Here is a 57,671-nt window from a genome sequence, read left to right as displayed (position 1 = left end):
CCCGGCTCAACCCCGAGTGGCGGTTCGCCCTGCGCGGCGCGGGCGCGGGCAGCTCGCTCCCGGACCCCGGGGACCGGGAGGGTGTGCGCGCCCTGTGGGACGAGGGCCTGTTCGCCGAGCGGGTCGCCCTGCTCGGCGCCGTACGGACGGAGGACCCGGCGGCCGGTCTCGCCCTCCTCGCGTCCACCTGGTCCGCCGAACGGGCGGAGGACCGGCTGATGTTCCTCGACTCGCTGCGGACCGGACTGTCCGGTGCGGACGAGGAGTTCCTGGAGGAGGCCCTCGGCGACCGCAGCCGCAATGTCCGCGCGACCGCCGCCGAACTGCTCTCCGCCCTGCCGGCCTCGGCGCTCGCGGGCCGGATGGCGGGCCGCGCGGTCACCTGCGTCGGTCTCGACCGGACGGCGGAGTCGCCCACGATCACCGTGGAGGCCCCGCACGAGTGCGACTCGGCCATGCAGCGCGACGGCCTCGCGGCGACACCGCCCGCCGGTCGGGGCGAGCGGTCCTGGTGGCTGGGCCAGCTCATCGAGGCCGCGCCGCTGTCCTGCTGGCCGCCGAGGTTCGGGGGGCGCGGCCCGGAGGAGATCGTGGCGCTGCCGGTCGCCGACGACTGGCAGGCCGAGCTGCACGCGGCCTGGTGCCGGGCGGCCGTGCGGCAGCGGGACGCGGCCTGGTCGCGGGCGCTGCTCGGCTCCCCTGCGACCCCGCCGGCGACGGGCCCCGGCACGTCGTCGCTGGCCGAGCGGGCCCAGCTCCTGTCGACGCTGCCGCCGGAGGAACGGGCGCGCTGGGTCGGGTCGTTCATCGCGGCCCACGGTCTGTCGGAGGCGTTCCAGCTGCTCGGTGTCTGCGAGGTGCCGTGGGCGGAGCCGCTCGGCGGGGCGGTGATCGACGCCCTCGACATCGCGCGGGAGGCGGGCAGTTACCCGTGGAGCTTCAGCGGGGTGATGGGGCTCGCGGAGCGCTGCCTCGCCCCGGAGGCCTCCCGGCAGCTGGAGTCCCTGACGGCCCGGCCCGAGGAGGTGGAGGACATCTCCCCCGGCGCGGGAGGCTATTGGTCCGAGGCGTTCCAGCGCCTGGTCTCCACGCTGCGGCTGCGCGAGGCGATGAGGGCCGAACTCACGGAACCGGCTCGGTAGAACTCAAGAACCCGGCAGGCCCGAGGACCGAGCACGCCGAAGGGCCCTCCCGTGCGGAAGGGCCCTTCGAAGCCCGGGGCACCTATCACCGAAACGGGTGACACGGGCTCCGCGGATGACACCGGTCATGCGGGTTACACGGATCAGGCGGCCACGCGCACGTTCGCGTTCACCCAGTCGACGATGGACGTGGTCGTCGCGCCCGGCGTGAAGATCTCCGCCACGCCCTTCTCCTTCAGCGGCGCGATGTCCCCGTCGGGGATGATGCCGCCGCCGAAGACCTTGATGTCCTCGGCGTCACGGTCCTTGAGGAGCTCCAGGACCTTCACGAACAGCGTGTTGTGCGCGCCCGAGAGGATCGAGAGGCCGATCGCGTCGGCGTCCTCCTGGATCGCGGTGTCGACGATCTGCTCGGGCGTCTGGTGGAGGCCGGTGTAGATGACCTCCATGCCGGCGTCGCGGAGTGCCCGCGCGATCACCTTGGCCCCGCGATCGTGGCCGTCGAGACCCGGCTTGGCAACCACCACGCGGATCGGACCGGTCACACCCATCACTGCCTCCACATGCGACCCCCGCGCGTCTTTGCCGGGGAGGTGAACGAACGTTATCCCCAGCATCCCGCACCCGGCTGTTTCGCGGCGGCGAGCGAGGGGGAAATCACACGTGGGACATGTTCGCTCTGCGTCGTACCCCGCTTTCGGGCCCTCCTCCTGGGCCCACCAGCCGCAAGCGGGGCACGGTCGCGAAGGGAGCCGCGACGAGGTCCGCCGCGCCTCCGTGCCGCCGTCCGTGCGGCACGGAGGCGCGGCGCACCGGCGTACCGTCCGGCCCCGCGTGCCGTTCGGGAGGCCGTCCATGGAGCTCACCAAGGTCACCGCCCTGATGAAGGCCACCGCCCTCGAGCTCGCGATCCTCACCGGCCATCTCGTCCTCTACCCCTCCGGGATCGTGGCCGAGCGCCTCGCGCCCGCCCCTCCCCCGTCGGTGACCCCGGGCCGGCGCCCGGTCGTCCTGCTGCACGGTTTCGTCGACAACCGCTCGGTCTTCGTCGTCCTGCGCCGCTCCCTCACCCGGAACGGCCGTGACTGCGTCGAGTCGCTCAATTACTCACCGCTCACCTGCGACCTGCGGGCCGCCGCCGAGCTGCTCGGCCGCCGGGTGGACGAGATCCGCGCCCGTACGGGACACGCCGAGGTCGACATCGTCGGGCACAGTCTGGGCGGGCTCATCGCCCGCTATTACGTACAGCGGCTGGGTGGTGACAGCCGGGTGCGCACCCTGGTCATGCTAGGCACCCCGCACTCCGGCACGAGCGTGGCCCCGCTCGCCGACGCGCATCCGCTGGTGCGGCAGATGCGGCCCGGTTCGGAGGTGCTGCGGGAGCTCGCCGGGCCTTCGCCCGGCTGCCGGACCCGGTTCGTGAGCTTCTGGAGCGATCTGGACCAGATCATGGTGCCGGTGGAGACGGCGCGGCTCGACCACCCGGACCTGCTCGTGCACAACGTGCGGGTCAGCGGGGTCGGTCATCTCGCGCTGCCGGTGCATCCCACGGTGGCCGCCGGGGTCCGGGATGCCCTCGACGCGGGCGGTCCGGAGGCCCCGGGAGCACGCGAGGAGGAGCCGGGCGCCACGTCCGTGGCGTGACACTCCGACACCGTTCTTCGAACGTTCCTCGAACACAAGGCCAAAGCTCTCTCCGTGACCTGGCGAAACACGGCCGATTGCCCGTTTCCTGCGGCCTCGAACACCGCCGAAGATTGTCGGCTGCGCATACCGCCGGGTACAGTCGCGCCACTGCTTACCCCCGGGACACCCCTCGTCGGGCCCGCCCCGGACTGGTCCTGCTGCCGAGGCGAGAGAGACGTTGGTGAACGACCAGCACCCCCACGCCGGGTACGTCGGAGACGGCGCCCACTCCACCGGCAGTTTCGCCACCGACCCTCTCTTCGGCGCCTACGGCGACGGCGGGGCGGACCAGAGCGGACAGTGGAACCTCGGCGGATACGACGTCACCGGCACGTACGGGACGGCGGAGCAGTACGGAACCACGGAGCAGTACGGAACGACGGCGGCGGAGCAGTACGGAACGGCGACCGGGCAGTACGACGCCACGCAGTACGCCGCGACCGGCCAGTACGACATGACGGGGCAGTACGCCACCACCACCGGCCAGTACGACACGACCGGTCAGTGGGACACCACCGGGCAGTGGAACACCACCGGCGCCTACGACACCACCGGCACGCACGGGACCTCGACCGGTCCGTACGAGACGACGACCGGGCAGTACGACACGACGGCCGCACAGCACGGCACCACCCCCGCGTACGACGCCACCGGCCAGTGGGACGCCTCCGCCTGGACCGAGGCCCAGCACACCGGCCAGTACGAGACCCTCCACGCCGGCGCCTACGCCGCTCAGGGGGCGTACGGATACGAGTCCTACGACGCGACCGGCCAGTGGGCCGCCCCCGCCTTCGCGACCGACACCGGCGCGTACGACGCGACCGCGTGGAACCAGGCGGCCCAGGAGGCCGAGCCGGTCGTCCCCCAGCAGTACACGCCGGGTCCCGAGCACACCGCGGAGTTCGCGTTCGAGTACCTCCCCGAGACCGAGGCCGGCACCGCAGAGGCCCACGCGGACCTCGACGACTTCGAGCCCGCCCACGACCGGGCCGGCCACGACGGCCACGAGGACGAGGACCGTCACGTGGCCCGCGAGGCCCACGACGAGCACGACGCCGACCCCTCCGACGTCGACGACCAGACCGCCGTCGAGGTCCGCACGGACTCCCCCCTCGCCGGCCGCCCCGTGCGCCGCTCCTCCAACGGCAGCCGCGGCCGCCGCCGTACCCCCGCCAAGCGCTCGGCTCTGCTGACCGTCGCCGTTCCCTCCGCCTGCGTCATGGGAGTCGCCGGCATCGCCGCCGCCTCCGTCGGCGGGCTCACCGGAGCCGCCGACGGTGCGAAGAAGGAGGACACGACCGCGCTCGCCGCCGCCGACCCGGCGTCCGTGAAGCAGGTCGCCGCCAACAACGCCCTCGACACGCAGCTCGCCGCGCTCAGCGCCGACGCCCGCGACTTCGGCGACCGCGCGAGCCGCACCCAGGAGCGCATCGACCTCAAGGCACGCCAGGCGGCCGACAAGAAGAAGCGCGAGGAGGAGGCGGCCCGCAAGGAGGCGCTGCGTCCCAAGTACATGCTGCCGGTGGAACTCCACCGGCTCAGCGCGCGCTTCGGCCAGTCCGGCGTCAACTGGATGTCCGTGCACACCGGCATCGACTTCCCCGTGCAGACCGGCACGCCCGTGATGGCCGCGACGGACGGCACCGTCCGCACCCAGATCAACAGCGCCTACGGCAACATGGTGATCGTGACCGCGCCCGACGGCACCGAGACCTGGTACTGCCACCTCAGCAGCGCCAAGATCCGCTACGGCCAGGTGAAGGCCGGCGACGTCATCGCGTACTCCGGCGACACCGGCAACTCCACCGGCCCGCACCTGCACTTCGAGGTCCGGCCGGGCGGCGGCTACGCGATCGACCCGCTGGCCTGGCTGCGCAGCCACGGTCTCGACCCGACCAGTTGACCTCCACACCTCGCGTACGCGAGCGGGCCCCGGCTTCTTCGGCCGGGGCCCGCTCGCGTATGCCGTCTCCGCCGCTACAGCTTCTCGACCGGCGCGTACCGCAGCAGCAGCCGCTTCGGCTTCTCGTCGCCGAAGTCGATCGTCGCCTGGGCGTCCCCGCCCGCGCCGGTCACCGTCATGACCGTGCCGAGGCCGAACTGGTCGTGCGTGACCCGGTCGCCGACCTGGAGGGAGATGACCGGCTTCTCCCCCGCACGCCGGGTCGCGAAGCCCGAGGGGCCGGAGCGCGAGCGGGAGGAGGAGAGCGAGGAGGTGATCCCCGAGGTCGGCCCGGCGGGCTTCACCATCGGACCGGTCCGCTTCCACTCCAGGTACGCGGGCGGGATCTCCTCCAGGAAGCGTGAGGCCGGGTTGTACGAGGGCTGTCCCCAGGCGCTGCGCATCGACGAGCGCGTCAGGTAGAGCCGCTCCCGCGCGCGGGTGATGCCCACGTACGCGAGGCGCCGCTCCTCCTCCAGTTCCTTCGCCTGGCCGAGGGCGCGCATGTGCGGGAAGACGCCGTCCTCCATGCCCGTCAGGAACACCACGGGGAATTCGAGGCCCTTGGCGGTGTGCAGCGTCATCAGGGTGATGACGCCCCGGCCCTCCTCGTCATCGTCCGGGATCTGGTCGGAGTCGGCGACGAGCGCGACCTTCTCCAGGAACTCGGCGAGGGTCGCGGGCTCCTCGCCGCGCTCCTGCTCGAACTCCAGGGCCACCGCGGCGAGTTCCTGGAGGTTCTCGATCCGGGTCTCGTCCTGCGGGTCGGTCGAGGCCTGGAGCTCGGCGAGGTAGCCCGTACGCTCGAAGACGGCCTCCAGGACGACGGCGGGGCCGGCGCCGGACTCGACGACGGTGCGCAGCTCGTCCATCAGGGCGTTGAACCGCTTGACGGCGTTCGCCGAGCGGGCCGCCATGCCGTACGCCTCGTCGACCCGCTTGAGGGCCTGCGGGAAGGTGATCTTCTCGCGCAGCGACAGGGCGTCGATCATCGCCTCGGCGCGCTCGCCGATGCCCCGCTTGGGGACGTTGAGGATGCGGCGCAGCGGGACGTTGTCCTCGGGGTTGGCGAGGACGCGCAGGTAGGCGAGGACGTCCCGGACCTCCTTGCGCTCGTAGAAGCGCACGCCGCCGACGACCTTGTAGGGCAGTCCGACGCGGATGAAGATCTCTTCGAAGACTCGCGACTGGGCGTTGGTCCGGTAGAAGACGGCGACGTCTCCGGCCTTGGCCTCGCCCGCGTCCGTGAGCCGGTCGATCTCGTCGGCGACGAACTGGGCCTCGTCGTGCTCGGTGTCGGCGACGTAGCCCGTGATCTGCGAGCCCGCGCCGGCGTTCGTCCAGAGGTTCTTGGGGCGGCGGGACTCGTTGCGCTCGATGACGGCGTTCGCGGCGGAGAGGATCGTCTGCGTGGAGCGGTAGTTCTGCTCCAGGAGGATCGTCGTCGCGTCCGGGTAGTCCTCCTCGAACTGGAGGATGTTGCGGATGGTGGCGCCGCGGAAGGCGTAGATCGACTGGTCGGCGTCACCCACGACGCACAGCTCGGCGGGGCCGAGGTCCTCGTAGCCGGTGCCGACGAGCTCCCGCACGAGGGTGTACTGGGCGTGGTTGGTGTCCTGGTACTCGTCGACGAGGACGTGCCGGAAGCGGCGGCGGTAGTGCTCGGCGACGTCCGGGAACGCCTGGAGCAGATGGACCGTCGTCATGATGATGTCGTCGAAGTCCAGGGCGTTGGCCTCGCGCAGCCGCGCCTGGTACATCCGGTAGGCCTCGGCGAGCGTCTTCTCGAAGCCGTCGACGGCCTGGTCGGCGAAGGTCTCCTCGTCGATCAGCTCGTTCTTGAGGTTCGAGATCTTGGCGCTGAAGGACTTCGGCGGGAACTTCTTCGGGTCGAGGTCCAGGTCGCGGCAGACCAGGGACATCAGGCGCTTGGAGTCGGCGGCGTCGTAGATCGAGAAGGAGGACGTGAAGCCGAGCTTCTTCGACTCGCGGCGCAGGATGCGGACGCAGGCGCTGTGGAAGGTCATCACCCACATGGCGTTGGCGCGGGGTCCGACGAGCTGCTCGACGCGCTCCTTCATCTCGCCGGCGGCCTTGTTCGTGAAGGTGATCGCCAGTATCTGGCCGGGGTGCACGTGCCGCGTGCCCAGCAGGTGGGCGATGCGGTGGGTGAGCACCCGGGTCTTGCCGGAGCCGGCTCCGGCGACGATGAGCAGCGGGGTGTCGGTGTGCACGACGGCGGCGCGCTGCTGCTCGTTCAGCCCGTCCAGGAGCGCGGCGGTGTCCACGACGGGGCGGGGGGCGCCGTCGCGGTAGTGGGTGTCCCGGGCGGGCGGGGGCACGTCGAAGTGCTCCCCGAAGAGGTCGTGCGGGACGTCCTCCCCGGCCGGGGAGCCGTGCTCGTGGTCCTCGGGGTGGGGCGGGGGCTCCTCCGAGGAGTGGTTCTGGAGGCCGGCCAGGAAGCTGTCGTCAAAGAGGCTGCTCATCGCCTCACGAGTCTAGGACGCCCCACCGACATCCGGGCCCGCCTTCGGGACCCGCCTTCCTCGTCGGCCTGCGGTACCGGTCACACCCGCGCGGCCGGCCGCTCCCCGGAGGGGTCCCGGGTCATGTCCCGAGGGTCACGTCCAGAGGGTCGCGATGAAGATGTTCGCCATGGTCAGACCGCCGACGGCGGCGAAGAGACCCTTCTCGACCCGCTCCTCGTCGCGCTTGACGTAGACGAGGGCGAGGATCACGACGAGGATCCCGAGCTTGATGCCGATCTTGAGGTTGTCGACGCTCTGGTCGTCCGCCTGGTTCAGGCCGACCAGCGCGACGCCCGTGACGAGCATGGTCAGCGCGCCGTGCAGCATCACGGGGCCGAAGCGGGCCGTACCGGCCCCCATCGCCTTCATCTGGGTGAGGAATCCGCCCAGCAGGGCGGCGATACCGATGATGTGCAGTGCGACGAAGACATTGATGAGTACGTCCATGGGCCGGAGCCTAACCGGGGTCTTAGCACCGCCTTCCGGCCGGGTCCACCCGCTCCGTCGCTTCGGTCGGACGGCCGCCGGAATGCCCCTCGGCCCGGCCCCCCGGGCGAAAGACATCGGTCGCCGACCGCCAAGTGTCGCCAATAGCGGTCATCCCGCCGCCCGGGCGTGACCCCAGGTTTAGCGTCCTTCACCAGGTGGCCGGCTCCCCACCACCGCCGGCGATCCGGCGGTTGTCGGTCACCCCCGCCGAGAAAACCCGGCGGCGGTCCGTCTCCCCTGTGCGGCCCGCCGTCGGCCCGGCGGGCCCGTCTCCCCCAGGCAGAGGATGTGACCCGCCCTCGTGGCAGCACACCGAAAACCCAAGCAGTCCCCCCTCGGTGGTCAGGCGGGCCGCACCGCCGCCACGCTCGCCCTCGCCTCCGCCGCGACCGCGACGCTCTTCGAGGGGTCCGGGCACGCCGAACCCCGTCCCACCACCGCCCAGGTCAAGGAGAAGGTCGACCGGCTGTACGAGGAGGCGGAGGTCGCGACCGAGCGGTACAACGGGGCGAAGGAGAAGGCCGACGAGGCCCGCGCCGCGTTCGAGCGGCTGCGCGACGAGGCCGCCCGCAGGACCCAGCGGCTCAACACCGCGCGGGACGGGCTCGGGGCCATGGCCGCCGCCCAGTACCGGTCCGGGGGCCTCGACCCGGCCGTCCAGCTCGCCCTCACCTCGAACCCCGACCAGTACCTGGAGCGGGCCGCGCTCGCCGAGCGGGCCGGGGACCGGCAGGCGGCCGCCGTCAGCGCCGTACGCCGCGAGCTCGCCGCCGTCCGGCAGCTGCGCGCCGAGTCGACGGGACACCTGGACGCGCTGCGCGAGCACGAGACGGAGCTGCGGCGGCAGAAGGCGGCCGTCCTCGGCAAGCTCCAGGCGGCACGGACCCTGCTCGCCCGGCTGACCGCGGAGGAACGCGCCCGGTACCAGGCCGCCGAGGCGGGCCGCGACGGCTCCGGCACCTCCGCCGGGAACGGCGGCACCGGGGGTACGGACACGGCGACCGCCACCGTGCGCGCCGACCGCTCGTCGGGCGGTGACCGCGGGCCGGTGACCGCGCCGAACGGCCGGGCCGCCGAGGCCGTCTCCTTCGCCCGCGCCCAGCTCGGCAAGCCGTACGTGTGGGGGGCGACGGGCCCCTCGGCGTACGACTGCTCGGGCCTCACCCAGGCGGCCTGGCGCGCGGCCGGCGTCTCGCTGCCGCGCACCACGTACACCCAGATCAACGCGGGCCGGCGCGTCTCCCGGTCCCAGCTCGCCCCCGGTGACCTGATCTTCTTCTACTCCGGGATCAGCCACGTCGGGCTCTACATCGGCGGCGGCCAGATGATTCACGCCCCCCGCCCCGGCGCACCCGTCAGGGTCGCCCCCATCGACGAGATGCCCTTCGCGGGAGCGACCCGGGTGGGCTGACGCAGCCTGCTCCGCACCGGGCCCGGACCGGCGGATCGGACCGGTGCCGGGCTCAGACCAGGCGGCGGGCGGTGGCCCAGCGGGTCAGCTCGTGGCGGTTGGAGAGCTGGAGCTTGCGCAGCACCGCCGAGACGTGCGACTCGACCGTCTTCACGGAGATGTAGAGCTGCTTGGCGATCTCCTTGTACGCGTATCCGCGGGCGATCAGCCGCAGCACCTCCCGCTCCCGCTGGGTCAGCCGGTCCATGTCCTCGTCCACCGGCGGCGCGTCCGTCGACGCGAAGGCGTCCAGGACGAATCCGGCGAGCCGGGGCGAGAAGACGGCGTCGCCCTCCTGGACCCGGAAGATCGAGTCGACCAGGTCGGTACCGGTGATCGTCTTGGTGACATAGCCCCGGGCGCCGCCCCGGATCACCCCGATGACGTCCTCGGCCGCGTCCGAGACGGACAGGGCGAGGAAGCGCACCGGGTTCTCCGTCGCGCTCATCAGGCTCGCGCAGCGCCGCAGCACCTCGACCCCGCCGCCGCCCGGAAGGTGCACGTCGAGGAGGACGACCTCGGGGCGGGTCGCCGTGATGACGGTGACCGCCTGGTCGACGTCGGCGGCCTCGCCGACCACCTCGACGCCGGTGACGTCGGTGCGGCCGATCTCGGCCTGCACTCCCGTACGGAACATCCGGTGGTCGTCGACGAGCACCACCCGCACCCGGCGCTCCGTGCCCGCCCCCGCCTCGGTTCCGGTCGCTTGCCCGGTCTCGTCGCTCATCCGTCCGCCCTCTCCATCTCAAGCTCCACTTCGGTGCCCCCGCCCGGCACGGACCGCAGCCGGGCCGTGCCGCCGTTGCGCTGCATCCGGCCGATGATCGATTCTCGTACGCCCATCCTGTCCTCGGGGACCGCGTCGAGGTCGAATCCCGGCCCCCGGTCCCGGACCGAGACGAACACCGTGCGGCCCTCGACCTCCGCATAGACCTGCACGGCCCCGCCCTCGCCACCGTACTTCGCGGCGTTGACCATCGCCTCGCGCGCGGCCTGCATCTGCGCGACAAGGCCTTCGTCGAGCGGGCAGTCGCCGACGACGACCACCTCGATCGGGACCCCGTGCTTGTCCTCCACCTCGGCCGCCGCCTTCTTCACCGCCTCGGCGAGGGTCTCGGGCTCCTCGTCCCTGCCGGTGCCCTCGGGCTTGTAGAGCCAGTTCCGCAGCTCGCGCTCCTGGGCGCGGGCGAGCCGGCGGACCTCGCCCGCGTCCTCGGCGTTGCGCTGGATCAGGGTGAGGGTGTGCAGCACGGAGTCGTGGACGTGGGCCGCGACCTCGGCGCGCTCCTGGGCGCGGATGCGCATGGTCCGCTCCTCCGTGAGGTCCTGCGACATCCGGACCAGCCACGGGCCGGAGAGCAGGGCTATCCCGGTGAGGACGGCGACGGCGGCGGTGAGGGCCGTGCCGAGCTGGGCGACGGAGCCGCGGACCACCACGAAGACGGCGAGGCCGGTGCCGACCAGGGCGACGCCCACGAGGCCGCGGGCGAGCTGGAGGGCGCGCGTGCGGCGGCCGGGTTCGGTCCAGCTGGCCCGGCGGGCGTTGTCCGCCTGGCGCCAGACCAGGGCGACGCCGCCGCCGACGAGGAGCAGGGGCCAGACGTATCGGCCGGACTCGCCGTCGACGCTGATGTTCCCGATGAGCAGCGCGGCGCCGATCGCGAGCACGATGAGGGCGAAGACCTGCCCCCGGTCGGGCTTGCGCAGTCTGCGGCGCCCGTCGGGCGTGGTCTCGAAGACGGGGCGCGGGGCGGTCCGGCCGCCGACGCCGAGCGGGACGACGATCCAGAAGGCCGCGTAGATCAGGAGCCCGAGGCCGTCCAGGAAGCACATGACCACGAAGGCCATGCGGACCCAGACGACCGGCAGCCCGAGGTGGCCGGCGAGGCCGCGCGCGACACCGCCGAGCCATCGCCCGTCGGCGCTCCGGTAGAGCCTGCGCACGGGCGGTTCGTCGGTCTCGGTGACACGAGCGGCTGCGGACATGCACCGATCGTCACACGTTCGGCCCGCCCTGGACATCAGGGTCGGCCCTGAGATCGTCCCTGGTACCGCCCCGGGGGCGGCGGGGGCGCCGAATATCAGGGTCGGGCCAGGGTCGGCCCCGGTGCCGCTCGGCGTCACGGGCCGTCACCATGGACGCATGACGAGTTCGATGCCTTCGCAGCACGAGGCCACGCCGCCGGCGGAGGCCGTCTCCGCCCCTCCCCTGCGGCGCTCGCGCGGCAGCAAGGTCGTGGGCGGTGTCTGCGGTGGCCTCGGCCGGTACTTCGACCTGGACCCGGTGATCTTCCGGGTGGTGGTCGGCGTGCTCGCGGTGCCGGGCGGTCTCGGGCTGATCTTCTACGGCTTCGCGTGGCTGCTGATCCCGCTCGACGGCGAGGAGGAGAACGACGGGCGCAGACTGCTGACCGGCCGCGTCTCCGGGGGCACGCTGGCCGCCATATTGATGGCGCTGGTGGGCTGCGGGGTCTTCCTGTCGATGCTGCACAGCGGGTCGATGCTGGGCTCGGCCCTCCTGGTGGCGTTCGCGCTGTCGTCGGCGGCGATCTGGTCGCGGCACCGGCAGGCCGGCGCGGTGGAGGCGGAGGGACGGGCGGACGCGGCGACGGCCACCCGGCCGGTCGCCGAGGCCCCGCCCGAGACCAAGGCCCCGCCGCTCGTCGAGTTCCCCTCGTGGTGGCGGGACCCGATCGTCAAGGACGGTTCGACGGGCAAGGTGGCCATCGGCTACCTGTGGGGGCCGCAGGGCATCCTGGACCAGGACGGTCGGGTGGACGGCGAGGTGCCGAAGCCGGGGGGCCGGTGGAACGCCGAAGCCGCCGCCCCCGGGCGCCCGAAGCCCTCGATCCGGCGGAGCCCGTTCTCCATCGGTGGTCTCGTCTATCTGCTCGCCATGGTCGCGGCGGTGATCGGCACTTCTCTGACCTGGGAGAGCGAGCCGCTGGGCACGAGCCTGCAGACCGGTCTGGTCGCCGCCCTCGCGGTGTTCGGCCTCGGTCTGGTCGTCAGCAGCTTCCTGGGCAGGACCGGGTTCGGCACGATCTTCCTCACCGTGGTCACGGCGGGCCTGCTCGCCCTGACCACGGCGGTGCCCGGCCAGATCACCACGGAGTGGATCCGCGAGACGTGGAAACCGGCGTCGGTCGCCGCCGTGCAGCCGCGCTACGAGCTGGGGACCGGGGTCGGCACGCTCGATCTGTCGACGCTGGCGGTCCCGGTGGGCACGACCGTGTCGTCGTCGATCGAGGTGGGCGCCGGCCGGCTCGAGGTGATCATCCCGAAGAACGCGGTCGTGAAGCTCCACGCACAGGTGGGACTGGGCGATCTGCGGCTGCCGGGCGAGCCGGCGAACGACATCGACATCTCGCCGGACCGCGACGAGACCCGGACCCTGAACCCGCCGGCCGGGACCACCCCGGCGGGCACCCTCGTCCTCTCTCTCAAGGTCAGCATCGGACAGGTGGAGGTCACCCGTGCTGCTTCATGAGTTCCGCCCCGGCAGGATGATCGCCGGCCTCACCGCCCTCGCCCTGGCCGGGCTCTACGCGGGCGACGCCACCGGGGCCTGGACGACCCCGTGGTACGTCGTGTTCCCGGTCCTCTTCGGCGGCCTGGGCACGGCCGGCCTCGTGACCTGGATCGTCTACCGCGTCCGGCGCCGCTCGGCGAGGAGCCGGTCGAGCGACAGCACCGCCGCCCCGGCCAGCACCAGCGGCAGCCAGGCCATCAGATAGGCGAGGTCGTTGCCGAGGTAGTACGGGTTCACCTGCCAGCTCACGGTCAGCCAGAGGCTCAGGGAGATCAGGGCGCCGCCGAGCGCCGCCACGCGGGCGAAGAGACCCACCAGGGTCCCGATCCCGACGGCGAGTTCCCCGAAGGCGATGGCGTAGCCGAAGCCGGCGGGGTTCTTGAGGGCGAGGTCGACCAGGGCGGGGATGGCCGAGCTGTCGCGGACGCCGGTCATCATCTCGCCGATGGAGCCCGTGCCCGAGTCGGCGAAGAAGGCGGAGTCGGTGAGCTTGTCGAACGCGGCGTAGATGAAGGTGACGCCGAGGAAGATCCGGAGCGGGAGGAGTGCGTAGCGGGAGCCGAGCGCCTTCCACCGGTCGAGCGCGCCGACGGCACCGGCCCGGCCCGCGCCGCCCGTCCCGCCCGCGCCTCGGGTGCCGTCCGGGCCGCTCGTACCGCCCGCGCCACCGGTCCCGCCGGCCGCGCCGTCCGCCCGGTCCGCGTGTCCCGTCATCGTCGGTCACCTCTCCTCGCCCCGTACGACTGTTCGCGGAACGATTCTCCTCGCCCGGCCCGTGAAGGGATACGGGAAGGAGGGCCGGAGGGATCAATCCACGACGTCGATCGTGACCCGGTTGGTCTCGACGCCCGCCGCCGTCACGACCGAGACCTCCACCCGGCCCGGTTCCACGTCCGCCGGGAGGGGGACGGTCAGGGCGGCGTCGGTGGGGTTGGCGAAGCCGCCCGGGACCGGGACCAGCGGCACATGGGCGTGGACCGGGCCGATACGGACGACCAGACGGGTCAGCGGGTCGGGAGCACCGGCCCCGGGCGGGACGAAACCGCAGCCGCGGATCTCGATGTCGTCGCCCGTGCGGATCGGGGCGTCGAGGTCACCGGCCTCCCGGGACCTGACCACGGAGTGGATCGTGGGGCGGACGCCCTCGGTGTACTTCGCGGCGAGGTGCCAGACGGCCGAGACGCCGACGAGGAGTACGAGGGACCAGGGCACCCCGGGGAGCCCGGCCGGGTCGTGGGCGAGGGCGACGGCCGTCAGGACCAGGACGGAACCGGAGACGAGGACGTACTGGACGTCGGCGAGCGCGGCCCGGCCGCTGTCGTCGCAGAGCAGATCGGCGGCGCGCGGCCGGTCGGCGCGCACCTTCTGGAGACGGCGCGACGCGATCCCCGCCGCGACGACGAGCCGGGCGGTCACGGTGACGGCCGACACCAGGGCGAGGACGGTCAGCAGACCGGCGCCCCGGGCAAGGCCGAAGGCACCCGCGCCCGGTGACAGGAAGGCCAGGAAGACCAGGGCGTAGCCGAGAAGAAGAAGCCAGGACGCGGCCACGGCGCGGGAGGTGGAGAGCCGGTTGTCCTCGCCGATCAGCGGGGCGAGCAGTCCGCCGCGGGAGCGGTGGGCGTGGGCGGCGGCGCTGAGCAGGGCGGCGAGGACCAGGGCGGTGCAGAGGCCGGCCGTCCGGGCCCCTGTCCAGCCGCCGCCGACGGCGGTGAGGGCCTGGCCGAGGAGCAGGACGACGACGGCGCCCCAGACCGCGGCGAGCCCCCCGCGCCGGACCCGGTCGAACCAGGCCACACCGGCCTCCCGGCCGTGCACGGCCACCGCGCGGGCGGACTGGGCGAGCTCGTCGGAGACCCACTGGCGGGCGGCGACCGGGGAGTGGGCGACGGCCGCGGGGACGCCGTGCCCGGCGGCGAGTTCGTCGCGCCGTGCGAGGAAGGCGGCGACGGCACGCCGGTGGCCGGTCTGTCCGCAGTGGGCGCAGCCCGCGCAGGCCGTCGCGTGCTCGCCGTACTGTCTCGCCTCTTGAACCGCCACGGTGCTCACTTCCCGAGCTCACTTCACGACACGTACCGGTGCGTCCCGAGGGGTCAACCAGCCGTTGGTTCCACGGAATTGTGTCGTACCGGCGGCTCCCGCACCTGCCGCGTGCGCCCCGCCGGAGGGTGATTGCCGCGCCATCGCATTGACGTACAGAAAGGTGAAGCGATGGTGTTACGACAGGAGTTCGGGCTCCGTGCGGCTGATCCTGCGCCACAGGGGCTGGTAGTTGATCCAGGCGACGAGGTCGCTGCCGAGCTGTTCGCGGGTCGCGACGGCCTCGCGGTGGTCGATCAGGACCGGTTTCCCGGCCGCCCGCGCGGCCAGCTGCACCTGGGCGCAGCGCTCCAGGGCGATGAACCACCAGGCGGCCGCATCGACGGAGGCGCCGACGGTGAGCAGCCCGTGGTTGCGGAGCACGATCGCCTTGAACGTACCGAGCGCGAGGGCGATCCGGCGTCCTTCCTCGGGGTCCACGGTGACGCCGGTGTAGGCGTCGTAGAGGGCGTGGTCCTGGTAGAAGGCGCAGGCCTCCTGGGTGATCGGGTCGAGGAGTTCGCCGAGCGAGGCGAGGGCCCGGCCGTGGAGGGAGTGGGTGTGGGCGACGGCCACGGCGTCGGGCCGGGCCCGGTGGACCTGGGCGTGGACGGTGAACGCGGCCTGGTTGACGTGCTGCCCACCCCGTACGACCTGCCCGTCGCCGTTGACCAGGATGAGGTCGCTCGCGGCGATCTCCTCGAACGGCGCCCCGAAGGGGTTCACCCAGTAGCAGTCGGGGAGTTCGGGGTCACGGGCGCTGATGTGGCCCGAGACGCCCTCCTCGTAACCGAACCGCCCGAAGACCCGGAGCGCGCCGGCGAGCCGCTGTTTGCGGTGGGTGCGTTCCTCCTCGGCCGTCGCGTGGACGGGCGGCATGGCGAAGTGGAGCCGGTCGACGGGAACGGGGTCGGGTATCACGCTCATGCGCCGGAAGGTAATGCCCGGCCGGTCAAGTCACCAGAGTCCGGACACCACGGAAAGGCGCCTTCGCGAGGGGCCGGACACGACGAAGCCGCCGCCCCGCGCGACGGACGCGGGGGCGGCGGCTTCGGCAGGCTCAGGGAGCGGGTGCGACTACTCCCACTCGATGGTGCCCGGCGGCTTGCTGGTGACGTCGAGGACGACCCGGTTGACGTCCTCGACCTCGTTGGTGATGCGGGTCGAGATCTTGGCGAGCACGTCATACGGCAGGCGCGACCAGTCGGCCGTCATGGCGTCCTCGGAGGAGACGGGACGCAGGACGATCGGGTGACCGTAGGTGCGGCCGTCGCCCTGGACGCCCACGGAGCGGACGTCGGCGAGCAGGACGACCGGGCACTGCCAGATCTCGCGGTCGAGACCGGCGGCGGTGAGCTCCTCGCGGGCGATGGCGTCGGCCTCGCGCAGCAGGTCCAGGCGCTCCTTGGTGACCTCGCCGACGATGCGGATGCCGAGGCCGGGGCCGGGGAACGGCTGGCGCTGGACGATCTCCTCGGGCAGGCCGAGCTCCTGGCCGACCATGCGGACCTCGTCCTTGAAGAGCTGCCGCAGCGGCTCGACGAGCTCGAACTCGATGTCGTCGGGGAGGCCGCCCACGTTGTGGTGGGACTTGATGTTGGCCGTGCCGGTGCCGCCGCCGGACTCGACGATGTCCGGGTAGAGGGTGCCCTGCACGAGGAACGCGACCTCGGGGCCGTCCTCCTGGAGGATCTCCAGCTGCGCCTGCTCGAAGACGCGGATGAACTCACGGCCGATGATCTTGCGCTTGGTCTCCGGGTCGGAGACGCCGGCGAGGGCGGTGAGGAAGCGCTCCTGCGCGTCGACGACCTTGAGGTTGACGCCGGTGGAGGCGACGAAGTCCTTCTCGACCTGCTCGGTCTCGCCCTTGCGCATGAGGCCGTGGTCGACGTACACGCAGGTGAGCTGCGAGCCGATGGCCTTCTGCACGAGGGCGGCGGCCACGGCGGAGTCGACGCCGCCGGAGAGGCCGCAGACGGCGCGCTTGTCGCCGACCTGGGCGCGGATGGCCGCGACCTGCTCCTCGATCACGTTGCCCGTGGTCCAGCTGGGCTCGATGCCGGCGCCGCGGTAGAGGAAGTGCTCCAGGATCTGCTGGCCGTGCGTGGAGTGCAGCACCTCGGGGTGGTACTGGACGCCGTAGAGCTTCTTCTCGTCGTTCTCGAAGGCGGCGACCGGCACGACGTCCGTGGAGGCGGTGACGGCGAAGCCCTCGGGGGCGGCGGAGCAGGCGTCGCCGTGCGACATCCACACGGACTGCTCGACCGGGGTGCCCTCGAAGAGGGTGGAGCCGGCCTTGGAGACGTGCAGCCCGGTCCGGCCGTACTCGCGGGCGCCGGTGTTGTCGACGGTGCCACCGAGGGTCGTCGCCATCAGCTGGAAGCCGTAGCACATGCCGAAGACGGGGACGCCCGCCTCGAAGATCTCGCGGTCGAGGCGGGGGGCGTTCTCGGCGTACACCGAGGACGGGCCGCCGGAGAGGATGATCGCCTTCGGGTTCTTGGCCAGCATCTCGGCCACCGGCATGGTGGACGGGACGATCTCGCTGTAGACCCGGGCCTCGCGGACGCGGCGGGCGATGAGCTGGGCGTACTGGGCGCCGAAGTCGACAACGAGGACTACGTCCGGGTTGGTGACGTCGGGCGCGGCAGCGGGGGTCGCTGATGACACTACGGCGGCCTTCCGGCGGTAGGAGGAGGGTCCCCCGAAGGGGGGTGCTATTTGTCGATTCTACCGGCGCGCCGGTAGCACTTTTCGTCTCACCATCCGAACCCGGGTTGGCTCCGGTCCGTCGCCGGGGTCCATACTGTCGCCATGCGCAAGCTCACGACCTTCGTCTTTACCTATGGCAACCGGCCCACCGGCTGCCATGGTCGTGCTGCTTGAGCAACTGACAAGCGACTTCCCAGGCGCCCCGGGCTGACAGCCCGGGGCGTTCTGTCGTTCCCGGGCCGGTTCGCCCCGGGGCATCCGACACCCCAGGAGCCCCGCCATGACGACGAACACCGCAACCCCCGAGAAGACCGGCGCCCGCACCGACGAGGCGGCGACGCTGATCGGCGGCGCCCGCGAGCGCATCGACGCGCTCGACGACCGGATCATCGGTCTCATCCAGGAACGGATGGCCGTCTCGGCCGTCATCCAGGAGGCACGGATCTCCTCCGGCGGCCGCCGGGTGAACCTGACCCGCGAGATGGAGGTCCTCGGCCACTACAGGGACGCCCTCGGCAAGCCGGGCACGGCGCTGGCGATGACGATGCTGGAGCTGTGCCGGGGCCGCATCTGAGCGTGCCCTCGCCACCGGGCGCGTTCCCGTGGCTGAGCCGTGCGTGCCCTCGCCACCGGGCGCGTTCCCGCAGCTGAGCGTGCCTTCGCGTCACCCGGGCGCGTTCCCGTGGCTGAGCGTGCGCTCGCATATCCGGGTGCGTCCCCGGATCTGAGTTCGGGCCCGCTCTCACCCGTACGGCGCGTGACCGGCTCCGGCCCGGCTTCGTTGGTCCGGGTGTCCGTGCCAGCCAGGGGCGGGCCCGAAATGAAACCACGCGTGGCTTCGCTGGGGCGTGTGGCGTACCTCCGGTACGTCGTGGGACCTCGCACCAGCGCTTGTGACCGGACAGCAGGGGACAGCAGCCCGGTCACCCAGAAGGAGCGGTCGGCCCCGGGGACGCTCGGGGCCGGCCGCAACCGGCTCTTCCGGTCGTGGCCCCCACGACCGCCAGCACAGTGCGAACCCCTCAAGATCCCCCGAGTTCCCCGAGACCCCGAACCCGTCTCGCCCCCCGCAGAACCCTCTCCCACGCGGCGCAACCCCCCGGCGCCGCCCCGCTCGGCACCGCCGCTGCCCTGACACCGGTGCCGACCCCAAGGGCCCCGTGCCGCGACCGGAATCGCGCCACGGGGCCCTTGTCCGCACACACCCCCTCCGGCGTGACGCGCGTCACACGAAGATCCTGTGCAACCGCTACAACCTTCCCCACCGGTCGCGGGTCATCTATGCAGCAACACCAAAGCTGGTAGGGGCGCTGCACTCGGAGGGGGGTGCAGCGCCCCTTACCTGTCTCGGCCACAGGTGCCTGCCGGCCACCCGCGTCGGTTCACGACGCCTTGGGCGGGACCACCGGCATCCCCAGGAACGGCAGCCGCAGCGCGCCGAAGGCCTCGGCCGGGACCGCGGGGGACTTGGGCTCGACCGCCGCGATCCGTACGTACGACTCGCCCTGCCGCGGCCGCGGGTCCTCCTCGCCCTTGTTCGGCCAGAAGGACATCGCCCGCTCCGCCTGCGCGGTGATCGTCAGCGACGGGTTCACGCCGAGGTTCGCGGAGACGGCCGCGCCGTCGACGACGGAGATCCCCGGGTGCCCGAAGAGCCGGTGGTACGGGTCGATGACACCGGACCCGGCGTCCGCGCCGATCGGGCAGCCGCCGAGGAAGTGGGCGGTCAGCGGCGTGCCCATCAGCTCGCCGACGTTGGAGCCGGCGAAGCCGTTGATCTCCTCGGCGAGGAGGGCGGCGGCCTTGGTCGCCGCCTCGATCTGGGTCGGATTGGGGGCCCCGTGGCCCTGGCGGGCGGTGAGCAGGCCCTTCCCGATGCCGCCCGGCTTGCGGTAGGTGGTCAGCGAGTTGTCCAGGGACTGCATGACGAGGCCGATGATGGTCCGCTCCGACCAGCGCCGGTTGGACAGCGAGCGGGCCGCGAGCGCGGGGTGCTTGACGAGTTCGAGCAGCCACCTGCGGACCCGGTGCGCGCCATACGGCACCTGGAGGATCGTCAGCGCGCCCATCGAGTTGGAGCCCTTGCCGTACCGCACGGGCTCGATGTGGGTGTTCTCGTCGGGGTGGATCGAGGAGGTGATGGCGACGCCGCGGGTGAAGTCGGCCCTCTCCTTGCCGTGCTTCTTCCGGTAGCGCCGGTCGGTGGTCTGCGAGCCGACGAGACCCTCGGAGTTGGTACGGGTCAGCTCGCCGAGCCGGGCCGAGATCCGGGGCAGCAGGCCGGTGTCCTTCATCCGGTGCAGCAGGGTCTGGGTGCCGTACGTGCCGGCGGCGATGACGACCTTGCGGGCCGTGAAGGTACGGCCCTTGCCCTTCTTCCGGTTGTCGGAGGGGAGGGTCTTGACGGCGTAGCCGCCCCGCGAGTCCTCGGTGACCGCGACGACCGAGGTCATGGGGTGGACGGCCGCGCCCGCCTTCTCGGCGAGGTGGAGGTAGTTCTCGTTGAGGGTGTTCTTGGCGCCGTGCCGGCAGCCGGTCATGCACTCGCCGCACTCGGTGCAGGCCTTGCGGGAGGGTCCGGCGCCGCCGAAGAACGGGTCGGGCACCTCGCCGCCCGGCTTCGCCTTCGCCGTCCCGTCGCCGTCCTGCCCGTCCCCGAAGAACACCCCGACGGGCGCCATGTGGAACGTGTCGCCGATGCCCATGCTCTGTGCGGTCGCCTTGAGGTGGACGTCCGACGGGGTCATGGTCGGGTTGATCCGGACGCCGAGCATGCGCTTGGCCTGGTCGTAGTAGGGGCTCAGCTCCTCGCGCCAGTCCGTGATGTCCTTCCACTGCGGGTCGTCGAAGAACGGCGCGAGCGGCTCGTAGAGGGTGTTGGCGTAGTTCAGGGAGCCGCCGCCGACGCCGGCGCCCGCGAGCACCATGACGTTGCCGAGCAGGTGGATCCGCTGGATGCCGTAGAGGCCGAGGGCGGGGGCCCACAGGAAGTTCTTCACGTCCCAGGAGTTCTTCGGCAGGGTCGCGCGGGTGAAGCGGCGCCCGGCCTCCAGGACGCCGACCCGGTAGCCCTTCTCGGTGAGGCGGAGCGCGGTGACCGAGCCGCCGAAGCCGGAGCCGACGACGAGGACGTCGTAGTCGTACGCCTCGTCCTCCGCCTGCTCCTGATTTTGGGTAGGGGGTACCGCGGTCATGGCTCTCCTCGTACGAAAAGGGGACAGTCGGGATGGGGAGGCGCAGCGCCGGCTCAGCGCAGACGCAGGGCCTTCATCGCCTTCAGGGACACGCTCATGAACGCGGCGTACTTCTCGTCGTCCATCCCGAAGGAGGGCGCGAGCGGGATCAGCCGCTGCTGGGCGACGGTCTGGGCCTCGGTGTACTTGAGGATGCCCTCCGAGCCGTGGCGGCGGCCGAGCCCGGAGTCCTTCATGCCGCCCATCGGGGACTGCACGCTGCCGTAGGCGGGGGCGTACCCCTCGTTGATGTTGACGGTGCCGGTGCGCAGCCGGGCCGCGACCGCGTGGCCCCGGCGCGAGTCCTTCGTCCAGACGGAGGAGTTCAGACCGTACGGGGTGGCGTTGGCGAGGTCGACGACCTCGTCCTCGTCGCGGAAGCGGTAGATCGAGACGACCGGGCCGAAGGTCTCCTCCCCGCAGACCGCCATCGGGGCCTCGACGCCGTCGAGGATGGTCGGCTCGAAGAAGAGGGGGCCGATGTCGGGGCGGGCGACTCCGCCGGCGACGAGCGTGGCGCCCTTGGCGACGGCCTCCTCGACATGCTTCGTGACGGTCTCCAGCTGGCGGTCGCCGACGAGCGAGCCCATGTCGGCGCCGTACGCGAGGGAGTTGCCGAGCCGCATGGCCTTGGTGCGGGCGGCGAAGCGGTCCAGGAAGACGTCGGCGATCGACTCGTGCACGTAGAGGCGCTCGATGGAGATGCAGAGCTGGCCGGCGGAGGAGAAGCAGGCGCGGACGGCTCCGGCGGCGGCCTTCTCGATGTCGGCGTCCTTCAGGACGAGCATCGCGTTCTTGCCGCCGAGTTCGAGGGAGACGCCGACGAGCCGGGCGGCGGCGCCCTGCGCGACCTCGCGGCCGGTACGGGTGGAGCCGGTGAAGGAGACGTAGTCGGCGTGCTTGACGACCTCGGGGCCGACGACCGGGCCGTCGCCGAGGACGACCTGGAAGACCTCGGCGGGCAGCCCGGCCTCGATGAGCAGGTCACGGGCCCAGAGCGCGGTGAGCGCGGTCTCCGTGTCGGGCTTCATGACGACGGCGTTGCCCGAGACGAAGGCGGGGAGCGCGTCGCCGACGGAGAGTTCGAGCGGGTAGTTCCAGGGGGCGATCTGGCCGACGACACCGCGCGGCTGACGCAGCTCGGTCACCTTGGTGAGGGTCGGCACGACGCCGGTGTGGCGGCGGGGCTTCAGGTACGAGGAGGCCTTGCGGCCGTAGTGGCGGGCGGCGACGGCGACCGCCTGCACCTCCTCGTGGGCGTGCAGGCGCGCCTTGCCCGTCTCCAGCTGGATGAGGTCGAGGACCTCGGACTGGCGCTGGAGGACCAGGTCGTGGAAGCGCAGGAGGACGGCGGCGCGGGCCCTGACCGGGGTGGCGGCCCAGGCGGCCTGGGCGCCACGCGCGCGCGTGAAGGCCTCGGCGACGTCCTCGGGGGTGGACTCGGGCAGGTCCGCCAGCTTCGCCCCGGTGAACGGGGTGTGGTTGGCGGTCCGGCCGGAGCCGACGACACCGCGCGTCAGCCGGGCGACCACCTCGGGCGTCACGACGTCGTCGGCCGTGCGGGCGCCGGCGGGCGCGGCCGCGACCGGGTTGGTCGCCCCGGCGGGCGCGGCGGCTCCGGCCTGTGCGGCGGGGACGTCGGGAACCGAGGGGGCGGCGGGGGCCTGCGAGTCCGTCATGGGCCCGAGCGTAGGCGCCGTTCCGCCCTTTGGGTACCCGTCGGTAACGCGTTTTCACCGGGTGCGCACATCGCGCCAGCGATCACTGGCATATAAGCCCTGATCAGGGGCTTATGACTGTGAAGAGGCCCGTGCCGGAGATTTCCACCGGCTTCAGTCGCCCGGGGCCCGCCAGTGCTGGAGGACGACGTCGAACTGCTCGCGGGTGGTCTCCCAGCTGGACTCCGGGGACGACATGTAGATCGCGTACTCCGTGCCGTCGTCGGCGTAGTACATGAGATCGATCGCGTGCCGCGGCCCGGGGAAGTCCCGCTTCTCCGTCCAGGTGAACTCCCACAGGCTGGACCGGACCTGGTCGCGATAGGTGGTCTGGCCGAGCTTGACCCGGGTGTACTCCATCCGCTTCGCGACAGTGCGCTCCAGGTCGAGCGCGTGCATGTACGGGTTCTCGAAGTCGGGGCTGCGGTCGATGTTGACCCGGATGCGGTGGCGGCCGTTGTCCGGGGTGTAGTCGATGTTGTCGCCCTCCGTCTGCCGCTTCCAGCCCTTCGGTACGACGAGGCTGAAGCCCTTCGGGTCGTCGACGCGGTGCCAGCCGTCCGGGATGTCGCTCCTGGCGCCCTGGGTGGCGGTGGTGGGGGCGGTGGCCGTGGTCCGCCCGCCCTCGCTGCGGTCGCCGCCCGCGTAGTTCATGGCGGCGAAGACGGCGCCGCCCGCGACGAGACCGGCGAGCAGCGCGGCCAGGAAGGCGGTACGCCAGCTCCGGCCGCGACCCGAGCCGGAGGCGGCGGGGCCGGAGGACGGCGGCACGATGGTGGGCGGGGAGGACTGCCCGTGGGCACCCTGGGGCGACTGGGACTGCTGAGAGGGCTGGAGTGAGCGGGACTGCTGGGACTGCAGGGACTGGCTGGACTGGCCGGACTGGCTGAACTGGCTGGACTGATGAGACGGGTGAGGCTGGTGGGGTGACTGAGCCGGGTGGAGCCACGGGGCGGTGCCGGACGGGGGCGTGGCCCGGGCCGTGCCCGTCGGCCCCGGGCCGTCGGACTCCTCCCCCAGCGTGACGAGGTCGTGGCCGGAGACGGAACCGTCCCCGGCGGGGTCCAGGTCCTCCCGCACCACCCGCTGGGTCGGTACGTACGCCTGCGCCGCCGCCGGCGTACGCCCCTCCATCGCGTCGAGCAGCATCCGCCCTGCCTCATCCGCCTGCGGCCGCTGCGCCGGGTCCTTGCGCAGCAGGGCCACGATGACGGGGGCCAGCGGACCCGCCTTCTCCGGGTACGGCGGCTCCTCGGCCACCACGGCCTGCATGGTGCTGATCGGCGAGGTGCGGCGGAACGGCGAGGTGCCCTCCACCGCCGTGTACAGGGTGGCGCCGAGCGACCAGAGGTCGGAGGCGGGACCGGGGTCGCCGCCGCGCACCCGCTCGGGCGCCAGGTAGTCGATGGAGCCGACGAGTTCACCGGTCCGGGTGATCGTCGCGTCGCCCTCGATCGCCGCGATCCCGAAGTCGGTGATCAGGACGCTCCCGTCACGGGCGAGCAGGACGTTGCCCGGCTTGACGTCCCGGTGGAGCACCCCGGCCGCGTGCGCGGCACGCAGCGCGCCGAGGACGTGCAGACCGATCCTGGCCGCCTCGTGCGGGTCGATCGTGCCCTTCTCCTTGGCGGCGTCGGCGAGCGAGGGCCCGTCGACGTACTGCATCACGATCCACGGCCGGTCGTCGTGCTCCAGGACGTCGTGGACGGTCACCACACCCGGGTGCGTGATCCGCGCGGCGGCCCGCGCCTCCTTCTGGGTACGGGCGTGCAGCACGAGGCGGTCGGCCTCCGCCACGAACCGGCCGGCCGTCAACTCCTTCACCGCCACGACGCGGTGCAGCACCTCGTCGTGTGCGCGCCAGACCTTGCCCATGCCGCCGCGTCCGATGGACTCGCCCAGCCGGTAGCGACCGGCGAGCAGCAGCCCCGCGCCTGTGCTCTGAGAATGTTCCACTTGCCCCCGCCCGTTCCTTCGGATGCCAGGTTACGGAGGGGGGTCGGGGTGGCGGAACCTCGGGGCCGCCATAGGAACAGCACTGTGACCGGGGGCCGATGGGCATTCCGGGCACCCCCTCCCGACACGGTCCCGCTCAGCGGCCCGGACGGAACCCCTTCGTGGCCTCGTCGAAGATCTCGGAGACCTTCTTGCTCCGGTCTTCCGGGCCGATGACCTGCACGACGTGGTACCGGCCTCCGTCGATCAGGGCGAGGTTGCGGACGAACACCTGACGGCCCGTGCTGTCCAGCCACCAGTAACTGCCCGTGGCCGTCGCCGTCGTACCGATGTCGACCCGGCGCGTGTCGTCCGAGCGCGACCAGCTCGACCCCCGGAACGGCTCCAGTTCGCGTTCCTTGGAGTTCTGGTACTCCAGCGGGTCGGAGCCGTTGTCGCCGACGCTGTCGCGGCCGGGGACCACGATCATCGTGAAGTCGCCGCTGGTGTAGCGCACTTGCCCGGCGTCGTTGATCGGGCTGCGTCGCCATCCGTTCGGCACCCCGATCCGGAACCCCTCGGGGTCCTGCCGCAGCATGTACCCGGCGGCGAGGGCCGGAGCCGAGGGGTCGGCGGCGGGCGGGGTGGTGCGCGGGGTGGCCGGCGGTCCGCCGGTCGGCGGGGCCGTGGTCGGCTCCTTCGTCGCGGTCGGAGGGTTCGAGGGTGCGGTCGTGGGCGGGGCCTGGCCGACCGTGGGAGTGGTCGGCGCGGTGGGCTTCTCCCCGTCGCCGGACATGAAGAGGACGGCGTACGCGACAGCCCCGCCGAGCAGCAGGAGGACGAGGACCAGGAGCGTACGGCCGAGGGCCTGCGGGGAGCCCGGGGGCCGCGAGGACGACGGCCGGCCGCCGCGGGACGCCTTGGTCGCCCGGGCTTTGGGTGCTCGGGACGCGCGCTGGGGGATCTCCTCGTGGAACGACTCCTGGAAGTCCTCCCGGTACTCCTCGCGGACGTCCCCCCGCTCATCGGCCCGCACGGGGGCGGGCCCGTACTCGCGCGTGTGGAGGTCGTCGTGGCGGGCGTGCGCCTGGGCCGGGGGGCGCGGGTCCTTGCCCCGCTTGTGGCGGTGTCGGCCCGCTCCCGCTCCGCCGCGCCGACGGCGTACGAGCTCGCCGCGCCGGCGCACGATCGGCAGCCGCTTCTCGTCGAAGGACGGCAGCGGTACGACTCCGACACCGGCCTCCGGCTCCGGAGCCGAGCGCACGAGGGAGCGCAGCCAGCCGCGCAGCTCCTCGAAGTCGGGGCGCTCGGTCGGGTCCTGGCGCAGCAGGGACTCCACGACCGGGCGCAGCGGGCCGCACTCCTCGGCGAAGGCGGGCGGCTCGGCGCAGACCAGCTGGACGAGCTCGGCGGCGCTGTCCTCGGGGTAGGGGGCGTGGCCCTGGACGGCCCGGTAGAGGAGCGCGCCGAGCGCCCACAGGTCGGTGGCGGGGCCGATCGGCGGGGCGAGGCGCCAGTTCTCGTGGACGGGACCGGCCTGTTCGGGTGCCCAGCGCTCGGTGACGGCGCCGACGACCGCGATCCGGGTCTGCCGGGCCCGCTCGGCGGCGAGCCGGGTGGTGGGGCCGCGGTCCGCCTGGGCCTGGGCCGGGATCCTGGCCGGCTCCAGGGCCGCCTCCGCCCGGGCGCCGGTGGGGACGGGCAGGCGTGCGGGGTCCGGAGTGGCGGCCGTGTACCCGGCGGGCAGGGCCGGACGGCCCGAACCGGGCAGCACGGGGCCGCGGCCCGGACCCGAACCACCCCCGGCCGGGATCGGCGGGGAGCTGTCCCGCGAGGCGTGCGGGCCGTCGCTCCAGTTGCCGGCCAGCATCACGCGCGGCGGCGGACCCGCCTGCGGACCCGCGCCGTACGGCTCGTCGCCGTCGTCCTCGTCGTCCTCGTCGTCGTCCGCCACCCTCGCCCACCACTGCGGCTCGGGCGCACCCGCCGCCTGCGCGGTCGGTGCCGGGGGCGGCTCGGGCGGGTCCTCCGGCGCGGAGCGCTGCACGGGCAGGGCCCCGGTCTCGCCGAGCTTGGCGGCGGCGCGCGCACCGGCCCGGTAGGCGGCGATGGCCCCGGCGCGGGCGGCCCGCACGTCGGCGGTGGGCGGCACGGGCGCGGGCTGCGTCTCGGCGGCGGGCGCCGCGGGCAGCGCCCGGCCGTAGGGATCGGTGCCGTAGCCGCCGGGGGCGGTGCCGTAGGGGGAGGGGGACTCGGTGTCGTCCGGGCCGGATTCGGGGGCGTACGCGTCGGGTTCGGTGACGTACGGGGCGGACTCGGGGGCGTACGCGTCGGGTTCGGTGACGTACGGGGCGGGTTCGGGGAGGTACACCTCGTCGCCGTCGCCGTCGCCATGGCCATACCCGTAGCCGTAGCCGTACCCGTAGCCGCGGTCCGGCCCCGGCTGCTCGGCCACCTCCTCTGCCGGCTCGTCGAGCAGCTCGTCGACCGGTTCGTCGGCCGGCTCCTCGGCCGACTCCTCGAACTCGTCCGTCCCGTACGGGACGTGCCCGTCGCCCTCCTCGTAGACCTCCGCCTCGTACAGCTCGGAGCCGTACTCCTCCGCGTCGTACCCCTCCGCGCCGTACTGCTCGGAGCCGTACTCCTCGGTGTCGTGCCCCCCGCCCCCGTACTCCTCCACCGGCGCCTGCCACGCCGTCGCGTCCGGATCCGGCTCCGGCACGGGCGCGTACCCGCAGAGCGCCTCCTCCGCGGCGCCCACCGCGAGGCCCGTGAGGACCACCCGGCCGTCGTCGCAGACGAGCACGGTCCGGGCGGTGATGTTCCGGTGCACCCACCCGTGGGCGTGGAGCGCGCGCAGGGCGGTGAGGACGTCGGCGCCGATCTCGGCCGCGCGGTAGGGGTTGAGCGGCCGCTCGGCGAGGAGCGCGGCCAGCGGCCGGGCCGCGATGCGTTCGCTCACTATCCAGAGCGAACCGGCCTCCGCGAAGACGTCGAAGACCTGGTCGAGCAGGGGGTGGTCGGGGATCTGCGCGGCGGCCTGGGCCGCCTCGATCGCCCGGCGGACGACGGGCTCGGCCGGGCGGCGGGTGGCCCGCCCCCCGGCGCCGTAGGGGCCGGCCGGGCCGCCCTCGCCGTCGAGCACCTCGGCGTCGACGAACTCCGGCAGCGGCACCTGGCGGACCAGGACCTCCTGCCCGCTGAACGTGTCGAAGGCGCGCGTCTCGCCCGGATCGTACGCGTCCGTGTCCGCGTCCGCCGGCGGCAGCGGCAGGCGGTAGCGGTCCGCGAGCACCCTTCCCGCGTAGTCGTCCACGACGCCTCCCCACGCGCGCACGCTGTCCCCCGTGGACCCGCGGACCCCTCGGGATCGGGCGGGATCACGCGAGTCCGACAATTCCGGTCCGGCAGCGTGCAGTTATCGGCTCTGTTCGGCTGCGTACGGTCCTCGAACTCTCACGATACGTGCCGTCGGTCAGTCCTTGGGGCTGAACGTGGCGAACGCCGTCTCGCGCAGCGTCTTGCACTCCGCGCCGTTCCACTCCTCCGCCTTGCAGCTGATCATGATGGAGTAGCCGTGCTCGGCGTCCACCTTGAAGCCGCGGTTGAGCACATGGACGCGCATGCCCTGCTGGGTGCGCTCGAACTCCCAGTCCGCGACGGTCGGGTAGCCCTTGTAGGAGACCGTCCGGATGCCGAAGTGCTTGTAGTTCTTGCTGGTGGCGGCCACGCCGATCTTGCCGAGCTCCCAGGCGGCCGCCGCGTTGTCCTTCGGGCTGGAGTTGAAGTCGACCTGGATGCGCGGGAAGCCGCCGCTCTCGCTGAATATCCCGCCACCGCTGTAGCCCGGAATCGAGCGGACCTTGAACGTGGCGGGCATCGCCATGGAGAAGTGGAAGCGGTCGTTGGTGACGAGGGTGTAGCCCGCGGGCAGCTGCGCGCCCGTGCCGCCGGGCTTGCCGGTCGGCGTGGTGCCGGTGCCGTTCGACCCGCCGGACCCGTCCGTGGAGCCCGTGGAGCCCGTGGAGCCCGTCGTGCCGTTGCCGCCCGTCGACCCGTTCGAGCCGGTGTCGCCGGGCTGCGCGCCGCCCTGCTGGCCGGCGCCGCCGGGCGACTGGCCCTTGCCGCCGTCCGATCCGCCGGAGCCACCGGAGCCGTCACCGCCGGCGGAGGCGCCGGCCGAGGCCGTGGTGCCCGCGCTGTCCTTGCCCTGGTTGCCCTCGTCGCCGCCGCCCCTGAGGGAGACCGCGAGGATCGTCCCGAGCAGGGCGAGTACGGCGACCGCGGCGATGATCACCAGCGTGCGGCGCGGTACGACGTCGGTCAGCGACGCACGGGCCGGAGTGGGTCTGCCACCGCTCTGCCGTGTCGTGGAGGCGGCCCCCGCCGCCGTCCTGGCGGCCGGCGTCGACGACGCCTTCGGCTCGGCCTTCACGGAGGCCGCCGCGTTCCGTACGGAGCTCAGCGCACCCCGCATCCGGTCGGCGGACGCGTCGGGCGCCTTGCCCCGGTCGGCCGCCGGGGCCACCGGAGGCTGGTCGGGGCGCGGCGGCAGCGGTACGACCCGGGTGACCTCGGGGGAGACCGGGGGCGCCGGGTCCGGCGCGTCGAGGACGGCGAGGAGCAGGACCCGCGCGCGGGCGTCGTCGAGCCGCTGGGCCGGGTCCTTGGCGAGCAGGCCGTAGATGACCTTCTCCAGCTCGGGTCCGGCGTTCTTCGGCGGGTCGACGGGCTCGGTCATCACCGCCGTGAGGGTGGCGATGGCGGAACCCTTGTCGTACGGAGGGCTGCCCTCGACCGCCGCGTAGATGAGTCCGCCGAGCGACCACATGTCGGCGGCGGGGCCGGGCTTGTGGCCGCGGGCCCGCTCGGGCGAGATGTACGAGGGGGCGCCGACGAGCATGCCGGTGGAGGTGATCGAGGGGTCGCCCTCGACCTGGGCGATGCCGAAGTCGGTGAGGACGACCCGGCCGTCCTCGGCGATCAGCACGTTGGACGGCTTCACGTCACGGTGCAGGATGCCCTCGCGGTGCGCCGAGCGCAGCACGTCGAGGATGGCGAGGCCGACCTCGGCGGCGCGCCGGGGCGTGAGCGTGCCGTCCTCGCGGACGGCGTCCGCGAGGGACTTGCCCTCGATGAGCTCCATGACGATCCACGGACGGTCGTCCTCGTCGACGACGTCGTAGACGGTGACGGCGCCGTTGTTGCGGATCCGGGCGATGGCCTTCGCCTCGCGCAGGGTCCGGGTGATGAGGCGGCGCTTCTCGTCGTCGTCGATGCTGGTGGGGAAGCGGAGTTCCTTGACGGCGACGGTACGGCCGAGGGTCTCGTCGACCGCGCGCCACACGGTGCCCATGCCGCCGCGCCCGAGGACCCCGCCGAGCCGGTAGCGACCGGCGAGGAGCCGGCCCTCGTTGACCGGGACCTTGCGCCCCCTGTCGCCACCGGTGCCGCGCGCGGAACCCCGCGCCGGGGGACGGTCGCTCTCGCCGTCACCGTCGCCCGCGCCGAACCCGGCCCGCCCGGTCGACGGCTCGGTCCCCCGCAGCCGCCCGCCGGAGACGCCCGGGGTGTCCTGAACGTCCTTCACGTCCGGACCGCCCGGGGCGTCCTGAACGCCCTTCACGTCCCCGGCACCCGAGTCCTTCGAGCCCGCCGGGTCCGCGGACCTCGTGGGCTTCGCCAGGTCCGCGGGCACCGCGGAGTCCGCGGGCGCCGCGGCGGACGCCGCCGATGCCCCGGCTTCCTCCGCACCCCGCTCGACCTGCGCGTTCTTCGCGCCCTGTGTGTCCTTCGCGTCGTCCCGCTCCGGCTCACGCGCGGCCGGGACCGCTCCTCGGTCGCCGTCGGTCGCGGCCCCCGCGGCGGCGTCCCGCCCGGGGTCCTTCGCCGTGTCCCGCGACTGCTCCGCCTCCGACATGCGTCCCCTCTGCGATCCCTGATCTGCGCCGCGTCTGCCGCTTCCCGCGCGATGCGGTAACCCGCCCTGGAAGAGAGGCCATTGTCCCTCACCTCAGGACGGGTGGCGCCCCCGGGTCCGTACTCCGGGATGACGACGCCCCCGCACACCCTCCAGGTTCCCACCCGCGCGTCCCGGACGTCCCGTCAGATCGGCACGATGTCCGGCGCCCCGAGCCGGGCGGCGTCCGCCGTCAGGTCGTCGGGCTGTCGCTGCGACTCCCGCTCGGCCTCGACCCGCTTGTCGTAGTGCTCGATCTCCTTCTCGATCTGGTGCTCGTCCCAGCCGAGGACCGGCGCCATCAGTTCCGCGCACTCGCGGGCGCTGAGCGTGCCCCGGTCGAAGGTCTCGATGGAGATTCTGGTGCGCCGGGTGAGGACGTCGTCGAGATGCCGGGCGCCCTCGTGGGAGGCGGCGTAGACGATCTCGGCCCGCAGGTAGTCGTCGGCGGCCGGGAGCGGCGCGGCGAGGGAGGGGTCCTCGGCGATGAGGTCGAGGATCTGCTCCGTCAGGGAGCCGTACCGGTTGAGGAGATGCTCGACCCGGACGACATGGAGGCCGGTGCGCGCGGCGATCCTGGCCCGCGCGTTCCACAGGGCCCGGTAGCCCTCGGCGCCGAGCAGCGGGATGTCCTCGGTGACGCAGGGGGCGACCCGCTGGTCGAGGCCGTGCACGGCCTCGTCGACGGCGTCCTTGGCCATGACGCGGTACGTCGTGTACTTGCCGCCGGCCACCACGACCAGGCCGGGCACCGGGTGGGCGACGGTGTGCTCGCGGGAGAGCTTGCTGGTGGCGTCCGACTCGCCGGCGAGCAGGGGGCGCAGGCCCGCGTAGACCCCTTCGACGTCCTCCCGGGTGAGCGGGGTGGCGAGCACGGTGTTCACATGCTCCAGGAGGTAGTCGATGTCGGCGCTGGACGCGGCGGGATGGGCCTTGTCCAGGTCCCATTCGGTGTCGGTGGTGCCGACGATCCAGTGCCGGCCCCAGGGGATCACGAAGAGCACGGACTTCTCGGTGCGCAGGATCAGCCCGGTGGACGAGTGGATGCGGTCCTTGGGGACGACGAGGTGGATGCCCTTGGAGGCACGGACGTGGAACTGGCCGCGCTCGCCGATGAGGGCCTGGGTGTCGTCGGTCCACACCCCGGTGGCGTTGACGATCTGCTTGGCCCGGATCTCGTACTCCACGCCGGCCTCGACGTCCTGGACACGGGCGCCGACGACCCGCGCGCCTTCGCGCAGGAAGCCGATGACGCGGGCCCGGCTCGCGGCCAGGGCGCCGTAGGACGCGGCGGTGCGCACGAGGGTGGTGACGAAGCGGGCGTCGTCCATCTGGGCGTCGTAGTACTGGAGGGCGCCGACGAGCGCGTCCTTCCTGAGGCAGGGGGCGACCCGCAGGGCGCCGCCCCGGGAGAGGTGCCGGTGGACGGGCAGGCCGCGGCCGTGCCCGGAGGAGAGGGACATCGCGTCGTACAGCGCGACGCCGGAGCCCGCGTAGAACCGCTCCCAGCCCTTGTGCTGGAGCGGGTAGAGGAAGGGGACCGGCTTCACCAGGTGGGGTGCGAGCCGCTCCAGGAGCAGTCCGCGCTCCTTGAGGGCCTCCCGGACCAGGGCGAAGTCCAGCATCTCCAGGTAGCGCAGGCCGCCGTGGATGAGCTTGCTGGACCGGCTGGAGGTGCCGGAGGCCCAGTCGCGGGCCTCGACGATGCCGGTGGAGAGCCCTCTCGTGACGGCGTCGAGGGCCGTCCCGGCGCCGACCACTCCGGCGCCGACCACCAGCACGTCCAGCTCGCGCTCGGCCATGGCCGCGAGCGCCTCGGCGCGCTCGGCGGGTCCCAGTGTCGCTGTCCTCACGGCTTGCCTCCCGTCGTTCCCCGTCGTTCCCGTCGTTCCAGCACGCGAACCGGGCCATGTGGTCCGGCTCACAGCTCGATTCTGGCCCTCCCCGGCGACTTCAGCCACCGCCTCGCCACCGACCTGTGGATAACACTCGGCGACCTTCGGCCCCACAATGCGGCATATCGGTCATATTTACGCCTAGTCTGACATTGCGCTCGACCCGTTCTGTCCACCGGGCTTGCGCGTCGCGCTCCCTCCGGCTATCGGGAAGGACGGCCCACCCCCCATGCCCGCTGATCTCGCCGTCATCGGCCTCGGCCACCACGGACTCCCCCTGGCCCAGGCCGCCGCCGCCGCAGGCATCGACACCATCGGCTACGACACCGATCCCCGCCCCGTCGCCGAACTCGCGGCCGGCCGCTCCCCGGTCGACGGCTCCCTCACCGTCCCGGAGATCCGCCGGATGCTCTCGGGGGGCTTCCGGCCGACCGCCAACCCCGCCGAACTCGGCCGGGTCCGCACCGCCGTCCTCTGCGCCCCGACCCCCCTGGGCCCCGACCACACCCTCGACCTCACCGCCGTCACCGAAGCGGCCCGCGCGCTCGCCGCCCGGCTGCGCCCGCACACCACCGTCCTCCTCGAATCCCCCGTCCCCCCGGGCACCACCGAAGGCCTGCTCCGGGACCTCCTCGAAGAGGGCTCGGGCCTGCGCGCCGGACGCGACTTCCACCTCGCGTACTCCCCCGGCCGCCTCGACCCCGGCAGCCGTACGCACGGCTTCGCCGGCACCCCCAAGGTCATCGGCGGCCTCACCCCGGCCTGCACCGAGGCGGCCGCCGCCTTCTACGGCCGGCTCACCGACAAGGTGGTACGCGCGCGTGGCCCCCGCGAGGCGGAGACGGTCAAACTCCTGGAGACCAACTTCCGGCACGTCAACATCGCCCTGGTCAACGAGATGGCGGTGCTCTGCCACGAACTCGGCGTCGATCTGTGGGACGTCATCCGCTGCGCCGAGACCAAGCCCTTCGGCTTCCAGGCCTTCCGCCCGGGACCCGGCGTCGGCGGCCACGGCGTCCCCGTCGACACCGTCGGCGCCCACCGCCCGCTCCGCCTCGTCGAACTCGCCGGCCAGGTCAACGAACGCATGCCGCAGTACGTCGTCCAGCGCGCCGCCACCCTCCTCAACGAGCACGGCAAGTCGGCCCGCGGCGCCCGGGTCCTGCTGCTCGGCATCACGTACAAGCCCGACCTGCCGGACCGCCAGGGCTCCCCCGCCGACGAGATCGCCCGCCGTCTGATGGACCTGGGCGCGGCCGTCAGCTACCACGACCCGCACGTCGCCGACTGGCGCGTCCGCGAGCTCCCCGTCCCCCGCGCGGACTCCCTCTACGAGGCCGCCGCGCACGCCGACCTGACGGTCCTGCTCCAGCACCACCGCACGTACGACCTCCAAGGGCTCGCGGTGAAGGCCCAACTCCTTCTCGACACCCGCGGCGCCACCCCCGGCGGCGCGGCCCACCGTCTCTGAGCTGCTCAGCCACCGACCGAAACTGTTGTGCCCCTGTCACAGACGGGTGCTAATCTCCGGGCCTCTCGTATGCACGTACGCGCGTGCTACTTCCGTCCCTGGGGGATCCGCACCATGAGCCAGCCCGTTCCGCCGCCCGGCAACCCGTTCGCCGGGGGCGCCGCGCCCGAGCAGTACCCGGTCGCGCCGCCGCCGGCGCCCGCCCGTGACAACGTCGTCCTCGGCCTGGTCGCCGCGGTCGTCGCCGCCCTCGTGTCGGCCGGCGTGTACGGCGCGGTCATCGGCGGCGTCGAGCGCGAGATCGGCTGGGCCGCCGTCGGCGTCGGCTTCCTCACCGGTCTCGCCGCCGGCAAGGTCGGCGGCCGCAACCCCGTCCTGCCGGTCGCGAGCGCGGTGCTCGCCCTCGGCGCGGTCTACCTCGGCCAGCTCCTGGGCATCGCGATCCTCCTCTCCAAGGAGCTGGACGTCTCCGCGACGGAGCTCTTCTTCCAGGAGTTCGGCCTGCTCACCGAGGGCTGGAACGCGACCAAGGACGGACTGACGTTCCTGTTCTTCGGCATCGCCGCCTTCGCCGCGTTCTCCGGCGCCAAGAAGGCCTCGTAGCCGTCGGGTTCCCGTACGTACGAGGAGGGGCCCCGCACCACCCGGTGCGGGGCCCCTCCTCGTACGTACGGGAACAGACGTCAGCGCTTGTGCTGGGAGTCCGCGACCGTGACCTCGACGCGCTGGAACTCCTTGAGCTCGCTGTAGCCCGTGGTGGCCATCGCGCGGCGCAGGGCGCCGAAGAAGTTCATCGAGCCGTCCGGGATGTGCGACGGGCCCGCGAGGATCTCCTCGGTGGTGCCGACGATGCCCAGGTCGACCAGCTTGCCGCGCGGCACGTCCTCGTGGACGGCCTCCATGCCCCAGTGGTGACCCTTGCCGGGCGCGTCCGTGGCACGGGCCAGCGGGGAGCCCATCATGACCGCGTCGGCGCCGCAGGCGATCGCCTTCGGCAGGTCGCCGGACCAGCCGACCCCGCCGTCGGCGATGACGTGCACGTACCGGCCGCCGGACTCGTCCATGTAGTCGCGGCGGGCCGCGGCCACGTCGGCGACCGCGGTCGCCATCGGGACCTGGATGCCGAGCACGTTGCGCGTGGTGTGCGCCGCGCCGCCGCCGAAGCCGACGAGGACACCCGCGGCGCCGGTGCGCATCAGGTGCAGGGCCGCGGTGTACGTGGCGCAGCCGCCGACGATGACCGGGACGTCGAGCTCGTAGATGAACTGCTTCAGGTTCAGCGGTTCGGACGCGCCCGACACGTGCTCGGCGGAGACCGTGGTGCCGCGGATGACGAAGATGTCCACGCCGGCGTCGACGACGGCCTTGGAGAACTGCGCGGTCCGCTGCGGCGAGAGCGCGGCGGCGGTGACGACACCGGAGTCGCGCACCTCCTTGATGCGCTGCCCGATCAGCTCTTCCTTGATCGGGGCCGCGTAGATCTCCTGCAGACGGCGGGTCGCGGTCGCCTCGTCCAGCTCGGCGATCTCGTCGAGCAGCGGCTGCGGGTCCTCGTACCGGGTCCAGAGACCCTCCAGGTTCAGGACGCCCAGGCCGCCCAGCTCACCGATGCGGATCGCGGTCTGCGGCGACACGACCGAGTCCATGGGGGCGGCCAGGAAGGGGAGCTCGAAGCGGTAGGCGTCGATCTGCCAGGCGATCGAGACCTCCTTCGGGTCCCGGGTGCGCCGGCTCGGAACGACGGCGATGTCGTCGAACGCGTACGCCCTGCGGCCGCGCTTGCCGCGCCCGATCTCGATCTCAGTCACGATGTGTGGCCTTTCCCTCTACGTCTGCGCCTACCAGTATCCCCGACACAAGCGTGAGGGGCGGCTCCGGCCACATGCCGGAACCGCCCCCACGCGTCGCGCTGTGTTACTTCCTGCTGTAGTTCGGCGCCTCGACCGTCATCTGGATGTCGTGCGGGTGGCTCTCCTTGAGGCCCGCGGACGTGATCCGGACGAAGCGGCCCTTCGACTCCATCTCCTCGATGGTGGCCGCGCCCACGTAGCCCATGGTCTGGCGCAGACCGCCGACGAGCTGGTGCAGGACGTTGGCCAGGGGGCCGCGGTAGGGCACCTGGCCCTCGATGCCCTCGGGCACGAGCTTGTCGTCCGAGGCGACCTCGGCCTGGAAGTAGCGGTCCTTGGAGTAGGACCGGCCCTGGCCGCGGGACTGCATCGCGCCGAGCGAGCCCATGCCGCGGTACGACTTGAACTGCTTGCCGTTGATGAACTGCAGCTCGCCCGGGGACTCCTCGCACCCGGCGAGCAGGCTGCCCAGCATGACCGTGTCGGCACCGGCGGCGAGCGCCTTGCCGATGTCTCCGGAGTACTGCAGACCGCCGTCGCCGATGACCGGAACGCCGGCGGCGCGGGCGGCGAGCGCCGCCTCGTAGATGGCGGTGACCTGCGGGACGCCGATGCCGGCGACCACACGCGTGGTGCAGATGGAGCCGGGGCCCACGCCGACCTTGACGCCGTCGACACCGGCGTCGATCAGGGCCTGCGCGCCGTCACGCGTCGCGACGTTGCCGCCGATGACGTCGACGCCGACGCTGGACTTGATCTTCGCCATCCAGTTGAGGGCGTTGCTGTTGTGGCCGTGGGAGGTGTCGACGATCAGGAAGTCGACACCGGCCTCGGCGAGGCCCTGGGCGCGCTCCAGCGCCTCGGGGCTGGCGCCGACGGCCGCGCCGACGAGCAGGCGGCCTTCCTTGTCCTTCGCGGCGTGCGGGTACTTCTCCGCCTTGACGAAGTCCTTGACCGTGATGAGGCCCTTGAGGATGCCCGCCTCGTCGACCAGCGGCAGCTTCTCGATCTTGTGGCGGCGGAGCAGCTCCATGGCGTCCACGCCGGAGATGCCGACCTTGCCGGTGACCAGCGGCATCGGGGTCATGACCTCGCGCACCTGGCGGCTGCGGTCCGACTCGAACGCCATGTCGCGGTTGGTGACGATGCCGAGGAGCTTGCCGGCCGGGTCGGTGACCGGTACGCCGCTGATGCGGAACTTGGCGCAGAGCGCGTCGGCCTCGGCCAGCGTCGCGTCCGGGTGCACGGTGATCGGGTCGGTCACCATGCCGGACTCGGAGCGCTTCACGAGGTCGACCTGGTTGACCTGGTCCTCGATGGACAGGTTGCGGTGCAGCACGCCCACGCCGCCCTGCCGCGCCATGGCGATGGCCATGCGGGACTCGGTGACCTTGTCCATCGCCGCCGAGAGCAGCGGGATGTTCACGCGGACGTTGCGGGAGATGCGGGACGAGGTGTCGACCGCGTTCGGGAGGACCTCGGACGCGCCCGGCAGCAGCAGCACGTCGTCGTAGGTCAGCCCGAGTGTCGCGAATTTCTCGGGCACTCCGTCGACGTTTGCAGTCATGACACCTTCCCCAAATGGCCTTGATCGGTGCGGATGTCCATGCTAACGGGCTGAAGCGGTGTCTCATTCCACGATCAAGATCAGCCGCAAGCTTTGGACATTCGCACGTGTACGAAAGGGACGACTGGCACCGGTGAGTCTTACTGGTCGGCCACTGTCGCCCCGTGGCTACTGCTCGGCCAGCGCCCTGAGCCGGCTGAGCGCGCGGTGCTGCGCGACCCGGACGGCCCCCGGGGACATGCCGAGCATCTGCCCGGTCTCCTCGGCGGTCAGTCCGACCGCGACGCGGAGCACGAGCAGTTCGCGCTGGTTCTCCGGGAGGTTGGCGAGCAGCTTCTTGGCCCACTCGGCGTCGTCGCTGAGGAGCGCGCGCTCCTCCGGGCCGAGGGAGTCGTCGGGCCGCTCGGGCATCTCGTCGGAGGGGACGGCCGTGGACCCCGGGTGCCGCATGGCGGCCCGCTGGAGGTCGGCGACCTTGTGTCCGGCGATGGCGAAGACGAAGGCCTCGAAGGGCCTGCCCGTGTCCTTGTAGCGCGGCAGCGCCATCAGGACGGCGACGCAGACCTCCTGGGCCAGGTCCTCGACGAAGTGCCGGGCGTCGCCCGGCAGCCGGTTGAGACGGGTGCGGCAGTACCGCAGCGCGAGCGGATGCACCCGTGCGAGCAGGTCGTGCGTCGCCTGGGCGTCGCCCTCGACCGCGCGGTGCACGAGCGCGCCGATCTCCCCCTGCCCGGCAGGCATGGGGGACCCCACGGTCTCGTCGTCGCGCATCGCTCCATGGTGCCCCGACGCCTCGGCGTTCGTGGCACCGCGTCCATAGTTGTGCACCGAAGCGTTATGAGCAGGTGCGCCGGAACTCATCTCCTGCGCCCTCCCCTCCCGCTCGATCGACTCGTCCCCGAGGAACTCCACATCTCAAGGATGCGTCATCGCGCGGGGAAGTGACACAAGCCTGCCCCGTCCACCCCACGACGGACGCGGGCGAGGACGGGGAGGTGGCCGGTGACCTGCGATTCAGCGGACCAGGCCCCAGCGGAATCCGAGGGCGACCGCGTGCGCCCGGTCCGAGGCGCCCAGCTTCTTGAAGAGACGCCGGGCGTGGGTCTTGACCGTGTCCTCGGAGAGGAAGAGCTCGCGCCCGATCTCGGCGTTGGACCGGCCGTGGCTCATGCCCTCGAGAACCTGGATCTCGCGCGCGGTGAGGGTGGGCGCGGCGCCCATCTCGGCCGAACGGAGCCGGCGCGGGGCGAGCCGCCAGGTCGGGTCGGCCAGCGCCTGGGTGACGGTGGCCCGCAGTTCGGCGCGCGAGGCGTCCTTGTGCAGATAGCCGCGGGCACCCGCGGCGACCGCGAGGGCGACGCCGTCGAGGTCCTCGGCGACCGTGAGCATGATGATGCGGGCGCCGGGGTCCGCGGAGAGCAGCCGGCGGACGGTCTCCACGCCGCCCAGACCGGGCATGCGTACGTCCATCAGAATCAGGTCCGAGCGGTCCGCGCCCCAGCGGCGGAGGACTTCCTCGCCGTTGGCCGCGGTGGTCACGCGCTCGACGCCGGGCACGGTCGCGACCGCGCGGCGGAGCGCCTCTCGGGCAAGCGGGGAGTCGTCGCAGACGAGAACGGATGTCATGCCTGACCTCCGCGGCTCTCGCAGCTGTAGCGCGTCACCTTGAGCCTCCAGGGCTGTACGTAATCGTCACCTGTGCGATTGACGCTCTCGGACACCTGCCCGATCGCTTGTTCCTTCAACCGCCTCCGCACTCTCAACGACGGTCACTCGAAAGAGTTACGGGTCGGACGGCACCCTTCGGCACTCTACGTGAGGGGTCGTACGCGGAGGAGAGCGACGCGGCCTATCTGTCCTTCATCGAAAGCTATGCCCCATTTAGCGGGTTTTCTTCCCTTTTCGCAGTGTCTGTGGCTAGATTCGCAATGAGTCATATTTACATCTACTTAGACAGTAGGTGTACCGACCCGGACCCACGGGGCCCCGAGGAGCCCCGGCGATCAGCCATCCACCCGCCCACCTATCCGTTCGACACGGTTTCAAGGGGACAAGCGCAATGGCAGATTTCTCCCGCCTTCCCGGACCCAACGCCGATCTGTGGGACTGGCAACTGCTCGCGGCCTGCCGCGGAGTCGACAGCTCCCTGTTCTTCCACCCCGAGGGAGAGCGCGGCGCGGCACGGAGTGCGCGTGAGAACTCGGCGAAAGAGGTCTGCATGCGGTGCCCGGTGCGCGCGGAGTGCGCGGCACACGCACTCGCCGTGCGGGAGCCCTACGGCGTATGGGGCGGCCTCACCGAGGACGAACGCGAAGAACTCATGGGACGCGCGCGCAATCGCCTGATCACAGCGGCGCCGACGACCGCGTCGGTCGCGTCCGCGGCTTCCGTGACATCCATGACGACATCGGCGTCGGCAGCAGGCCGGCCGATTGTGGAGCGCATGTGAAGGAACGTTTCCTCAACTAAGCACCCACTCTGAGCACCACCAACCGGAGCCGCGCCCACGCGCGCGGGGCGGCGTCCTACGCGCGCGTGGCGGCCCGGGTCAGTTCGTCGAGCGTGGCGGCGACGGCCGGCACCTTCGCCAGATCGGGCAGCGTCAGGGCCACGATCTCCCGCTCCACGGCGGGCTCCACGGCCACGGTCCGCGCCCCCCTGGGCCGTACGGACTCGATGGCCAGCTCCGGCAGGACGGCCACGCCGAGACCGGCGCCGACCAGGCCCACCACGGCCGGGTAGTCGTCGGTGGCGAAGTCGATACGGGGGGTGAAGCCCGCCTCCTCGCACACGTCCACGAGCTGACGGCGGCAGCGCGGGCAGCCCGCGATCCACGATTCCTCGGCCAGTTCGGCCATGCCCACGGACCCCGCCCCGGCGAGCCGGTGCCCCTCGGGGACCAGGCCCACCAGGCGGTCGGCCAGGATCGGGCGGACGACCAGATCGTCCCACTCGGCCTGCCCGTCGGCCTGCCGGCCGGCCGCCCCTCCGCCGTACCGGAAGGCGAGGGCCACGTCGCAGTCGCCCTCGCGGAGCATCTCGATCGAACGCGGCGGTTCGGCCTCGACGAGCGAGACGCGGGTGCCGGGGTGCGCGGCCCGCAGCGCGGCGAGCGCGGTGGGGACCAGCGTGGAGCTGCCGCTGGGGAAGGAGACCAGCCGGACCCGGCCCGCACGGAGCCCGGCGATCGCGGCGACCTCCTCCTCCGCGGCGGTGAGCCCGGCGAGGATGCCGGAGGCGTGGCGGACCAGGACCTCACCGGCCTCGGTGAGGCGCATCTCGCGGCCCGTACGGATCAGCAGCGGCGTACCGGCGGAGCCTTCGAGGGCCTTCATCTGCTGGCTGACGGCGGGCTGGGTGCAGCCCAGTTCGCGCGCGGCGGCCGAGAAGGAGCCGGTGGCGGCGACGGCGCGCAGGACGCGGAGATGACGAGCCTCGATCATGGACTCCATCATAAGCGAATCTTGGGTGAAGTCCCACTTTTGCGCTTCCGGCTTTGAGGTGGGTGCCCGTAAAGTGCCCACATGACCTTGCTGAGTGTGAATGTGGGCCGCGCCGAGGCCGTGGACTACACCGAGGCCGCGTCCGGCCTGACCGCCATCGACAAGCGCCCCGTCGAGGGGCCGGTCCGGATCGAGGCGCCCGGGGCGCCCGGCGTCGGCAGGAGCGGCCTCGCCGGGGACACGGTCTGCGACCTGCGCTTCCACGGCGGCGACGACCGGGCCGCGTACGCCTTCGCGCGCGAGGACCTGGACCGGTGGGAGCGCGAGCTCGGCCGCCCGCTCGCCAACGGCTCGTTCGGCGAGAACCTCACGACCGCTGACCTCGACGTGAACGGCGCCCTGATCGGCGAGCGCTGGCGGATCGGCGAGGAGGTCGTCCTGGAGGTCACCGGCGGCCGCATCCCCTGCCGTACGTTCGCGGGCTTCCTGGAGGAGAAGGGCTGGGTCAAGCGGTTCACGCAGTCCGAGGCCGGTCCGGGCGCCCTGCTGCGGGTGATCGTGCCGGGCGAGATCCGCGCCGGCGACCCGATCACGGTCGTCCACCGGCCCGACCACGACATCACCGTCGCACTGCTCCACCGCGCCGCGACCACCGAACGCACCCTGCTCCCCCGCACGTTGGTCGCCGCCGAGTGGATGGAGTCCGGACTCCTCGCGCTCGCACGCCAGTACGCGGAGAAGTACGCGCGCGCGTAGTCCGCGCCTGGTCGGCGGTACGCGGACAAGAACGTCTCCGCCGTGGCACTACCGTGCCCGTATGACGACTGCACTGATTACGGGCGCCACCGCGGGCATCGGGGCCGCTTTCGCACGGAGGCTCGCCGCGGACGGCCACGATGTCGTGCTCGTGGCCCGGGACATGAAGCGGCTCCGGGAGCAGGCGACCGAGCTGCACGACCGCCACGGCATCGAGGCCGAGGTGCTCGCGGCGGACCTCGCCGAGGAGAAGGGCATCGCCGCCGTCGAGGCCCGGCTCTCGGACCCGAAGCAGCCGGTGGACATGCTCGTGAACAACGCCGGCTTCGGCAACAAGGGCCGCTTCCTTGAGGTGTCCATGGCCGACGAGCTGAAGATGCTCACGGTGCACTGCGAGGCGGTACTGCGGCTGACCTCGGCGGCCGCCGCCTCGATGAAGGAGCGCCGGCGGGGCTCCGTGGTCAACGTCGCCTCGGTGGCGGCCTTCGTCCCCCGCGGCACCTACGGGGCGTCGAAGGCCTGGGTCGTGCAGTTCACCCAGGGTGCGGCCCGGGACCTGGCGGGCAGCGGCGTACGGCTGATGGCGCTCTGCCCCGGCTTCGTACGGACCGAGTTCCATGAGCGGGCCGGCATGGGGACGGACAACATCCCGGGCTGGATGTGGCTCGACGCGGACAAGCTGGTGACGGCGGCGCTCGCGGATCTGGACCGGGGGAAGTCGCTGTCGATCCCCGACCCCCGCTACAAGGCCCTCATGGGTGTGGTGAAGCTGGCGCCGCGCGGGCTGCTCGGCGGGGTCTCCTCCAAGGCGGGCAGGAAGTACGGGCCGAAGTAGCCCGCTCGCCCGGCCCCGCTCAACCGGCCCGCTCGCCCGGCCCCGCTCACCAGGTCCGCTCAGCTCAACCGGCCAGTGCGTCGAGGTCCAGTCGCGTGGTGGTGCCGTCCTGCCAGGTCACGTGAAGGATGTGGCCGGTGACCCGGACGGCCGCGAGGTCCGTGACGGGGGCCGGGGCGGGCTCGGCGGTGAGTGAGGCGAGCGCGACGAAGAGGGTGGCCGGGCCGCTCGTGGCGCCGTGCAGGGCGAGGGTGCGGCTGCCGGGCCCCTGGAGGGTCTCCCCGGTGGGGAGTTCGGTGGCGAGGCCGCCGGCTCCGTGGTCCGCGGGGTAGCCGTGCACCGGGTGCAGCTGTGCGTGCGGCCCTCCGGGGGTGGTGGCCCAGCCCGTCTGCCGTACGGGCGTCCCCTCGGGGGCGCCGAGGACCAGGTGGGCACGGACCTCCGCGCGGCCGCGGGCGAGGGTCGCGGAGACGACCCGGACGCCGGGGTGCGGGGTGTGCCGGGAGGCGGCCCAGCCGGGGCCGGTGCCGGCAGGTGCGGCGGGGCCCCGAGTGGTCGGCTTCCCCTCGAAGAGCAGCGCGAAGTGGTTGTCGGCGGGGGCCGGCCCGGTGGTGGGTCCCGTACGGGTCGCGTACGCCTGGCGGGCGTAGCCGGGGTCGTCCTCGCCGGCCTCGGCGCTGTGCACATGGTTGCTGCCGTGGTTGTGGAGGCGTACGAGTCCGTCGGACGCGGTGGTCTGGACGAGCAGCCCGGCCGGGGCGAAGGGGCGGACGGTGTCGGCGCGTTCGGCCGGCAGCGGCTCCTCGCGGTCGGTCCAGGCGGGGTGGCCGGCGGGCAGGAGGAGGCCGAGGAAGCCCTTGGACGCCCAGTACGGGGAGCCGGGTCCCGAGTACTCCTGGACCAGGGGCGCGTACGGGCCGTGCCAGCCGAGCGTGAGGAGCCCGTTCGGGTCGGTGGCGCCGCGGTCGAGGAAGTACCGCAGGGTGCCGGAGGCGAGCCGGCGGGTGGCGCCGGGGGTGAGCGGGGTGTGCCCCGTGAGGGTGCCGAGCCAGGGGGCGGCGGCCGCGGCGAAGCGGTAGATCAGGGAGCGCCCGTACGGGAGGGGTGCGCCGTCGGCGTCGAAGAGGTGGACGTAGTCGTCGAGATGGGCGCGCAGGCGGGGCCCGTACCGGTCGAGGAGCTCCCGGTCTCCGGCGAGGTGGGCGTGGAGGACCGGGTAGAAGTGCAGGGCCCAGGCGTTGTAGTGGTCGAAGGCGCGGTTGTCGCCGTCGCTGTACCAGCCGTCGCCGAGGTACCAGTCATCGATCCTGGCGAGGGAGCGGTCGACGGTGGCGGCGGCCCGGTCGCTGTCGACGCCGGCGTCCTGGAGGAAACCGGCGACGGTGAGGCCGAAGAGCCACCAGTTGTTGTCGACGGGCGACGGGCCGAGGGCGGGGCGGAGCCATTCGACGACCTGCTCGCGGGTGCGGTCGTCGAGCCGGTCCCAGAGCCAGGGGCGGGTGAGGCGGAGGCCGAGGGCGACGGAGGCCGCTTCGACGATGGCCTGACGGGTGTCGGTGGTGAGGGGCCAGGAGTCCTCGTCCGCACGTCCCGGCTTCGCGGTCCCGGCGGCGAGCCCTTCCGCGTACCGGTCGAGATGCCCGTGCGGGTCCTCGCCCCGGGCGCCCGCGACCCGGAGCGCCGCGAGGAGGAAGGTGCGGGCCCAGCCCTCCAGGCCGTCGGAGCGGGCTCCGGACCAGCTGGGGCGGGGGCCCGGCAGATCGATCAGTCCGTGCCGCGGCGAGGCGAACGGGCGGACCGCCAGGAGGAGTCGGTCGGCCGCGGCCTCCCAGTGGGCACGGGTCCAGCCGGTGTACGGGCTGAGCTCACGGTTCTCGGGCGGCGTGGGCATGATGCTCCCTGTGGCTCCCTGGGGCTTCCTCGGGAACTTCCTCGGGCTCCCCGCGGTGACGACTCCGTCGCCGGGAATCCTGAACAGGCTCCGATCGAACGTCAAGAGAATCGGAGCGAATGATCGAAATTTCTTCCGTTCGATCATTCAGGGGCCACGTGTGATCTAAGGTCGGGGAACCACCACCACCGCGAGGGGGAACTGCGCCGTGCGCGAGAGTGCTGCCGAACGACACGACCGACTGCTGGCCCTGGTGCGCGAACGCGGCACCGCCCGCGTCGCCGAACTGGCCGAGCGGCTCGGGGTCTCCCCCGTCACCGCCCGCCGGGACGTCGAACTCCTGGCCGGCCGGGGCCTGCTCGACCGGGTGCACGGCCAGGTGTCCTGGCCCGAGCGGCGGGGCACCCCGGGCGGCGGACGGACCGGCGAGGGCCTGGTCCTCGGCCTGCTCGCCCCCTCCGCCACGTACTACTTCGCCGAGGTCATCCGCGGTGCGCACGAGGCGGCCGCCCGCGCCGGCGCCCGGCTCGTGCTGCGCGTCTCGGACTACCGGCCGGAGGAGGACCGGGCCCGCACCGAGGGGCTGCTCACGGCCGGCGCCGAGGGCGTCCTCGTCGCACCGGGCTGGCGGGGGCCGGAGGACCAGCGTGCGTACGGGGACTGGCTGGCCGAACTGCCCGTACCGGCCGTGCTCCTGGAGCGCCGGGCCGAACCCGGCAGCCCGCTGGACGGCCTCGACCGGGTCGCCTCCGACCACGCCCACGGCGTCCTGCTCGCCCTGCGCCACCTGCTCGCCCTCGGCCACGCGACCCCGCTGCTGGTGGCGCGCCGGGACTCGCCGACCGCGCTCGCGGTGCGCGCCGGATACGCCGAGGCGCTGGGCACCCTGGGCCTCGCGGAGCCCCGGCCGGTCATCGACTCCGTGCCGGCCGAGGCGGATCCGGAGGGCTTCGAGCGGGCGGTACGGGCGCTGCACGAGGCGGTCGGGTCCGGCCTGGCGAGCGCGGCCCTGGTGCACAACGACGTGGACGCGATCGAGATCGTGCAGCGCCTCGCCGAACTGGGCGTACGGGTGCCGCAGGACCTGGCCCTGATCGCGTACGACGACGAGGTCGCCGCGCTGGCCGACACGCCGCTGACGGCGGTGGCGCCGCCGAAGCGCCAGGTGGGGCGGCACGCCACGGAACTCCTGGTGGAGCGGCTGACGGAGAGCGCGGACGAGGACGCGGCGCGGCGCCATCTGGGGCTGCTGCCGAGGCTGCGGGTCCGGGACTCGTGCGGGGCGCGCACGACGTCCTCCGGCTGAGTCCCGACCGACTTACGTCTGATCTTTTTTCGATCAATCAATCTTTCGCTCTTGACTTCGGTCATGAACGGTCACAGGATCACGGCCACAACCTCCCCGCCGCCGCCCTTCAGGAGTCGTGCCGTGACCCGTAGTTGGAGCAGAACGTCCCGTGTCATAGCCGGCACCGCCACCGCCCTCGCCGTACTCACGGCCTGCGGCGGCAGCGGTGACGACACAGCGAACAACACGGCGAACAAGCCGAACGGGCCCGTGACCATCACCTTCTGGGGCTGGGCCAAGGGCTCCAAGGACGTCGTCGACGCCTTCAACGCCTCCCACACCGACATCCAGGTGAAGTTCGAGGAGATCCCCTCCGGCACCGCCGGCGGCTACGCCAAGATCTCCAACGCCGTGAAGGCCGGCAACGCCCCCGACCTCGTCTCCATCGAGTACTCCTCGCTCCCCGAGTTCGTGAGCTCCGGCGCCCTCAAGGACATCGGCGGCGAGTTCACCGAGGCCGACCGCGCCAAGCTGCTCCCGCAGACCGTCGAACTCACCACCCTCGGCGGCAAGTCCTGGGCCGTCCCCTTCGACGCCGCCCCGCAGGCCTTCTTCTACCGCAAGGACCTCTTCGCGAAGTACAAGGTCCAGGTCCCCACCACCTGGGACGAGTTCAAGAAGGCCGCCGAGCAGGTCAAGAAGGCCGACGCCAAGGCCCGTATCGCCACCTTCTTCCCCGACGACCCGACCACCTTCGAGGCGATGGCCTGGCAGGCCGGCGCCCAGTGGTTCAAGGCCGAGAACGACACCTGGAAGATCGACACCACCGACGCGGCCACCACCAAGGTCGCCGGCTACTGGCAGGGCCTCCTCGACGCCGGGCTCGTCCACAAGAACGCCTCCTTCAGCCCCGAGTGGACCGGCTCCCTCAAGAACGGCACCACCATCGGCTACCTCGGCGCCTCCTGGGGCGCGGGCGTCCTCAAGGGCACCCTGCCCGAGCAGGACGGCAAGTGGGGCGTCGCCCCGATGCCCAGCTGGGACGGCAAGCCCGCCAGCGGCATGCTCGGCGGCACCTCCTTCGCCGTGACCAAGGACAGCAGGCAGCAGGCCGCGGCCGTCACCTTCGCCGAGTGGATGTCCACCACCGAGGCCGGCGTGAAGGCCCGGATCGCCTCCGGCACCTCCTCCGCCTTCCCCGCCGCCACCGCGCTGCGCCCCGTCGCCAAGAAGGCCTTCGACGCGAGCTACTACGGCGGCCAGGACATCTACGCCCTCTTCGAGGCCGCGGGTGCCTCCATCAGCCCGAACTGGGCCTGGGGCCCGACCACCGGCACCACCAACACCACCATCAAGGACCACTTCGGCAAGATCACCCAGGGCGGCCCCGGCATCGCCGACGCCGTCAAGGCCGGTCACGACGCCACCGTCGCCGAACTCGGCAAGCGCGGCCTGAAGGTCGAGGGCTGACCGGATGAAGGCCCGCACCCGCGCCGCCACGATCCTGCTGACCCCGTTCTTCCTGCTGTTCACCGCGGTGATGGTGGTGCCGATCGGATACGCGGTCTGGCTCAGCCTCTTCACCGAGAAGCAGTCCGGACTGGGCTTCGGCGGCACCGAGACCGTCTTCACCGGCCTCGACAACTACACCGCGGCGCTGGGTGACCGGGCCTTCCGCGAGGGCTTCGGCGTCCTGCTCGGATACTGCCTGCTCTACATCCCGCTGCTGCTCGCCGGGGCCCTCGGCCTCGCCCTCCTGCTCGACTCGGCGCTCGCCCGCGCCCGCCGCTTCTTCCAGCTCGCGCTCTTCCTGCCGCACGCCGTCCCCGGCATCATCGCCGCGCTGATCTGGGTCTACCTCTACACGCCCCAGCTCAGCCCGGTCGTCCAGGCCATGGAGGCCGGAGGCATCGGCTTCGACTTCTTCTCCCCCGAGGGCGCCCTGCCCTCCATCGTCAACATCGCGCTGTGGGAGTGGCTCGGCTACAACATGGTCATCTTCTACGCGGCCCTCCAGGCCATCGACCGCTCCGTCCTCGAAGCGGCCACCGTCGACGGGGCCGGCGCCTGGCGCATCGCCTTCTCCGTCAAGGTCCCGCTCGTCAAGGCCTCGCTCGCGATGGTCGGCCTCTTCACGATCATCGGCTCCCTCCAGCTCTTCACCGAGCCGCTGATCCTCAACAAGGGCACGGGCTCCTCCGTCACCTCCACCTGGACGCCGAACATGTACGCCTACACCGCGGCCTTCGACCGCAACGACTACGGGCTCGCCGCGGCGGCGTCCGTACTCCTCGCCCTGACGGCGGCGCTGCTGTCGTTCGCGGTGACGCGGATGACGGGCCGCCGCAAGGCCGGGAAGGAGCGCACGGCATGAACGGCCGACCCCGCACCGGCTCCGTCTGGCTCTCCAAGGCGGCCGTCAACGGCGCCCTCGTCCTCGCCGTCGTCTACATGCTCTTCCCGCTGGTCTGGCTGCTGACCGCCGCCACCAAGGACGCCGGCGGTCTCCTCGCCGGAAACGCCTTCTCCTTCGAGGGCTTCGACCTGGGCGGCAACCTCACCCGGCTCGCCGAGTACAACGACGGCATCTACTTCCACTGGTACGCGAACAGCCTGCTGTACGCCGGACTCGGCGCCCTCGCCTGCTCGTTCGTCAGCGTCGCCGCCGGATACGCCTTCCACGTCTACGACTTCCGGGGCAAGGAGAAGCTCTTCGGCCTGGTCCTCCTGGGCGTGCTCGTGCCCACCACCGCGCTCGCCCTGCCGATGTACCTCCTGGCCAGCGAGGTCGGCGTCGTCAACACCTACTGGGCCGTCCTCATCCCGGTCCTCGTCAACCCCTTCGGCGTCTACCTGTCCCGGGTCTTCTGCGCCGGCTACATCCCCGACGAGGCCCTGGAGGCAGCCCGTATCGACGGGGCCGGCGAGCTGCGCGTCTTCTGGTCCATCGGTCTGCGCATGGTGATGCCCGGCTTCGTGACCGTCTTCCTCTTCCAGTTCACCGCCGTCTGGAACAACTTCTTCCTCCCTTTGGTGATGCTGTCGGACCAGAAGCTCTACCCCCTGAGCCTCGGCCTGTACGCGTGGAACAGCAACGCCCACGGCGAACCCGACTTCTACCCCCTCGTCGTCACCGGATCCCTGCTCGCCGTCGTCCCCCTCGTCGTCGCCTTCGTCTCCCTCCAGCGCCACTGGAAGGCCGGTCTGACGGCCGGCAGCGTCAAGTGAGGAGCTCAGGTACAACGATGCACCCGACTACTGACAACCGCCCCGCACTGCTGCTCGCGATGGGCGAGGGCGTGGCCGAACGCCTCCTCACGGACAGCCACCGCACCCGCCTCGGCACGCTCACCCGCACGGACCCGCACCTGGTCGCCCACGACCTGACGTCCCGGGACCCGCGGACCACCGGCGCGCTCGCCGAGGCCGAGATCCTCCTCACCTGCTGGGGAGCGACCCCGCTGACCGCCGACGTCCTGGACCGCGCACCGCGCCTGCGGGCGGTCGTCCACGCGGCCGGCTCGGTCAAGCACCACATCACCGAGGCCTGCTGGGACCGCGGCCTGCGCGTCACCTCGGCCGCCGCGGCCAACGCGCTGCCGGTCGCGGAGTACACGCTCGCCGCGATCCTCTTCGCCGGGAAACGGGTCCTCGGCTCGGCCCAGCGGTACGCCGAACTCCGCGCCGACCACGCCTGGCTCACCGAGTCCGCCACCTGGGGCAACTACCGCCGCACGGTCGGCATCGTGGGCGCGTCCCGGATCGGCCGCAGGGTGATCGACCTGCTGCGCCCCTTCGACATCGAGATCCTCCTGTACGACCCGTACGTCGACGTCCCGCCCCCCGGGGTGGAACTGGTGACCGACCTCGGCGACCTGTGCGCCCGGAGCACGGTCGTCTCGGTCCACGCCCCCCAGCTCCCGTCCACGACCCACATGATCGGCGCGCCCCAACTGGCGGCGATGCGCGACGGAACGACCCTGATCAACACGTCCCGAGGCTCCCTGATCGACGAGCGCGCCCTCCTCCCCCACCTGACCTCGGGCCGCCTCCACGCGACCCTGGACGTCACGGACCCGGAGCTCCCACCCCCCGACTCCCCCCTCTACACCCTCCCGAACGTCCTGCTCACCCCGCACGTGGCGGGCTCCCTGGGCAACGAACTCCACCGCATGACGGACCAGGCGCTCGATGAGGTGGGGCGGTACGTCCGGGGCGAACCGTTCGCGGAGGAGGTAAGGGCGTCAGACCTCCAGCGCTCGGCGTAGGCGGTCGGCCTCGGCAAGGACGAGCGGGACCGCTTCGGGCGCGACGGCGAGCACGGCCGGCAGCACGGCCGGCCGTTCCCCGAGCCGCAGCGCGAGAACGGCCCAGCGCCGGGCGCGTACGGGATCGGGCTCGGCCCGGGCCAGGAGGGCGTAGGCCTCGCCGCAGGGCGGGCCGACGTGGTGCATGCCGTCGAGGAGGGCTGCGGCGTGGTCGTACCGGGCGGCCCGCAGCAGCTCGGTGACCACGGTGACGGACCATCGTCCCGGATAGCCGTGCGGCTGCTCCCGGAAGCGAGCCAGTACCTCGTCGTGGGAACCGATGGCGACGAGCGCTTCGGGCGAGGTTCTCAGCCACGGGAACCGGGCGAAGACCTCGGCGCCGAAGGCGGCCGCGTTCGCCGGTTCCAGGGCGCACTCGGCTCGCAGGAGGTCCAGCGCCGCGGGCCCGTCGAGCGTTCTCGCGCGGGCGGCGGCCAGGAAGTGCTCGGCGTCCTCGCGAAACCCCTGCCGTACGCACGCCAGCGCCATCCGCGCGTACACCTCCACGACGTTCGGCGCCTCGGGCGAGCGCGACACCAGCTCCTCCGCCCGCTCCCGGGCACCGACGCCCGCGAAGGCCATGGCCGCCTCCTGGGCGAGACTCCCCCTCGCGCCCGGATGTTCGACCAGCCGCAGGGCCCGGTCGAAATCCCCCTCGGCCGCGTAGGCCCTGACGAGGCGGGAGCACAGGTCGTGCTCGGTCCCCGGGTCCACCCGGGCGAACGTCTCCGCCCACTCAGGCCGCCCCGCCGCGAGCGCCGCGAGGGCGACGTCGCGCGGCACCGAACCCGGCTCGTTCTCCACGGCCCGGAGCAGGTCCACCGCCTCGTCGCGCCGCCCGGCCTCCGCCAGGGCCCGGGTGAGCGCCACCAGATCCCCGACCAGGGCCGCGCGCGGGGGTACGCGCACCCTCCTCTCCTCCGCCGCGAGCAGGAGCCGCGCCTCACCGGCGTGGCCCGCCTCGTACAGCGCCTCCGCGAACACGGCGAGGCCCGCCGTGTTCTCCCCGACGTCCCTCATCACCGCGCGGGCCCGGTCGACCGCTCCCTCCGCGATCAGCCGGCGCAGAAGGGCTCGGAGCACCCGGAGGCCGCCGGCGCTCTCCCCGGACGTGCTCCAGGACACCTCCCGGCTCTCCCCGAGCCGTCCGCACAGCGGGGCGACGGCGTCCAGGTCCCCACGGGCCAGCAGGGCCCCGGCGAGAGCGGGCCAGGGATCGTCCGTGTGCCGGCGCGGTTCCGTGGCCGGTTCCAGGGCCGAGGCCAGAGCCATGGCCCGCTCGACGGCACCGGCCCGGGCGAGCTCGCGGGCGACGCGCCCGTGCACGGACTCCCTGGCGTGGGCGTCCAGGCTCCCGGCGACCTCCAGGGCTTCGTCCCACCGGCCGTGCTTCACCAACGCGACGGCGTACGCGAAAGCCTCATTCCCCACGCCGGCGGCCCGCGCCGCCTCGGTCTCCCCGGCGGCGAAGAGAGCGTCGATCACCGCCCCGCCGAACCTCGCGACCTGTCTGCCGTCCAGGCGCTCCCGGCGCACCGCCGCGCCGTTCAGCAGGCGCTCCGCCGCGTCCCGGTGACCGGCCGCACGCAGCGCGACCGAGGCCCCGAGCAGCACCACCACCCGCCCGCCCGGTTCCTGCTCACCCCGGTACGCCTCCTGTACCGCCTCGTCGATGCGACCGTCCCGGACCAGGGCCTCCACGACGGCGGTCCGCAGGGCGGGCCGGCTGCTCGGGTCGGTCTCCTCCTCCACGAGGGCGACGGCCCGTCGGTACTGCCCCGCCGCGAGCAGGAGGTCCACCAGTACCCGGCGGGAGCGGGGGACCACGCGGGCGTGGGTCGTCCTCACCAACCGTTCCGCCCGCTCATGCTCGCCGAGCCGGACGAGCAGCAGGGGGAGGGCGTCCCCCGCGACGGGAGGAACGATGTTCGAAAAGCTCGCCGCCCGTGGCTCCGCCTCGTCGGCAAGCGCCTCGGCCCACGCCCGCGCCCCCGCGTCCAGCAGCTTCTCCGCCACCACGCACAGTCCTGCGACGACACGGGGCCCCTCCATGCTCCGGGCGAGCGCCACGGCACGGTCCGGCCGCCCGACACCCACCCAGCCCGGCAGCAGGGAGATCGGCACGCTTCCGCCGTCCCGCAGCAGCCGCGCCCGGGCCGTCGCGAGCCCCCACGCGGCCGCCACCGAGTCCGCACGGCCGGCCTCGGCCAGGACCGCGTCCTCCGCCGCCCCGATCTCGGCAAGCGCCGCCGCGTCACCGCCCGTCACGGCCAGCAGCCGCTCGTGCCGCCGCCCGTCCCCCGCGCAGTCCACCAGCCGCTCGACGTCCCCTTCCGCCCGCAGCATCGGCGCGTACCCGTGCAACAGGTAGTCCGGGGTCTCCTCCGGCCAGCCCCGCTGCCGCCAGCCGTCCGCCCACGTGTGCAGCACCGCCCGCCACCGGGCGAGTTCCCGCTTCCCCAGCATCTCCCGCGCTCCGGTGACCAGTTCCTCGTGCGCGAGCAGGTACGTTTCGCCCCGTACCGCGAAGGTCCGCCCCGGGCCCGTCCGCAGCACGTCCCGCACCCGGTACGGCACTCCCTCCGTCAGCTCCGCGAGGTCGTCCGCCGTGAGGCCGCCCCCCGCCGCCGTGAGCAGGGCGAGCAGGGCGTACGGGAGACCGCCCGCCTCCAGGAGACGCTTCAGCTCGCGTTCCGCGTCCGTGCGGATCGCGCGGGCCCTCGGCGAGGGTGTCAGGGTTCGTACGACCGCGGCCCGGAGCGGATGGTCCTCGGGGACGTCGGCCGGGAGCGGCGGGTTCGGGCGGCCCGCGACGATCACCCGGAGGTCGTACGGCAGCAGGCTCGCGATCGAGTGGGCATCCGCTCCCGTCGTCACGCCCCGGTCCTCGTCCAGCCCGTCCACGAGGAGGACGAGTCGCTCGCCCCGCGCCGCGCACGCCTCGGCCGCCGAGGCGTACAGCCGGAGCAGGTGGGCCTCACGCGTCGCGGCCGTCAGTAGTGCCGGCAGGCCCTCGCCCGCCAGTTCCGCGAGTTGCTCCAGGACGACGTCCGTGTACGCGGCGACGTCGTTCTGGGCACCGAGTCGGGCGGTGACGAAGAAGGGGACGATCCGTACTCCCGGCGGTGGGTCGAGGGCGAGGCACGCCATCAGCGCCGTCTTCCCCGCCCACGCGTCCGCGCGCCAATGCACGTACGCAGGCCCCGAGTCGGCGCGACAGAACGCGGCCAGCTCTGCCGACTCCTCCTCCCGGCCGACGAGTTCCGGCGGGGCGATCCGGCGGACCTGCTCCCGGTAGGCCGAGCGGACCGCCTCCCCCGCCCCGACCGTGATCCGGTTGTGGGAGCCGACCACCACGATTCCCTCGCCGTTGTCGACGGTGACCGGCCGCTCTCCCCCTGCCCGCTCCATGCGCCCAACCTAGACTGGAGAGATCCCACCTGGGTCGGGAGGCGTCATGACGTTCACGCAGATCATCGACTTCAAGACCAGCCGGATCGACGACATGAGCCGGCTCATGGACCGGTGGATCGAGCAGACCAAGGGCAAGCGGACCGCCACACACAGCATTCTCGGCAGGGACCGGGCGGATTCCTCGCATCTCGTGGAGATCGTGGAGTTCCCGTCCTACGACGTGGCCATGCGGAACTCGCAGCTTCCCGAGACCGACCGGATCTTCCGGGAGATGGTCGCGCTCTGTGACGAGATGCCGACGTTCACGGACCTGGACGTGGTCCGGGACGAGGCGATGTACAAGAACAACGCCCGGCGCTTCCTGGAGATGATCGCGACCGAGCCGGAGCTCGCGCTGCTCGACGAGCTGCTCGCCGAGGGGTGCCACTTCCGCAATCCGGCCAACGCCCAGGACACCATCGGCATGGACGCGTTCCGGCGCGAGGTGGAGATGTGGCGCGGCGGCTTCGACTTCGCCTTCACCGTCGACGACCAGATCGCCGAGGGCGACCGGGTCTGCACCCGGTGGACCTGGAAGGCGACCCACAACGGCGACTTCATGGGGCTCCAGCCCACCGGTATCGACGTGACCATGACCGGAGTGATCATCCACCGCTTCCGGGACGACGGGAAGATCGTCGAGGGGTGGTGGCAGTACGACATGCTCGGGCTGATGGGGCAGCTCGGCGCCGTCGAGGCTTAGCGCGGAGGAACGCCGAGGGGCGGCGGGGAGGAACGCCGAGGCCCGGTGCCCCCGCGACGGGGGCACCGGGCCTCAGTGATCAGTTACGGCACGCGTCAGTGCGAGTGGCCGTGACCGTGGCCGTGGTCCGCCGGCTCCTCTTCCTTCTTCTCCACCACGAGGGTCTCGGTGGTGAGGAGGAGGGAGGCGATCGAGGCGGCGTTCTCCAGTGCGGAGCGCGTCACCTTCACCGGGTCGATGACGCCGGCCTTGACCAGGTCGCCGTACTCGCCGGTCGCGGCGTTGAAGCCCTGGCCCTTGTCGAGCTCCGCCACCTTCGAGGTGATGACGTAGCCCTCGAGGCCGGCGTTCTCGGCGATCCAGCGCAGCGGCTCGACGGCGGCGCGGCGGACGACCGCGACACCCGTGGCCTCGTCGCCGGTCTTGCCGAGGTTGTCCTCGAGGATCTTGACCGCGTGGACGAGCGCGGAGCCACCGCCGGAGACGATGCCCTCCTCGACCGCGGCGCGGGTCGCCGAGATGGCGTCCTCGAGGCGGTGCTTCTTCTCCTTCAGCTCCACCTCGGTGGCGGCGCCGACCTTGATCACGCACACGCCGCCGGCCAGCTTCGCGAGGCGCTCCTGGAGCTTCTCGCGGTCCCAGTCGGAGTCCGTGGACTCGATCTCGGCCTTGATCTGGTTGACGCGGCCGTGCACCTCGGACGAGTCGCCGCCACCGTCGACGATCGTGGTGTCGTCCTTGGTGATGGTGACGCGGCGGGCGGTGCCGAGCACGTCCAGGCCGGCCTGGTCGAGCTTGAGGCCGACCTCCTCGGCGATGACGGTCGCACCGGTGAGGGTGGCGATGTCGCCGAGCATGGCCTTGCGGCGGTCACCGAAGCCGGGAGCCTTGACGGCCACGGCGTTGAAGGTGCCACGGATCTTGTTCACGACCAGGGTCGACAGGGCCTCGCCCTCGACGTCCTCGGCGATGATCAGGAGCGGCTTGCCGGCGCCGGCCTGGATGACCTTCTCCAGGATGGGCAGCAGGTCCTGGATCGAGGAGATCTTGCCCTGGTTGATCAGGATGTACGGGTCGTCGAGGACGGCCTCCATACGCTCCTGGTCGGTCACCATGTACGGGGACAGGTAGCCCTTGTCGAAGGCCATGCCCTCGGTGAAGTCGAGCTCCAGGCCGAAGGTGTTGGACTCCTCGACGGTGATGACACCGTCCTTGCCGACCTTGTCCATCGCCTCGGCGATGAGCTCGCCGACCTGCTGGTCCTGCGCGGAGAGCGCGGCGACGGCGGCGATGTCGGACTTGTCCTCGATCGGGCGCGCGGTGGCGAGCAGCTCGTCGGAGACGGCCTTGACGGCGGCGTCGATGCCCTTCTTCAGGGCGGCCGGGGAGGCACCCGCGGCGACGTTGCGCAGACCCTCGCGGACCAGGGCCTGGGCGAGCACGGTGGCGGTGGTGGTGCCGTCACCCGCGATGTCGTTGGTCTTGGTCGCCACCTCCTTCACCAGCTGGGCGCCGAGGTTCTCGTACGGGTCCTCGAGCTCGACCTCGCGGGCGATCGTGACACCGTCGTTGGTGATGGTGGGGGCGCCGAACTTCTTGTCGATGACGACGTTGCGGCCCTTGGGGCCGATCGTCACCTTCACCGTGTCGGCAAGCTTGTTGACGCCGCGCTCAAGGGCGCGACGGGCGTCCTCGTCGAACTTCAGGATCTTCGCCATGGGAGCGGTTCAGCCCTCTCGGAATCGGGGTGGAACGAACCGCGCCCCGGGGCGCCTGGAAGGGGCCTCGGGGCGCAGCTCTGAGCATCTGCTGGGTGCTCGGTACTTCAGGTACTTCGGTACGTCGGTGAATTACTTCTCGACGATCGCGAGCACGTCGCGAGCCGAGAGGACGAGGTACTCCTCGCCGTTGTACTTCACCTCGGTGCCGCCGTACTTGCTGTACAGCACGATGTCGCCGGTCTTGACGTCGAGCGGCAGACGCTCGCCGTTCTCGAAGCGACCCGGGCCCACGGCCAGGACGACGCCCTCCTGGGGCTTCTCCTTGGCGGTGTCCGGGATGACCAGGCCAGAGGCGGTGGTCTGCTCGGCGTCGAGCGGCTGGACCACAATGCGGTCCTCGAGCGGCTTGATGGCAACCTTGGAGCTGGTGGTCGTCACGATCCGACCTCCCCCTTCGGAGATCTCGGGGTTAACTGTCTGAGGTGGCGACCAGGTGGATCCGTCGTCGCGGGTGCCGGACCTGCCCGTCGCTCTGTTGGCACTCTCCAGTGGTGAGTGCCAGAGCCGAGACTATGACCGCGATTAGCACTCGGTCAAGCGGAGTGCCAATTCCTCACCCGTGGCGGTTCCGCCGCGGCGGCGCGGGGGCCTCATCGACCGCGGACGCCCGGCGCCGGCAACAGCTCCGTCGAGGCACGGTCGGCCGGCGCCGCCGGCTTCGCGTCGCGGGGGCCGACGCGTTCGGCCGCCTTCCGGCCGAGCCGCTCGATCGAGTCCACGGTCGAGGCGCAGCCGGTCAGCCCCAGCACGAGGACGGCGGCCAGGAGGGGCAGCGCCCGCCGTCCGCTCACACGTAGTCCTCGAGCTTCGCGACCGCGTACCCCTTGGCCGTGATCACGTTCATCACCCGGCGGACCATGTCGGCCATGCTGCCCTTCCAGTCCCCCTTGCCCCGGAAGTGGGTGAGGACGATGTCGCCCGGGTGCAGGTCCCGGTCCCACTCGCGCCACTCCATGTGGTCGGGGAAGGCCTCCGCCGCCCACAGCGGGACGGCCTTGACGCCGCAGGTCTTGGCGGCGCGCAGGGTGTCCTCGTTGTAGTTGCCGTACGGCGGACGGAACAGCGGGGGCCGCTTGCCGAATCGTTTCTCGATGACGTCCTGCATGCCGCAGATCTCGCGCTTCTGCTGCTTGTACGAGAGTCCGGGCAGGTAGCGGTGGTTGAGGGTGTGGTTGTGCAGGGACACCCCCACCTCCTGCGACTTCTGCATCCGGGCGAAGTAGCCGTAGTCGTCCTTGACGACGTAGTCGCTGAGGAAGGCGCTGTAGGGGATCTTCAGCTCCCTCATCATCCGCAGCAGTTCGGGGTCCTTCTCCGAGCCGTCGTCGATCGTCAGGAAGACGATCTTCTGCTTGGTCGGGACGGTGGTGAAGACGGGCGGCAGGTCTTCGCCGTCGGTCTCGAAGCCCTTGCGGGTGGTGATCTTCGGCTTGACGGCGGGCGGGGCCGGGGCTTCGAGCGGCGGCTTGGCGAGGCCCCACTTCTTGGCGGCGAGCACGCGGGCGGCGCGCTGCTTGTGGACCCTCTCGACGTACGCGTTGAGCGCCCCGGCCGCGCCCTGCTCCTGGGCCCGCGCCTGCTGCCCGGCGGCGGGGGCGGGCGCGCCGCGGTCCGGCTGGGCGCTTTCGGAGCAGCCGGTGGCGGCGGAGGCGAGGGCGGCGACGACGAGCACCGCCCCGAGCGCCCGGGAGGAACCGTGCACACCTTTTGCCATCATCTATTCCTTTTGTCGTACGAGTCGTATGGCGCCGCATCCTGTCAGCGCGGAAGCCCCTTCCGGGGTACGACACCGCCGTACGTGCCCTCGGTCCCCCGGCCGGCCCACAGCATCACAGGGCCCACAATGGGACGGGTGACCGACCTCGCCTCCTTCGCCCCGCTGCTCGCCCCCGAGGGGCAGACGCTCCTCACGGCCCTCCGCGACTACGACCCCGCCCAGGAGCTGGCGGTCGCCTCCCGGCTGCGCCGCGACCACCCCGCCGAGCTGGTCACGGCGGCCATCGGGCAGGCTCGGCTGCGGCAGCGG

General features: G+C 72.4%; 45 protein-coding genes (2 of these 45 running past the window's edge). 19 read left to right on the top strand and 26 right to left on the bottom strand.

Features of this window, described 5'->3' with window-relative positions:
• Window positions 1-1,142, top strand: the 3' portion of a protein-coding gene (locus E0F75_RS17415) for a DUF5691 domain-containing protein (RefSeq protein ID WP_229312708.1). Its footprint begins 547 nt before the window's first position; the window shows 1,142 of its 1,689 coding nt (coding positions 548-1,689); its start codon lies off the left edge, out of view; it ends in the stop codon at window positions 1,140-1,142.
• 143 nt (window positions 1,143-1,285) lie between these two features.
• Here the strand turns inward: E0F75_RS17415 and E0F75_RS17410 are convergent, their stop codons facing one another.
• Window positions 1,286-1,693 (bottom strand): cobalamin B12-binding domain-containing protein, encoded by a 408-nt coding sequence (locus tag E0F75_RS17410; RefSeq protein WP_187623423.1) that lies wholly within the window; start codon window positions 1,691-1,693, stop codon window positions 1,286-1,288.
• 304 nt (window positions 1,694-1,997) lie between these two features.
• Here E0F75_RS17410 and E0F75_RS17405 point away from each other — a divergent pair, with 304 nt between their 5' ends.
• Window positions 1,998-2,786 (top strand): triacylglycerol lipase, encoded by a 789-nt coding sequence (locus tag E0F75_RS17405; protein WP_187623422.1) that lies wholly within the window; start codon window positions 1,998-2,000, stop codon window positions 2,784-2,786.
• Window positions 2,787-3,006: 220 nt separating this feature from the next.
• On the top strand, window positions 3,007-4,731 hold the full coding sequence (locus tag E0F75_RS17400) for a M23 family metallopeptidase (RefSeq protein ID WP_194481062.1): 1,725 nt from the start codon (window positions 3,007-3,009) through the stop codon (window positions 4,729-4,731).
• A 74-nt stretch (window positions 4,732-4,805) separates the two neighbouring features.
• Here the strand turns inward: E0F75_RS17400 and pcrA are convergent, their stop codons facing one another.
• Both pcrA and E0F75_RS17390 read right to left on the bottom strand, forming a co-directional pair.
• On the bottom strand, window positions 4,806-7,256 hold the full coding sequence (pcrA, locus tag E0F75_RS17395; RefSeq protein WP_187623420.1) for a DNA helicase PcrA: 2,451 nt from the start codon (window positions 7,254-7,256) through the stop codon (window positions 4,806-4,808).
• Between the two features lie 135 nt (window positions 7,257-7,391).
• Window positions 7,392-7,745 carry a hypothetical protein gene (locus E0F75_RS17390; protein ID WP_187623419.1) on the bottom strand — a complete coding sequence of 118 codons (354 nt, stop codon included), beginning with the start codon at window positions 7,743-7,745 and terminating at the stop codon, window positions 7,392-7,394.
• A gap of 343 nt (window positions 7,746-8,088) precedes the next feature.
• Here E0F75_RS17390 and E0F75_RS17385 point away from each other — a divergent pair, with 343 nt between their 5' ends.
• Entirely contained in the window at window positions 8,089-9,198 is a 1,110-nt protein-coding gene (locus E0F75_RS17385; RefSeq protein WP_187623418.1) for a C40 family peptidase, read from the top strand.
• A gap of 52 nt (window positions 9,199-9,250) precedes the next feature.
• On the opposite strand, the gene E0F75_RS17380 is transcribed toward E0F75_RS17385, so the two are convergent.
• Together E0F75_RS17380 and E0F75_RS17375 are read right to left on the bottom strand one after the other, a co-directional pair.
• Window positions 9,251-9,964 carry a response regulator transcription factor gene (locus tag E0F75_RS17380; RefSeq protein ID WP_187623417.1) on the bottom strand — a complete coding sequence of 238 codons (714 nt, stop codon included), beginning with the start codon at window positions 9,962-9,964 and terminating at the stop codon, window positions 9,251-9,253.
• Window positions 9,961-11,223 carry an ATP-binding protein gene (locus E0F75_RS17375; protein ID WP_187623416.1) on the bottom strand — a complete coding sequence of 421 codons (1,263 nt, stop codon included), beginning with the start codon at window positions 11,221-11,223 and terminating at the stop codon, window positions 9,961-9,963. The genes E0F75_RS17380 and E0F75_RS17375 overlap by 4 nt, the downstream gene beginning before the upstream one ends.
• 157 nt (window positions 11,224-11,380) lie before the next feature.
• Between E0F75_RS17375 and E0F75_RS17370 the strand changes: the two genes are divergently transcribed.
• Together E0F75_RS17370 and E0F75_RS17365 are read left to right on the top strand one after the other, a co-directional pair.
• A complete protein-coding gene (locus tag E0F75_RS17370) occupies window positions 11,381-12,727 on the top strand; it encodes a PspC domain-containing protein (RefSeq protein WP_187623415.1) in 1,347 nt (448 codons plus the stop codon).
• Complete coding sequence (locus tag E0F75_RS17365; protein ID WP_187623414.1) at window positions 12,714-12,974, top strand: hypothetical protein; 261 nt, start codon at window positions 12,714-12,716, stop codon at window positions 12,972-12,974. Before E0F75_RS17370 ends, E0F75_RS17365 begins: the two co-directional genes overlap by 14 nt.
• On the opposite strand, the gene E0F75_RS17360 is transcribed toward E0F75_RS17365, so the two are convergent.
• The 4 genes from E0F75_RS17360 to guaA form a co-directional block, all read right to left on the bottom strand.
• On the bottom strand, window positions 12,884-13,483 hold the full coding sequence (locus E0F75_RS17360) for a DoxX family protein (protein ID WP_187623413.1): 600 nt from the start codon (window positions 13,481-13,483) through the stop codon (window positions 12,884-12,886). The genes E0F75_RS17365 and E0F75_RS17360 overlap by 91 nt on opposite strands.
• Window positions 13,484-13,576: 93 nt before the next feature.
• A complete protein-coding gene (locus E0F75_RS17355; protein WP_374115407.1) occupies window positions 13,577-14,809 on the bottom strand; it encodes a hypothetical protein in 1,233 nt (410 codons plus the stop codon).
• 177 nt (window positions 14,810-14,986) lie between these two features.
• Window positions 14,987-15,775, bottom strand: coding sequence for a class II aldolase/adducin family protein (locus E0F75_RS17350; RefSeq protein ID WP_187623411.1), 789 nt, complete (start codon window positions 15,773-15,775; stop codon window positions 14,987-14,989).
• Between the two features lie 150 nt (window positions 15,776-15,925).
• The gene (gene guaA / locus E0F75_RS17345; protein WP_187623410.1) at window positions 15,926-17,518 is read right to left on the bottom strand and encodes a glutamine-hydrolyzing GMP synthase; all 1,593 of its coding nucleotides are present in this window, start codon (window positions 17,516-17,518) and stop codon (window positions 15,926-15,928) included.
• Between the two features lie 322 nt (window positions 17,519-17,840).
• Between guaA and E0F75_RS17340 the strand changes: the two genes are divergently transcribed.
• The gene (locus tag E0F75_RS17340; protein ID WP_187623409.1) at window positions 17,841-18,134 is read left to right on the top strand and encodes a chorismate mutase; all 294 of its coding nucleotides are present in this window, start codon (window positions 17,841-17,843) and stop codon (window positions 18,132-18,134) included.
• Between the two features lie 808 nt (window positions 18,135-18,942).
• Here the strand turns inward: E0F75_RS17340 and E0F75_RS17335 are convergent.
• From E0F75_RS17335 to E0F75_RS17310, 6 genes are all read right to left on the bottom strand, one after another.
• Window positions 18,943-20,754 (bottom strand): GMC family oxidoreductase, encoded by a 1,812-nt coding sequence (locus E0F75_RS17335; protein WP_187623408.1) that lies wholly within the window; start codon window positions 20,752-20,754, stop codon window positions 18,943-18,945.
• 53 nt (window positions 20,755-20,807) lie between these two features.
• Entirely contained in the window at window positions 20,808-22,472 is a 1,665-nt protein-coding gene (locus tag E0F75_RS17330) for a succinic semialdehyde dehydrogenase (protein WP_187623407.1), read from the bottom strand.
• Window positions 22,473-22,625: 153 nt separating this feature from the next.
• Window positions 22,626-24,467 carry a serine/threonine-protein kinase gene (locus E0F75_RS17325; RefSeq protein WP_187623406.1) on the bottom strand — a complete coding sequence of 614 codons (1,842 nt, stop codon included), beginning with the start codon at window positions 24,465-24,467 and terminating at the stop codon, window positions 22,626-22,628.
• 136 nt (window positions 24,468-24,603) lie between these two features.
• The gene (locus tag E0F75_RS17320) at window positions 24,604-27,762 is read right to left on the bottom strand and encodes a protein kinase (protein WP_187623405.1); all 3,159 of its coding nucleotides are present in this window, start codon (window positions 27,760-27,762) and stop codon (window positions 24,604-24,606) included.
• A gap of 159 nt (window positions 27,763-27,921) precedes the next feature.
• Window positions 27,922-30,366, bottom strand: coding sequence for a serine/threonine-protein kinase (locus E0F75_RS17315; protein WP_187623404.1), 2,445 nt, complete (start codon window positions 30,364-30,366; stop codon window positions 27,922-27,924).
• Between the two features lie 185 nt (window positions 30,367-30,551).
• On the bottom strand, window positions 30,552-32,258 hold the full coding sequence (locus tag E0F75_RS17310) for a glycerol-3-phosphate dehydrogenase/oxidase (protein WP_187623403.1): 1,707 nt from the start codon (window positions 32,256-32,258) through the stop codon (window positions 30,552-30,554).
• A 271-nt stretch (window positions 32,259-32,529) separates the two neighbouring features.
• Between E0F75_RS17310 and E0F75_RS17305 the strand changes: the two genes are divergently transcribed.
• Together E0F75_RS17305 and E0F75_RS17300 are read left to right on the top strand one after the other, a co-directional pair.
• On the top strand, window positions 32,530-33,771 hold the full coding sequence (locus E0F75_RS17305) for a nucleotide sugar dehydrogenase (RefSeq protein WP_187623402.1): 1,242 nt from the start codon (window positions 32,530-32,532) through the stop codon (window positions 33,769-33,771).
• Between the two features lie 114 nt (window positions 33,772-33,885).
• On the top strand, window positions 33,886-34,374 hold the full coding sequence (locus tag E0F75_RS17300) for a hypothetical protein (RefSeq protein WP_187623401.1): 489 nt from the start codon (window positions 33,886-33,888) through the stop codon (window positions 34,372-34,374).
• Between the two features lie 80 nt (window positions 34,375-34,454).
• On the opposite strand, the gene E0F75_RS17295 is transcribed toward E0F75_RS17300, so the two are convergent.
• The 4 genes from E0F75_RS17295 to E0F75_RS17280 form a co-directional block, all read right to left on the bottom strand.
• The gene (locus E0F75_RS17295; protein WP_187623400.1) at window positions 34,455-35,579 is read right to left on the bottom strand and encodes a GuaB3 family IMP dehydrogenase-related protein; all 1,125 of its coding nucleotides are present in this window, start codon (window positions 35,577-35,579) and stop codon (window positions 34,455-34,457) included.
• Window positions 35,580-35,685: 106 nt separating this feature from the next.
• A complete protein-coding gene (gene guaB / locus E0F75_RS17290; protein WP_030318555.1) occupies window positions 35,686-37,188 on the bottom strand; it encodes an IMP dehydrogenase in 1,503 nt (500 codons plus the stop codon).
• A 168-nt stretch (window positions 37,189-37,356) separates the two neighbouring features.
• Window positions 37,357-37,959 carry a sigma-70 family RNA polymerase sigma factor gene (locus E0F75_RS17285; RefSeq protein WP_030318557.1) on the bottom strand — a complete coding sequence of 201 codons (603 nt, stop codon included), beginning with the start codon at window positions 37,957-37,959 and terminating at the stop codon, window positions 37,357-37,359.
• Window positions 37,960-38,202: 243 nt separating this feature from the next.
• Entirely contained in the window at window positions 38,203-38,814 is a 612-nt protein-coding gene (locus tag E0F75_RS17280) for a response regulator transcription factor (RefSeq protein ID WP_003948568.1), read from the bottom strand.
• A gap of 433 nt (window positions 38,815-39,247) precedes the next feature.
• On the opposite strand from E0F75_RS17280, the gene E0F75_RS17275 reads away from it, so the two are divergent.
• Window positions 39,248-39,637: a WhiB family transcriptional regulator gene (locus E0F75_RS17275; RefSeq protein ID WP_187623399.1), complete on the top strand. Its 390-nt coding sequence runs from the start codon at window positions 39,248-39,250 to the stop codon at window positions 39,635-39,637.
• Between the two features lie 76 nt (window positions 39,638-39,713).
• Here E0F75_RS17275 and E0F75_RS17270 read toward each other — a convergent pair whose 3' ends face one another.
• The gene (locus E0F75_RS17270; RefSeq protein WP_187623398.1) at window positions 39,714-40,631 is read right to left on the bottom strand and encodes a LysR family transcriptional regulator; all 918 of its coding nucleotides are present in this window, start codon (window positions 40,629-40,631) and stop codon (window positions 39,714-39,716) included.
• An 81-nt stretch (window positions 40,632-40,712) separates the two neighbouring features.
• Here E0F75_RS17270 and E0F75_RS17265 point away from each other — a divergent pair, with 81 nt between their 5' ends.
• Complete coding sequence (locus tag E0F75_RS17265; protein ID WP_187623397.1) at window positions 40,713-41,387, top strand: MOSC domain-containing protein; 675 nt, start codon at window positions 40,713-40,715, stop codon at window positions 41,385-41,387.
• A 61-nt stretch (window positions 41,388-41,448) separates the two neighbouring features.
• Window positions 41,449-42,222, top strand: coding sequence for an SDR family oxidoreductase (locus tag E0F75_RS17260; protein ID WP_187623396.1), 774 nt, complete (start codon window positions 41,449-41,451; stop codon window positions 42,220-42,222).
• 64 nt (window positions 42,223-42,286) lie between these two features.
• On the opposite strand, the gene E0F75_RS17255 is transcribed toward E0F75_RS17260, so the two are convergent.
• Complete coding sequence (locus E0F75_RS17255; protein WP_187623395.1) at window positions 42,287-44,113, bottom strand: DUF2264 domain-containing protein; 1,827 nt, start codon at window positions 44,111-44,113, stop codon at window positions 42,287-42,289.
• Between the two features lie 208 nt (window positions 44,114-44,321).
• On the opposite strand from E0F75_RS17255, the gene E0F75_RS17250 reads away from it, so the two are divergent.
• The 5 genes from E0F75_RS17250 (at window position 44,322) to E0F75_RS17230 (ending at window position 49,669) form a co-directional block, all read left to right on the top strand.
• Window positions 44,322-45,419 carry a substrate-binding domain-containing protein gene (locus tag E0F75_RS17250; protein ID WP_187623394.1) on the top strand — a complete coding sequence of 366 codons (1,098 nt, stop codon included), beginning with the start codon at window positions 44,322-44,324 and terminating at the stop codon, window positions 45,417-45,419.
• Window positions 45,420-45,542: 123 nt separating this feature from the next.
• On the top strand, window positions 45,543-46,871 hold the full coding sequence (locus tag E0F75_RS17245; protein ID WP_187623393.1) for an ABC transporter substrate-binding protein: 1,329 nt from the start codon (window positions 45,543-45,545) through the stop codon (window positions 46,869-46,871).
• A gap of 4 nt (window positions 46,872-46,875) precedes the next feature.
• Window positions 46,876-47,775 carry a carbohydrate ABC transporter permease gene (locus E0F75_RS17240; RefSeq protein WP_187623392.1) on the top strand — a complete coding sequence of 300 codons (900 nt, stop codon included), beginning with the start codon at window positions 46,876-46,878 and terminating at the stop codon, window positions 47,773-47,775.
• A complete protein-coding gene (locus E0F75_RS17235; protein WP_187623391.1) occupies window positions 47,772-48,629 on the top strand; it encodes a carbohydrate ABC transporter permease in 858 nt (285 codons plus the stop codon). Before E0F75_RS17240 ends, E0F75_RS17235 begins: the two co-directional genes overlap by 4 nt.
• Before the next feature lie 17 nt (window positions 48,630-48,646).
• Entirely contained in the window at window positions 48,647-49,669 is a 1,023-nt protein-coding gene (locus E0F75_RS17230; RefSeq protein WP_187623390.1) for a hydroxyacid dehydrogenase, read from the top strand.
• On the opposite strand, the gene E0F75_RS17225 is transcribed toward E0F75_RS17230, so the two are convergent.
• The gene (locus E0F75_RS17225) at window positions 49,646-53,119 is read right to left on the bottom strand and encodes a hypothetical protein (RefSeq protein WP_187623389.1); all 3,474 of its coding nucleotides are present in this window, start codon (window positions 53,117-53,119) and stop codon (window positions 49,646-49,648) included. The genes E0F75_RS17230 and E0F75_RS17225 overlap by 24 nt on opposite strands.
• A gap of 46 nt (window positions 53,120-53,165) precedes the next feature.
• Here E0F75_RS17225 and E0F75_RS17220 point away from each other — a divergent pair, with 46 nt between their 5' ends.
• On the top strand, window positions 53,166-53,864 hold the full coding sequence (locus tag E0F75_RS17220) for an ester cyclase (RefSeq protein ID WP_187623388.1): 699 nt from the start codon (window positions 53,166-53,168) through the stop codon (window positions 53,862-53,864).
• Window positions 53,865-53,959: 95 nt separating this feature from the next.
• Here the strand turns inward: E0F75_RS17220 and groL are convergent, their stop codons facing one another.
• From groL to E0F75_RS17200, 4 genes are all read right to left on the bottom strand, one after another.
• Window positions 53,960-55,582, bottom strand: coding sequence for a chaperonin GroEL (gene groL / locus E0F75_RS17215; RefSeq protein ID WP_187623387.1), 1,623 nt, complete (start codon window positions 55,580-55,582; stop codon window positions 53,960-53,962).
• A gap of 132 nt (window positions 55,583-55,714) precedes the next feature.
• Window positions 55,715-56,023 (bottom strand): co-chaperone GroES, encoded by a 309-nt coding sequence (gene groES / locus E0F75_RS17210; protein WP_017239619.1) that lies wholly within the window; start codon window positions 56,021-56,023, stop codon window positions 55,715-55,717.
• 212 nt (window positions 56,024-56,235) lie between these two features.
• Window positions 56,236-56,436, bottom strand: coding sequence for a hypothetical protein (locus E0F75_RS17205; RefSeq protein ID WP_187623386.1), 201 nt, complete (start codon window positions 56,434-56,436; stop codon window positions 56,236-56,238).
• A complete protein-coding gene (locus tag E0F75_RS17200) occupies window positions 56,433-57,359 on the bottom strand; it encodes a polysaccharide deacetylase family protein (RefSeq protein ID WP_187623385.1) in 927 nt (308 codons plus the stop codon). The genes E0F75_RS17205 and E0F75_RS17200 overlap by 4 nt, the downstream gene beginning before the upstream one ends.
• A 129-nt stretch (window positions 57,360-57,488) precedes the next feature.
• On the opposite strand from E0F75_RS17200, the gene E0F75_RS17195 reads away from it, so the two are divergent.
• Window positions 57,489-57,671, top strand: partial view of a methyltransferase domain-containing protein gene (locus tag E0F75_RS17195; RefSeq protein ID WP_194481055.1) — the beginning only. 1,008 nt of this gene lie beyond the right edge of the window; only the first 183 of its 1,191 coding nucleotides appear in the window; the start codon lies at window positions 57,489-57,491; its stop codon lies off the right edge, out of view.

This window comes from Streptomyces sp. CB02980, from assembly GCF_014451325.2.
GTDB lineage: Bacteria > Actinomycetota > Actinomycetes > Streptomycetales > Streptomycetaceae > Streptomyces.
The sequence above is the reverse complement of the archived record's forward strand: the minus strand, read 5'-3'. Positions and strand labels throughout refer to the sequence as shown.

Bases quoted from the DNA above. Each gene is read 5' to 3' on its own strand.
- E0F75_RS17285 (WP_030318557.1), bottom strand. From the start codon at position 37,959: ATGCGCGACGACGAGACCGTGGGGTCCCCCATGCCTGCCGGGCAGGGG.
- E0F75_RS17265 (WP_187623397.1), top strand. From the start codon at position 40,713: ATGACCTTGCTGAGTGTGAATGTGGGCCGCGCCGAGGCCGTGGACTAC.
- E0F75_RS17240 (WP_187623392.1), top strand. From the start codon at position 46,876: ATGAAGGCCCGCACCCGCGCCGCCACGATCCTGCTGACCCCGTTCTTC.
- guaB (WP_030318555.1), bottom strand. From the start codon at position 37,188: ATGACTGCAAACGTCGACGGAGTGCCCGAGAAATTCGCGACACTCGGG.
- groL (WP_187623387.1), bottom strand. From the start codon at position 55,582: ATGGCGAAGATCCTGAAGTTCGACGAGGACGCCCGTCGCGCCCTTGAG.
- E0F75_RS17410 (WP_187623423.1), bottom strand. From the start codon at position 1,693: ATGGGTGTGACCGGTCCGATCCGCGTGGTGGTTGCCAAGCCGGGTCTC.
- E0F75_RS17260 (WP_187623396.1), top strand. From the start codon at position 41,449: ATGACGACTGCACTGATTACGGGCGCCACCGCGGGCATCGGGGCCGCT.
- E0F75_RS17350 (WP_187623411.1), bottom strand. From the start codon at position 15,775: ATGAGCGTGATACCCGACCCCGTTCCCGTCGACCGGCTCCACTTCGCC.
- E0F75_RS17370 (WP_187623415.1), top strand. From the start codon at position 11,381: ATGACGAGTTCGATGCCTTCGCAGCACGAGGCCACGCCGCCGGCGGAG.
- E0F75_RS17380 (WP_187623417.1), bottom strand. From the start codon at position 9,964: ATGAGCGACGAGACCGGGCAAGCGACCGGAACCGAGGCGGGGGCGGGC.
- E0F75_RS17230 (WP_187623390.1), top strand. From the start codon at position 48,647: ATGCACCCGACTACTGACAACCGCCCCGCACTGCTGCTCGCGATGGGC.
- E0F75_RS17275 (WP_187623399.1), top strand. From the start codon at position 39,248: ATGGCAGATTTCTCCCGCCTTCCCGGACCCAACGCCGATCTGTGGGAC.
- E0F75_RS17360 (WP_187623413.1), bottom strand. From the start codon at position 13,483: ATGACGGGACACGCGGACCGGGCGGACGGCGCGGCCGGCGGGACCGGT.
- E0F75_RS17375 (WP_187623416.1), bottom strand. From the start codon at position 11,223: ATGTCCGCAGCCGCTCGTGTCACCGAGACCGACGAACCGCCCGTGCGC.
- E0F75_RS17335 (WP_187623408.1), bottom strand. From the start codon at position 20,754: ATGACCGCGGTACCCCCTACCCAAAATCAGGAGCAGGCGGAGGACGAG.
- E0F75_RS17200 (WP_187623385.1), bottom strand. From the start codon at position 57,359: ATGGCAAAAGGTGTGCACGGTTCCTCCCGGGCGCTCGGGGCGGTGCTC.
- E0F75_RS17220 (WP_187623388.1), top strand. From the start codon at position 53,166: ATGACGTTCACGCAGATCATCGACTTCAAGACCAGCCGGATCGACGAC.
- E0F75_RS17255 (WP_187623395.1), bottom strand. From the start codon at position 44,113: ATGCCCACGCCGCCCGAGAACCGTGAGCTCAGCCCGTACACCGGCTGG.
- E0F75_RS17315 (WP_187623404.1), bottom strand. From the start codon at position 30,366: ATGTCGGAGGCGGAGCAGTCGCGGGACACGGCGAAGGACCCCGGGCGG.
- E0F75_RS17225 (WP_187623389.1), bottom strand. From the start codon at position 53,119: ATGGAGCGGGCAGGGGGAGAGCGGCCGGTCACCGTCGACAACGGCGAG.
- E0F75_RS17340 (WP_187623409.1), top strand. From the start codon at position 17,841: ATGACGACGAACACCGCAACCCCCGAGAAGACCGGCGCCCGCACCGAC.
- E0F75_RS17390 (WP_187623419.1), bottom strand. From the start codon at position 7,745: ATGGACGTACTCATCAATGTCTTCGTCGCACTGCACATCATCGGTATC.
- E0F75_RS17270 (WP_187623398.1), bottom strand. From the start codon at position 40,631: ATGATCGAGGCTCGTCATCTCCGCGTCCTGCGCGCCGTCGCCGCCACC.
- E0F75_RS17305 (WP_187623402.1), top strand. From the start codon at position 32,530: ATGCCCGCTGATCTCGCCGTCATCGGCCTCGGCCACCACGGACTCCCC.
- E0F75_RS17280 (WP_003948568.1), bottom strand. From the start codon at position 38,814: ATGACATCCGTTCTCGTCTGCGACGACTCCCCGCTTGCCCGAGAGGCG.
- E0F75_RS17235 (WP_187623391.1), top strand. From the start codon at position 47,772: ATGAACGGCCGACCCCGCACCGGCTCCGTCTGGCTCTCCAAGGCGGCC.
- E0F75_RS17330 (WP_187623407.1), bottom strand. From the start codon at position 22,472: ATGACGGACTCGCAGGCCCCCGCCGCCCCCTCGGTTCCCGACGTCCCC.
- E0F75_RS17405 (WP_187623422.1), top strand. From the start codon at position 1,998: ATGGAGCTCACCAAGGTCACCGCCCTGATGAAGGCCACCGCCCTCGAG.
- E0F75_RS17300 (WP_187623401.1), top strand. From the start codon at position 33,886: ATGAGCCAGCCCGTTCCGCCGCCCGGCAACCCGTTCGCCGGGGGCGCC.
- pcrA (WP_187623420.1), bottom strand. From the start codon at position 7,256: ATGAGCAGCCTCTTTGACGACAGCTTCCTGGCCGGCCTCCAGAACCAC.